General features: G+C 62.4%; 39 protein-coding genes (1 of these 39 running past the window's edge). 12 read left to right on the top strand and 27 right to left on the bottom strand.

The window, feature by feature from the left end:
* The 21 genes from CGL56_RS17300 to era all read right to left on the bottom strand — a co-directional run.
* Positions 1 to 220, bottom strand: the beginning of a protein-coding gene (locus tag CGL56_RS17300; protein ID WP_099107843.1) for an SMI1/KNR4 family protein. Its footprint begins 239 nt before the window's first position; the window shows 220 of its 459 coding nt (coding positions 1-220); it begins with the start codon at positions 218 to 220; its stop codon lies off the left edge, out of view.
* Between the two features lie 27 nt (positions 221 to 247).
* Complete coding sequence (locus CGL56_RS17295) at positions 248 to 3,112, bottom strand: eCIS core domain-containing protein (RefSeq protein WP_262490640.1); 2,865 nt, start codon at positions 3,110 to 3,112, stop codon at positions 248 to 250.
* 570 nt (positions 3,113 to 3,682) lie between these two features.
* Complete coding sequence (locus CGL56_RS17290) at positions 3,683 to 5,521, bottom strand: contractile injection system tape measure protein (protein WP_099107841.1); 1,839 nt, start codon at positions 5,519 to 5,521, stop codon at positions 3,683 to 3,685.
* Positions 5,508 to 8,957: a hypothetical protein gene (locus CGL56_RS17285; RefSeq protein ID WP_099107840.1), complete on the bottom strand. Its 3,450-nt coding sequence runs from the start codon at positions 8,955 to 8,957 to the stop codon at positions 5,508 to 5,510. Before CGL56_RS17285 ends, CGL56_RS17290 begins: the two co-directional genes overlap by 14 nt.
* Before the next feature lie 18 nt (positions 8,958 to 8,975).
* The gene (locus tag CGL56_RS17280; protein ID WP_099107839.1) at positions 8,976 to 15,764 is read right to left on the bottom strand and encodes a hypothetical protein; all 6,789 of its coding nucleotides are present in this window, start codon (positions 15,762 to 15,764) and stop codon (positions 8,976 to 8,978) included.
* A 41-nt stretch (positions 15,765 to 15,805) separates the two neighbouring features.
* On the bottom strand, positions 15,806 to 17,560 hold the full coding sequence (locus tag CGL56_RS17275; RefSeq protein ID WP_099107838.1) for a tail fiber domain-containing protein: 1,755 nt from the start codon (positions 17,558 to 17,560) through the stop codon (positions 15,806 to 15,808).
* A gap of 14 nt (positions 17,561 to 17,574) precedes the next feature.
* Positions 17,575 to 21,276 carry a baseplate J/gp47 family protein gene (locus tag CGL56_RS17270; protein ID WP_099107837.1) on the bottom strand — a complete coding sequence of 1,234 codons (3,702 nt, stop codon included), beginning with the start codon at positions 21,274 to 21,276 and terminating at the stop codon, positions 17,575 to 17,577.
* Position 21,277: 1 nt separating this feature from the next.
* Complete coding sequence (locus CGL56_RS17265; protein ID WP_099107836.1) at positions 21,278 to 21,694, bottom strand: GPW/gp25 family protein; 417 nt, start codon at positions 21,692 to 21,694, stop codon at positions 21,278 to 21,280.
* 19 nt (positions 21,695 to 21,713) lie between these two features.
* Positions 21,714 to 22,004: a PAAR domain-containing protein gene (locus tag CGL56_RS17260; RefSeq protein WP_099107835.1), complete on the bottom strand. Its 291-nt coding sequence runs from the start codon at positions 22,002 to 22,004 to the stop codon at positions 21,714 to 21,716.
* Positions 22,005 to 22,061: 57 nt separating this feature from the next.
* Positions 22,062 to 23,837 (bottom strand): type VI secretion system tip protein VgrG, encoded by a 1,776-nt coding sequence (gene vgrG / locus CGL56_RS17255; protein WP_099107834.1) that lies wholly within the window; start codon positions 23,835 to 23,837, stop codon positions 22,062 to 22,064.
* Positions 23,830 to 24,528 (bottom strand): CIS tube protein, encoded by a 699-nt coding sequence (locus tag CGL56_RS17250; RefSeq protein ID WP_099107833.1) that lies wholly within the window; start codon positions 24,526 to 24,528, stop codon positions 23,830 to 23,832. The genes vgrG and CGL56_RS17250 overlap by 8 nt, the downstream gene beginning before the upstream one ends.
* Positions 24,525 to 24,686 carry a DUF5908 family protein gene (locus CGL56_RS18300; RefSeq protein WP_167641642.1) on the bottom strand — a complete coding sequence of 54 codons (162 nt, stop codon included), beginning with the start codon at positions 24,684 to 24,686 and terminating at the stop codon, positions 24,525 to 24,527. The genes CGL56_RS17250 and CGL56_RS18300 overlap by 4 nt, the downstream gene beginning before the upstream one ends.
* Positions 24,687 to 24,795: 109 nt before the next feature.
* Positions 24,796 to 25,260 (bottom strand): phage tail protein, encoded by a 465-nt coding sequence (locus CGL56_RS17245; protein ID WP_209280355.1) that lies wholly within the window; start codon positions 25,258 to 25,260, stop codon positions 24,796 to 24,798.
* Positions 25,250 to 25,687: a phage tail protein gene (locus CGL56_RS17240; protein ID WP_099107832.1), complete on the bottom strand. Its 438-nt coding sequence runs from the start codon at positions 25,685 to 25,687 to the stop codon at positions 25,250 to 25,252. The genes CGL56_RS17245 and CGL56_RS17240 overlap by 11 nt, the downstream gene beginning before the upstream one ends.
* A gap of 39 nt (positions 25,688 to 25,726) precedes the next feature.
* Positions 25,727 to 26,659 carry a hypothetical protein gene (locus tag CGL56_RS17235; RefSeq protein WP_143470778.1) on the bottom strand — a complete coding sequence of 311 codons (933 nt, stop codon included), beginning with the start codon at positions 26,657 to 26,659 and terminating at the stop codon, positions 25,727 to 25,729.
* Between the two features lie 27 nt (positions 26,660 to 26,686).
* The gene (locus CGL56_RS17230) at positions 26,687 to 27,706 is read right to left on the bottom strand and encodes a hypothetical protein (RefSeq protein ID WP_099107830.1); all 1,020 of its coding nucleotides are present in this window, start codon (positions 27,704 to 27,706) and stop codon (positions 26,687 to 26,689) included.
* A 65-nt stretch (positions 27,707 to 27,771) separates the two neighbouring features.
* On the bottom strand, positions 27,772 to 29,160 hold the full coding sequence (locus tag CGL56_RS17225; protein WP_099107829.1) for a phage tail sheath family protein: 1,389 nt from the start codon (positions 29,158 to 29,160) through the stop codon (positions 27,772 to 27,774).
* A gap of 164 nt (positions 29,161 to 29,324) precedes the next feature.
* On the bottom strand, positions 29,325 to 30,605 hold the full coding sequence (locus CGL56_RS17220) for a hypothetical protein (protein WP_099107828.1): 1,281 nt from the start codon (positions 30,603 to 30,605) through the stop codon (positions 29,325 to 29,327).
* 2 nt (positions 30,606 to 30,607) lie between these two features.
* Complete coding sequence (locus CGL56_RS17215) at positions 30,608 to 31,198, bottom strand: DUF4255 domain-containing protein (protein WP_099107827.1); 591 nt, start codon at positions 31,196 to 31,198, stop codon at positions 30,608 to 30,610.
* 830 nt (positions 31,199 to 32,028) lie between these two features.
* A complete protein-coding gene (locus tag CGL56_RS17210) occupies positions 32,029 to 32,292 on the bottom strand; it encodes a hypothetical protein (protein ID WP_099107826.1) in 264 nt (87 codons plus the stop codon).
* A 168-nt stretch (positions 32,293 to 32,460) separates the two neighbouring features.
* A complete protein-coding gene (gene era, locus CGL56_RS17205; RefSeq protein ID WP_099107825.1) occupies positions 32,461 to 33,357 on the bottom strand; it encodes a GTPase Era in 897 nt (298 codons plus the stop codon).
* A gap of 172 nt (positions 33,358 to 33,529) precedes the next feature.
* On the opposite strand from era, the gene CGL56_RS17200 reads away from it, so the two are divergent.
* The 4 genes from CGL56_RS17200 (at position 33,530) to CGL56_RS17185 (ending at position 37,848) form a co-directional block, all read left to right on the top strand.
* The gene (locus tag CGL56_RS17200) at positions 33,530 to 35,023 is read left to right on the top strand and encodes a competence/damage-inducible protein A (protein ID WP_209280356.1); all 1,494 of its coding nucleotides are present in this window, start codon (positions 33,530 to 33,532) and stop codon (positions 35,021 to 35,023) included.
* Positions 35,024 to 35,178: 155 nt separating this feature from the next.
* On the top strand, positions 35,179 to 36,540 hold the full coding sequence (locus tag CGL56_RS17195; RefSeq protein ID WP_099107824.1) for a dihydrolipoamide acetyltransferase family protein: 1,362 nt from the start codon (positions 35,179 to 35,181) through the stop codon (positions 36,538 to 36,540).
* Between the two features lie 46 nt (positions 36,541 to 36,586).
* Positions 36,587 to 37,138 carry a class I SAM-dependent methyltransferase gene (locus CGL56_RS17190; protein ID WP_143470777.1) on the top strand — a complete coding sequence of 184 codons (552 nt, stop codon included), beginning with the start codon at positions 36,587 to 36,589 and terminating at the stop codon, positions 37,136 to 37,138.
* Entirely contained in the window at positions 37,135 to 37,848 is a 714-nt protein-coding gene (locus CGL56_RS17185; RefSeq protein WP_099107822.1) for a hypothetical protein, read from the top strand. The genes CGL56_RS17190 and CGL56_RS17185 overlap by 4 nt, the downstream gene beginning before the upstream one ends.
* A gap of 15 nt (positions 37,849 to 37,863) precedes the next feature.
* Here the strand turns inward: CGL56_RS17185 and CGL56_RS17180 are convergent, their stop codons facing one another.
* Complete coding sequence (locus CGL56_RS17180; protein WP_099107821.1) at positions 37,864 to 39,543, bottom strand: CotH kinase family protein; 1,680 nt, start codon at positions 39,541 to 39,543, stop codon at positions 37,864 to 37,866.
* Positions 39,544 to 39,734: 191 nt separating this feature from the next.
* On the opposite strand from CGL56_RS17180, the gene CGL56_RS17175 reads away from it, so the two are divergent.
* On the top strand, positions 39,735 to 40,892 hold the full coding sequence (locus tag CGL56_RS17175) for an acyl-CoA dehydrogenase family protein (RefSeq protein WP_099107820.1): 1,158 nt from the start codon (positions 39,735 to 39,737) through the stop codon (positions 40,890 to 40,892).
* Positions 40,893 to 40,898: 6 nt separating this feature from the next.
* Here CGL56_RS17175 and CGL56_RS17170 read toward each other — a convergent pair whose 3' ends face one another.
* Positions 40,899 to 42,242, bottom strand: coding sequence for a T3SS (YopN, CesT) and YbjN peptide-binding chaperone 1 (locus CGL56_RS17170; protein ID WP_099107819.1), 1,344 nt, complete (start codon positions 42,240 to 42,242; stop codon positions 40,899 to 40,901).
* A 1,248-nt stretch (positions 42,243 to 43,490) separates the two neighbouring features.
* Between CGL56_RS17170 and CGL56_RS17165 the strand changes: the two genes are divergently transcribed.
* The 4 genes from CGL56_RS17165 (at position 43,491) to CGL56_RS17150 (ending at position 49,043) form a co-directional block, all read left to right on the top strand.
* On the top strand, positions 43,491 to 44,126 hold the full coding sequence (locus CGL56_RS17165) for a class I SAM-dependent methyltransferase (RefSeq protein ID WP_099107818.1): 636 nt from the start codon (positions 43,491 to 43,493) through the stop codon (positions 44,124 to 44,126).
* Positions 44,127 to 44,138: 12 nt separating this feature from the next.
* Positions 44,139 to 45,038: a bile acid:sodium symporter family protein gene (locus CGL56_RS17160; protein WP_099107817.1), complete on the top strand. Its 900-nt coding sequence runs from the start codon at positions 44,139 to 44,141 to the stop codon at positions 45,036 to 45,038.
* A gap of 965 nt (positions 45,039 to 46,003) precedes the next feature.
* Complete coding sequence (locus CGL56_RS17155; protein WP_099107816.1) at positions 46,004 to 46,720, top strand: class I SAM-dependent DNA methyltransferase; 717 nt, start codon at positions 46,004 to 46,006, stop codon at positions 46,718 to 46,720.
* A gap of 175 nt (positions 46,721 to 46,895) precedes the next feature.
* Entirely contained in the window at positions 46,896 to 49,043 is a 2,148-nt protein-coding gene (locus CGL56_RS17150; protein WP_099107815.1) for a cation:proton antiporter, read from the top strand.
* 12 nt (positions 49,044 to 49,055) lie between these two features.
* On the opposite strand, the gene CGL56_RS18390 is transcribed toward CGL56_RS17150, so the two are convergent.
* Both CGL56_RS18390 and CGL56_RS17145 read right to left on the bottom strand, forming a co-directional pair.
* Positions 49,056 to 49,337 (bottom strand): TolB family protein, encoded by a 282-nt coding sequence (locus CGL56_RS18390; protein ID WP_209280357.1) that lies wholly within the window; start codon positions 49,335 to 49,337, stop codon positions 49,056 to 49,058.
* A 33-nt stretch (positions 49,338 to 49,370) separates the two neighbouring features.
* Positions 49,371 to 49,979 carry a TolB family protein gene (locus tag CGL56_RS17145; protein ID WP_209280358.1) on the bottom strand — a complete coding sequence of 203 codons (609 nt, stop codon included), beginning with the start codon at positions 49,977 to 49,979 and terminating at the stop codon, positions 49,371 to 49,373.
* Positions 49,980 to 50,104: 125 nt separating this feature from the next.
* On the opposite strand from CGL56_RS17145, the gene CGL56_RS17140 reads away from it, so the two are divergent.
* From CGL56_RS17140 to CGL56_RS17130, 3 genes are all read left to right on the top strand, one after another.
* Entirely contained in the window at positions 50,105 to 50,788 is a 684-nt protein-coding gene (locus tag CGL56_RS17140; RefSeq protein WP_167641643.1) for a CPBP family intramembrane glutamic endopeptidase, read from the top strand.
* Positions 50,789 to 50,808: 20 nt separating this feature from the next.
* Positions 50,809 to 51,264 carry a VOC family protein gene (locus tag CGL56_RS17135; protein WP_099107813.1) on the top strand — a complete coding sequence of 152 codons (456 nt, stop codon included), beginning with the start codon at positions 50,809 to 50,811 and terminating at the stop codon, positions 51,262 to 51,264.
* Between the two features lie 83 nt (positions 51,265 to 51,347).
* A complete protein-coding gene (locus tag CGL56_RS17130; RefSeq protein WP_209280359.1) occupies positions 51,348 to 52,826 on the top strand; it encodes an arylsulfatase in 1,479 nt (492 codons plus the stop codon).
* Between the two features lie 707 nt (positions 52,827 to 53,533).
* Here the strand turns inward: CGL56_RS17130 and CGL56_RS17125 are convergent.
* Positions 53,534 to 55,339 (bottom strand): ABC transporter ATP-binding protein, encoded by a 1,806-nt coding sequence (locus CGL56_RS17125; protein WP_099107812.1) that lies wholly within the window; start codon positions 55,337 to 55,339, stop codon positions 53,534 to 53,536.
* 187 nt (positions 55,340 to 55,526) lie between these two features.
* Positions 55,527 to 57,302: an aminopeptidase P family protein gene (locus CGL56_RS17120; protein ID WP_167641644.1), complete on the bottom strand. Its 1,776-nt coding sequence runs from the start codon at positions 57,300 to 57,302 to the stop codon at positions 55,527 to 55,529.
* Positions 57,303 to 57,671: the final 369 nt, after the last annotated feature.

The raw sequence follows: 57,671 nt of genomic DNA, 5'->3' as shown, positions 1-57,671 counted from the left end.
CGTAACCCTCGTCTTGGGGGTAATAAGATAAAAATCGCCCCAGGATTACCTCCTTCCAGTGATCCTGGTCCACGTCTACCACCCAGTCTTCCTGGGGGGTACCCCCATTATGCTCCAGCAGAAAGCTGACATACGCTGGGGGAAGGTCACCGTGAACCGCTGACGCCAATCGGTCCAGGGATGCTTCGTTCAACTGGGGGCCTGTATCCTTGAGTTTCATGGTAGTTTCTGTTGTGTAGTTGATGGATTAGGTGCCACTGGTGGATACCCCACCCGCGTGAAAAAACTTATCGTGAATACCCGCGGGTACGAGTTGCATGGTTCTTCCATTTTCGTGGTGGTGCCAGTAGTACCCTTCCGGCGGCTTGTCTCCCCATTCCAATAATTTACCGGCCTTTTCATTGGCTTTTCGGTAGTCGGGGGTACGGCTCTTTGAAAAGCCGTCGATATCTACTGACTTCACTTCCGGGTGGGTGAGGTGGTTGGAGAAATCCGGATACCCCTGATTATTGTACTTCACCCAGGTACCGTCTCTATTCACGTAGGTTACCGATCCATCCCCGTGCTGAATCACCGAACCGCCCTTTTCCTTGACCCACTTATCCCAGTTGGGTGCCGAGTTCCAATCTCCGTGTTTGGGCTTATCCACCAACCCGTTGCGAATGTCTGCGGATAAATCGGTCCCTTCCGGCACCCCTCCCGGCTTGGCTTTCAGAAAGTCTTCATAAGTTCCCGACTCCAGGCCTTCCCGCTTCAGGTGTTCAAACATCTCACGGTCCGAGGGGAAGGGATCGCTATTGATGAAGCAGTACGGATCGGTAAAGCGGCACCACTTCCCGTTCTTCTTTCGCTTGTACTTGTGTCCGTTGGGTAGTTCTATTTCGAGGTCATACTCGGGGTGCTCCAGTTTCTTGACCTTTCCGTCCTTGAAACTGCCTACCTCCACTTCGATATCCTTGGGGGTGAGGTCTTTCCCCTCTTTGGGCTTAGTCGTGTCCAGGTCGACCTTCCCTTCATCCACGCTCCCCTTTGGCTTACCCCCGTCGACTTCCGGGCCGGATTTCGGCGCGTTGGGGTCCACGTCCACCTTACCCGTACCGGGATCAATCCCCTTAGATGCTTTCACCTTTGGCGCAACGACTTTACTGCGCACGAAACTGAATACTCCCTTTACAATACTGCCCACCACTGAAAGAATGATCATGAGGGCGGCCATGGCAATTTCCATGGCAAAGGCAATCACGCTGTCCGACAAGCGGTTATACGCCTGTTTTTTCTCTTCCTCGTCCGTTTTACCCGTTCGCAGGAGCAGCAACTTATGGCCGATGTTGGCCAGCTCCCCCTGAATCATGGCACCGAGCAGTCCGTACCCCACCGCCGCGGCAATCCCCTTCACTACCGGATGCGGTACGAAGGAGGCAATCAGCAGGGGAAGCATTAGGGTCCGGCCGATGATTGTCCAGACGGTGTTATAAATAAGAATTGGAATATCCAGCAGGCGCATCAGGCTGTTCCAGAATTCATCCAGCGAACCGGCGCTCAGGGGTTTGGTTACGATCGCCTTGATATCCTGAAACAATTTGATAACGTCCTTTACGTTCCCTACAATCGGGATGACCATATCCATGAGCAGGGTCAGCAGGATACTGCCCGGATTTGCCTTTACGGCCTCCCACTTCTCCCCCATCATGTGCAAGATCCCGTCACCGATTTCGGACCAGCTCGAGTTGGTCTTGACCTTACCACCCGGGGCGGTAGACCGCTGAACGGTTGTCGGGGCGGCATCTTTCACGGGGGTCGGACCACCCGTTTGGTCACTACCAACAATTCGGGCCACTTGCGCGGGAAACTGACTTTCGGACTGCAACATATCCGGCAGCAGACGCATCATCAGGTCGTTCAGGTAGGGCGTGGGATTGGCCAAGAATTTCCTGAGAAATAGCAACACCTTACCCAGGCCGACGATACCGTTGATGATGGTATCAATGGCGAAACTCATCACGCGCCCGATGAACTTGCGGACGGTATTGAAAGCATCCCGGACCAGGGTTTTGACCCTGGTCACCAGCGCCGTTCCGACCTCACGGATGGAATTCCATAAGCTGGTAAAAGTGCCCATAAGGCTCCGGATCGCGGATTGGAGGGCGGATGGCAGCTTCGTGAAGGCCCAGTGGTTGGTAATGCCGTTGATCTTATCGAAGATGCCCCCCACGAAGCTGCTGATCGCATCCCACAGGCTGGTGACCTGATTGATGAGTCCCTCCCCCATGATCTGAAACAGGTTCCAGACGAACTGCACCTGCCCGGTTAGGCCGTTCCAGAACATCTGGATTACCTCACCATTCATATTCATGATCGCATTGCCGATCATGCTCAAGGGGCTTTTTACGAAGGAAAGAATGTTGCTCAGTATGGTCTTGAAGTATTCAATTCCCTTGCTGGCGAAGGATTTTAGGGAGTTCCATTTGTCCTTCACCCATTTTTTTCCGGCATTGAGAATGGATACGGCTCTATCGTAGATCCACATTACGGCATCTACCGCCTTGTCCTTTACCCAGACCGCTCCGCCGTAGGCTTTGCCGGCAGCCCATTTGGCGCCATCCCAGGCCGCGCTGGCTCCGGAAGACACCTTGTCCCCTACCCATCCGGCCGCGTCAGTTGCGAAGTCGTACCAGGCACGCTGGACCACTCCTCCGGTCCGGCGCTGGACTTGCCCTCCATCAGGGCGGGCGGGACTTCCCCCCTGCTGCACCGTATGCGTCAACTCATGCGCCAGCAGCCGCTGCCCGCCGGTGCTGTCCGGATCGTACTTCCCCGAGTTAAAATAAATGTCGGAGCCGTGGGTAAAGGCTTGGGCGCCGATCTGGTCGCTGAGCGCCGCCGCGTGGCTGCCAGTGTGCACCCTTACCCCCGAGAAATCCGCCCCGATGGCCGATTCCATGCTACTGCGGGTGGTCGCCGGAAGCTGGGCTCCCCCACCCTTACTGGCCCGCAGCTGGCCCGAAAAATCGTCGGAGGCGGTGAAGCTGCCATCGCCCGAGCGCCGCAGGAGGGGTTGCAGCCGCTCTTCCACGGCACAGTGACTGCACTTGCGCTGCAGCCCCGCCGGCATACCCAAACCCATCGGATATCGCCGAATGTGGGCTTCCGCTTCCCCGGTGCAGGGTGCACACTTACGCTGGACGCTCTCTTCTTCCGCCGCGCAGGCCGCGCATTTGCGCTGTACCTCCCCGTCGTCCGCCGCCCCACTCTCGAAGATGGGTTTGCGTTGCAGCCCCCCCTCCTCGACATCGGTCTCCCTGGGTTCTTCCGGCTCCGGTTCCGGTTTTCGCTGTATGCGGGAGATCGGTATGACTACCGCGAGGGGCTGCTTCCGTACGGCCGGCGGAGACTGACTGCCAGCCTGATCTGTTTGGCATTTATTGTTATTACCTGGCTCCCGCGCGCCGCCGCCCTCGTGGGTCGCCAGTCGCTGTACCACCCGGTCCGCCACCGCATCCGCCTCCCGCTCGTAGCCGTCGTTGGGGGCTCCTACCTTCAACTTCGGCTGGAAGAACGGCTGGTTCCGGGCCACATCACCCCGCTCCTGCTGCCCCCCCCGGGGGGAGAAGAATGGTGCGTGGTCGGATTTCCGTTGAATCCGCGATACGCTGTGGGTGGTATGGTCGGCGGCGATCTTCATCTACCATTCGACCTTGATGATGCGTTCGTGCCAGGGCAGCAGTACCTGACTGATTCCCCAGGGGAGCTGACCCAGCAGGATATCCTGGGCCTTGCGTTCCACCGTGATTTTCCAAACGTTTTCCTGCTTTTCCAGTCGGCCTTCCCGGGCAAAGAAGCCTTCCCGCAGGCCGGCCGGACTGGCCTTACCCAGGGCCGTCCAGTGACCGATCACGGCCCGCAGTACTTCGTCCGCCTCGTGGCATTCGGTAGCGGTGAGGGGCTCCGTCAGCTGCACCCCCGCCCCGGTAACCGGCCAGCCACAGAGCAGTTTCGACAACTGCATTTCCTCCTCCCGCCCCGCCGGATCGCCGGTCGCCAGGTAGTGGGTCAGGAAGACCGCCCGCTGCCGCGCCAACGCATCCGCGAAGGCCTCCTCCTGCCAGTACCCGAGGGCGGTAAACAACGGGGCCAGAAAGGGATGGGCAAGCACCACCCCCGCGTGATCGAGGTAAAAATAGGTGCCCACGGGCTCCGGTGTGGCCTCCGGTTCCCGGGCCGGATCATTATCGGTAGCGGCACGCTGCAGGGTCGGCGGGGGGGACGCCCCGGGGTTCCGGTGTCCTGCCTGACCTAATGGGGCTTCAGCTTTCGGGGGTACAGCGTCGCGGACGGACGCACGGCGTTCATCCGGAGTGTCCGGGCTTTTTCGGTCGGTCGGTTCTTGGTCTGGCGACCGCGGTTCTGCTTTGTGATCGGCTGCTCCGGTGCTCCTGATTATTTCTTTGTACGGGTCACGACCGTCTCTGGCCCACTGGTCAGCCCTCTCTCCGGTCCCTTTTCCGGAAGTGCCCGGCGTAGGTCCAAAGTCCCCTTCCAATTCCGCTGGTCGATCGCGGGTGCCGCTATCTTTCCGCTGCGGTCCCTTGCTTTCACCTGCCTTCTTTTTGGCGGGCCGCCCATCAGCCTTCCGGGGCATGTCCAGGGTGGTAAATAGTTTATTTCGCAAGGCCGGAGGCCACTTTATAAATTCGGGGTATACCGCTGCCAGTGCACTGGCGAGCACGTCCTCCGCGGCCATATCCTCGCGCTGGTTTCCGAGAACTGTCCACCAGAAGTACCCTTTCCCGGACTGGATCCACGCGCGCTTCTCTATCGGGTAACCAAGTGAAGGAAGATTGGCAACATCGAAAAGCGCACCTGCCGCCACCCACTTTGCCCAGGCGGCCGCCGCAGGTGGGAACCTTTGCAATAGCGCGCCAAAGGCAGGCTCGTGGCGGGGATCCAAAACCAGTCGGCGGACCGCCACCCGATCCCGCGCCATCAGTTCCCGGAGCATTCGCCGTGACTCCTGCGCGCTCGGGGTGATGAGCCGTTCCGTCAGTTCCGCCGCCCATTCCTCCGGGGGTGGAAACGATCCGGCCCACCAGGGCAGGTGTCCGGTGCTCAGGAAATGGAGCCAGGCGGCGTAGGGGCGGTCGGTTGCCGCGGGTGCCATTCGGTCGGAGGCTTCCAGAGCCGGCAACGGTAGCTTCCCCGTCCGTTGGGATTCCCTGGCCTTCCCCGCCGCAAGTTGCTCCTTCAGGCTTGACCGCAGGGCGCCCAGCAGCCGATCGAGCAGGGCCGCCCGCGATCCGGGGAGATCCAGGTCGAGGGTCCGGAACCACCCCAGGTCCAGGTTCAGCCGGTCCATCCGCCAGCGTTCTCCCCGGGGGATGAGCTCGTCGCACACGGCCTCCATCGCCGGCAGGGCGCTCCCCCGCAGCCAGTCGGTATAGGCCTGCTGGGTGGCGTAATCGCCCCGGTCGGTTACTACGTCCAAAGTGACGCGCTCAATAATGTGGTCGTCAGCCTTTCTCATTCGCGCGGAGTTGATTGCCGATATATCCCAGGCGCTTGCGGTCGATGCCGGTGTAGAGCTCGCTGACCTTCCAATTTTTAAAGACCTGGTCTCCAGTGATCCCTAACGCGGTCAGGGTTTGCTTCAGAGAGTTCATCAGCTTTTCCTGGTCGTCGGTCAGTTCCTCTCCCTTCCCGGCCAGCGCCAGCTTATCGAGAAAACTGGTGGCCACGAGCATTGCGGCCTTACGTATGAAGACCGCCTGCTCTGCCTCTTCGGTATGGAGTCGGGTAAGGGCGGTCAGGGCGGGATCCAGTCCACGGTCCGGCTGGACATCCGTAATGGAATCGCTGACGTATTCCTGGGTCTTGCCGTAGGCCTCCCCCTTCACCGTCGTTTCGGTCTCTGCCACGCCCAGGCCCTCCAGGGTCTCCTCCCGGGTACTGCGGCGGGTATTCAGGACGATGGCCAAGGCCGGGGGCGTAGTATTACCGGCGGGGGGTGCCACTACGTCATCGCCGGGCTTGGGCGGCAGGATAAAGGTGTGCCGTGCGGTACAGTCCCCCGCCGTGGCGATGAGGGAAAGGCCATCGATCTGACCGGCAATGTCCTCCGGTACCCGCAGCGACTGTTCGGTGGCATCGTAGGTGACGCCCGCCGGTGGATTGTCGAGACTTACCCTGGCGTTGGACGGGGAGATTTCAAAACGGAGGTCGTAGCGACAGTAACGCACGTCGTCCACCGTTTCCCGGCCCGCGAAGTTGACGTTCATCCGAATCCATTCCGGCTGCCGGCTCACGGTGAATGCCTGGTTAACGCTGCGGTCCCCTTTCCGGTAGGTGGCCACCAGTTCCAGGGTGGCGTCCGCCAGTTGGGCCGGCGTGAGCCCCTCGAAAGCAACGCCCTGGGTAAGCGTATGTATCCGCACGGCGTTGCCAATTTCTACGTTGTCCGCCGTGGCGACGGTCAGGTCGCCACCGGTCTCGTTCACCGTGACCGAGAGCCCCAGTTCCGCCAGTAATTGTTTCAGGGTGGTACAGGCTTCCGTACGCACCTCCAGGGTCAGAGGCTCCGGCGGCAAAGGCGTAGTTGCCTGCAGGTTGACCGCACCCGCTCCGCAGCAGAGGTAGGGCAGGCAGAAATCCGCTACGACCTCCTTACGGCGAAAGCTTTCCGGGTTGATCTGCAACCGGCGGGCGTAGGTGATCAGGTCGGCATCGGAACTATTGGCAAAGGCGCCGGACGAAGCATCTGTGTACCGCCGCAGGATCTGGATCAGTCCCTCCCGGTCGAAGCTGGACTTGTGTACCAGCACGAAAGTCCCTCCACGGGGTACGCCCCCCCAGTGGACCAATCCGGGGTGCAGCCGGGAAAAGCCGGCCAGGTAGCACCGTCTCCACAGACTCTCCCGGTACCGCACCTCCTCGATGGCGGCTTCCCGGATGCACTCGGCCAACTCTAGATCCAGGTACGGTAAGGGATCGTCGGAGTCCCTCTTGGCCCGCATTTCCTCGAGGAGGCGTACCAACTCCCGGTAGACCTGCACGAAGGTGTCCAGTCGCTGGGAGGTGAGCGTAGCCGGGAGAGGAGCACAAAAATCGACGGGCCCCTTTAGTTCTTCCCAGTCGTTAATCGTCGTCAGGTGGGGGTGGGCGTGCAGGAACTCGACCACGGACCGGCAGCGCTGCAGGGCGGGATCGTCCGGGTCGCTCCCGTCGGTCTTTGCCCCACCGGCGAGCGGAATGAGGGTGCCGAGAATATCGTTCCGGACATTCTTGTACCAGTTGTCACGATCCGACCCGGTGATGACCTCCAGCCGTTTCTCCTCATCGGGTTCGTCCAGGGAGACGTCTACCACATCGAAGGCCAGGTTCAGGCAGTCCCGCAACTCTTCGATGCGGGCCCGGACGCCACCCTCGCGGAGGTTGTCGGGATTGTCCCCAAGTGTGTTTTGCCTGAGCGGGTGGCCCAGGTGCCCCTCAATGCGGTAAAAATCCCAGTTTTCCGGTCGGTACAGCAGGGGGTGTTCGACAGAATGCGCCACGTAGCGGTAGGCCGCTATCGTAGGCTGTACCCCTACCCGCCAGTCGTCCATAACGTCGGGGTGGTAGTAGAAGGGCAGGGCGTTCCCCTTCAGGAAGGGAAAGCGGCGGTCCCCGGGCGTGATCCGCGGATCGAATAATGCCTCCCGCTTCCAGGTGGAGAAAAAGAGGTGGCCCTCCTCCACCAGGCGTTGCATCCGGACGAGGTACTGCTGCCCCTCATCCAGCAGGGTACGCCGTTCCTCCCCGTTATCCGGCAAGATGCGCCCGGTCCGGCAGGGGTCGGCGGCCTCGGCCTCGTCGGAGATCAGGGCCCGCCCCCCCGACTCGCCGTCGAAGTAAATGGTCCGCAATTCCAGGTGGCGGGAAAAGGCACAGCGAGTGGCCCCGGTGGCGCTCTCCTCGGTATTGCCCAGGGTGATGGTTTGCCCCTGCAGCAGCCGGTAGAAGGCCGCATAAGCCAGGATCAGGTCTTCGTGGTAGGTGTAGAGGTACTGGATGTCGGTGCATTCACCGCCGGGGTCAGCGGGATATACCTCCTCCGTCAGCCGCCCCAGTACCGCCTGGGTAGCCGCGTAGAGGGCCGTGTCCGCAGCATCGGGTTGGGTGCCCCCAGGTGCATTCAGCAGCCGGGCCGCGGCGCCGTAGGCGAGGGCCAGTTCCTCCCGGATGCCCACACAGGCAGCTCGGTAGCTTTGGTAGAGATCCTCCCAGTTCCGGATGCGGCAGAGCTTTATCTCTTGCTCTACCAGCCCGAAGGCGGGCAGTCGGGGCACCTCGGGCAGATCGATCTTTACCACCTCCGCTTCCGGCCCGTCCTCCCGGTCCTCCATCGGTACCAGAACGGCGTGATACTGCCCCACCTGGTCGGCCCCCGCCGCCTCGCAATCGCTGAAGCAGGAGGCCCGCGCTTCCTGGGCCTCCCGATACAGGTATAGCAGACAGTAACGGCCCGCCGGAATTACGGCCCCCTCCGCGGCGTCCGGCACGAGCCGCTGCCAATTCTCCCGCAGGGCCACTACTTCCCCTGGAGCCCCCAACTCGTAGTTCCCGCCGCCGCCGGAGATCTTGTCAAGCAGCGTATAGTAGTCATCACAGCCGCCCACCCGCTGCTCCGGACTTACTCCCAGGCTATTTGCCCCCCGGAAGTGGGTGAAGGCGCACTCGTCGAGGTCAAAGGCGTAACCGTCCGAACTCACTCCAAATCCCCGGCCAACGACCAGGGCTCCGCGATCCTCATCCCACCGCACCGAGAAGCCCTCGACGATCCCCAGCCCGACGTTGAAAATGCGATTTTGCCGCAGCTGGGCGAAAACGGCGCTGACCAGATTGTTCAGATCCCGGGCGCGCAGTACCTGGTGCTCGCTGAATAGCGGCAGGGAGTGGGAGGAGTTATTGTTGATTACCAAGGCCATGGTTCGCGATTTTCGGATTTACGATAATTGGGTGCTGCCGAGCAAAACGGCCCCCGGATCGGTCACTCCTCCCGCCTCGCAGTCATCGGACTGCAGCCGGGCGGGCGGGTACACGGAGGTCATGCCATCCAGGAAGTCGATCAGGTCTTTCTGAGCATCGCTGCGGTCGCAGGCGTCCTCCCAGCCGAGCGTCTGGAGCCACCTTCGGTAGCGGAGGGTGAAATCCCGCATCTGTTTTGGGTCCAGCCAGCAGATCTTGAGGGCCACGTGGGCCGGGGCCTCCCGGCGCAGGGTATCGGCGAAGAAGGCCCGGAAGTTGATATTCTGAAAGCGGTACGGCCAGTACGGCAGCACGATGGTTGCCCAGTAGGAATAGGGGTCGGCCCCCGGTACGTAGGGCAGTTCCGGCAACGGCTCGGGCTGGCCGGATAGACCGGTTTTGGGGGCGTTCAACTCCTCCGCCGCGGGACTGGGTGCCCACTGGTCGCGGTTCGGACACCCTTCCGGCGTTTCTTCCGGTGGCGGCGGCGGGGCGGGACAGATATTCGGAATGGTCGCATCACCCACCACCCGGGGCCGGAGCAGCAGGTGCTCCACGAGTCGCATCCCTTCCCCGTTGACGCGGGCCAGTACGCCCTGCCGGGCCTCTTCCAGCGTGGTAACTCCGGGGTAGCGGCGGGGGTGCTCGGCCAGCACGTGGTCCGGGCGGGTCAGTTCGATGCCAAACAGGTTGCAGTCGGCCAGCTGGATCCGCTGGTAGTTCCGCCGATCCGCCAGTAGTCGCAGGAAACAGCGGTAGGCCGACCAGGCTGCTTCCGGTGAACCGAATTCCTCACTGCTTTCCCAGATGACCTCGCCGGGCATCATCACCTGTAGTTCCAGCAGCCCGTTGAACAGGGTGGTTTCGGCTTCCTCCCACTGGGGCGCGGACGCGGGTTCCAGGTCCGCGGGAAGGCAGGGGGAATCCGAGGGCCGTTGGAAATCCGGCACCTTTCCGGCACTGTAGCACATGAAGCCGTATGCCTCCCGAAATACGTAAATCGGGAATTGTCTCGCCAGCGCGATGCGCTCCCGCGCGGCGGCGGCGAGCGTCTCCCGCACGAAGCTTTGTTGGCTCTCCAGCACCACCGAGCCGTCGTCGTCGAGGACTTCTAGGCGGTACTGCATATTGCCTTCCGCGTCGGGTTCCGTCTTGCGGGGTTGGTAGTAGTCAGGTTCCCTGGCGTAGCCGAGCAGGGCGATCATCTGCTCCTTCCAGTATGCATTAGCCTTTTCAGGATCTTCAAAGCGGGCGGTAGCCAACCAGTGAATGGTACCGTCGGCCGCGCGCAGGGCCGGCCGGTATACTCCGGCGCCGAAGCTCACGCACTGCTGGTACGGTTGCTCCTCCTTGTCCAGCCGGCAGTTCCCGTATTGGTTCAGCCAGTTCATCAGGGCTTCCCGTTCGGCTGAGGTGTGGCTCTCGCGGGGATTGCGGGCAACGCGGTAACCGGGCTTGACAACGCGAAATCCGTGGCAGCAGTCCGCGGCCCCGTCCAGAAAGTCATAGTAGTTACGGGCATCGGTGCCGTAGAGCAGGAAGGTTTCAAGTCCCTCCCCCCACGCCCGGGGGCAAAGCGGGTCGACGTCCGCCACCTCCGGGCAATCGGACAGTACGGGCCAGGAATCTTCGCCGATGGTGTAGCGAGGGTGGTGATAGGTGGCCGGACAGATTACCCAGCAGGGCGTTTCCGTATTAATTACCGGGGCGGCGTCGGCGTAGGTCACCGCGGCTTCCAGCAGCGTTTCGATGATTTCCAGACGGAAGATGCCGGCCTCGGGCCGATCATCGGTGCGGTAGTTAGGTGGAAAACGGAGGAGTTCGAGCAACACCCCAAAAGCCCGTCGGGCCTCCAGGCGGCTGGAATAGAAACGGGTACTCCGCAGCCACTCCGCAGTTCCCCCGGGCTCGATCAGGTGATAGCGCCAGCCCCGTCCGGCCACATACCGAAACGGGTAGTGCAGCGCGTAGTCCTGCCAGCCCCGCCGCGTTGTGCCAGCGTCTTCGGGACCCGGCGAGTAGACCAGGGGCCACCCGGTCTTCCCGTGAAGGACGAGGTAGGGTGCCGTACTGAAGGGTCCCGGACGGTAATCGGTAAAGGGTCCGGCTGCCTCCGGCCAGCAGTTCCGGTAGTGCGCATCCAGGAATGAGCCCAGGGACACCGAGGCGTAGTTTTTGGCCTTGCCGGCGACCGCCAGGAGCTCCGGCAGGTCCGCTTCAAAACCGGCCAGGGCCTCTGCTTCACTGGCGAAGGAGCGGACGCTGCGCAGGGGCGGCAGTCCGTTGACCGACCATGCGTAGTGGTAGCGTGCCAGGCCGGTGGTCCCCGGCGCTTGGTCTGCGAATGGAACCTGCGTCCCCGCCACAGAGAACTCCACGTATTCCAGTTCCCCCCGCTGGCTGGCCCCCTGAATTTCTTCCACCAGCGCGTCCCGCTCCGCGGCCGGACACAGCGCCAGGGGGTGTTCCGCCACCGCCGCGGCCGCCGACAGCCGGTATGCACTCAGGATGCAATCCGCGCCCGCGGCAGTAGGTTCCTCCGCCTCATCGTTGGTGCAGCAAACCGGAATGCTCTTGCAGTGGACGTACAGTTCATCCTCCATGGTAAAGCCGCTTTCCCCCCGTTCACAGCGCCCGAAATACGCTTCCAGATAGGCCCGTGCATCGTTGCGCACCCGGTCCCGCTCGGCCATCGTCGGGTATTCCCGGGGGTGCTCGGCGATGGGTTCACCCCCTTCACTTACCCCGAAGCTGTACCACTCCCCGTTGGTCCAGTCGGCCAGCGCGACCCCCGATCGCAGCAGGGCCAGCAGCTTCTTGACGGCGGCCTTGGCAGCCACCGGCGTATCCCAATCGGCCCCCATACTCGACAGCAGGGTGCCACAGCAGCCGCTGCAGTCCTCCCAGTCGAGGCAGTAGGTCCACCGGTATTCCCGGTAGCCGATGCGGCACGCCAGGGTGTTTTCCTGCACGTGGGCCATGACCCGATCCCGCAAATCCCGGGCCGTTTCTTCCGGGTAGAATTCCGGGTGGCGGGCCACTACCCCCCGTTCGTCCACCACATCGAAGGAGAACAGGCAGCCGTCGGGATCAGGTCGGTCACGGTAGTTATCCGGTTCTCCAGCCAGTTTGGTCAGGGCCAGGAATGCCAGATCGGTCGCCGTTTCGTCGGGGTAATTTTCGGTACCGTGCAGCACTTCCCGCCCCTCCAAATAGAGGTGATACGACCACGTACCGGGCAACTTTTCCACGCCCTCTCCCCCCGGTATGCCCAGTCCGATCCACTCCCGCAGCTTGGTACGGGCCGCGTAGGCCGCCACCTCCGTGGCGAAGGGGCCACTACCCGCCAGCAATAACCCATCGGCGCGTTCTACCTCCAGCCACCAGGTTTGGTCTTCCCGCTCACGGGTCCGCCAGTAGGCGGTGGTTAGGAGATCCTTACGTACCAATCGCCAGTGGGCGGCGGCATTTTCAGCGTCGGCGAAGGGTACTTCCCCGCGCAGGGTGGCCCCACTTTCGCCGGCGGTGAGGCACCAGACGAAGCGATCCGCCGCCTGCCGCAAGCGGTAGTCAAATTGCCGGCCGGAGAAGAAGGTCTGCACCTTGTCCCGGGTGCCGTCTCGCTCGGCTTCCGTAGCGTAGGTCAGGGGATGTACACCCACCTCTTCCCCCCCGCTTCCGACTACCGTGAAGCCATACCGGCCCTCGGCCGTGTTACGGTACGCCTTGGGGTCGCGGGCGGCCCGCATCAGGTGCAGCCCCGCCACCTCCGCCGTACGGGGATCGGAAAAGTGTCCGGGGGTACGGAGCCACACCGTCCCGTCGGGGCCGAGGAGCGAAAAGAAAAAGCCCTGCCGTTCGCCCTTCAGTCGCAGCCGGAGGCCGGGACAGTCGGGCAACAGCGCGGCGTGGTAGCTGATCAGTTGTTCCCGCAGGGCCTTGCGGGCTTCGGTGGAGTCGGTGATGGTGGTGGAAAGCGCCGAGGTCGATCCGGCCTTCACTTTAAGGCCGTATTCCCGCTGTTTACCACGGCTTACGTTGGTGATCTTCGCCGCCCCCCGCCGAATGCCATCCCTTAGCGCCCTTCCCGCCCGCAGGGCCTCACCGCGTGAGGGGTAGTCCGCCGCACTCCGCCAGAAGGGAATGATGTCCGCCACCCCCTTACTGTATTCTTCTCCGTGCAGTTCGAAACCGTATTCATCAGACGCTGTCCGGTGGGCCACCACGTGCAGAGACAACACCTCACCGAAAAAGGCCTGGACACAGGCCAGGTGCTCGTCCCGGGCATCGGCACTGGGGTGGGTGACCGGAAAATCAGCCAAGGGCAAGCCCTCCTCGTCCACGAGCTGGTAGCGGTAGATTCCTTCCTCCGGGCAATCCATCCGGCGGTAGGCGGCGGGTTGGGCCAGCCGTTGTAAGAGGCGGTCAGCGAGCCCCTCCCGGTCCGTGGTCAGGGGATAGGCCCAATGGGTGCGCAGCACTACACGACCCCGGTGGTCGTACCAAACCAGGCGCATTTGCTGATCCCGCAGGTGGACGGAGAAGGGGTTGAGGTCCTTTGGCCCGCCGTCCCGCAGGCCCATCAGGGATCCGACGCGCTGCTCCAGCCCGGAACGGTTGTCGGGGAGGTCGGGATGCCGGTAGTCGAAACCCTTGCCCCGTTCGCGGCTGATCCGCGGGTAATCGGCCAGGAAGGCCTCCTTATCACCAATAATGCGGTTGGGATCGGGGGCCTCCCGGTTCAGGGCGTACATGAGGAGTACGTAGTCCGTGAACTGCTCGTTGAAGCGCGCCAGCAGGTGGTCGAGGACGAGGTTGCGGTTGCGGGCGAATTCGTGGGGCCGCTCGGTGATCCCGTCCAGGATCCTGCCGTAGTCAGTCGTCCCATCGAGGATGGTAAAGGTGTAGCGGTGGTCGGCCGGGTAGTTGTCCGACCGGTAGTTCTCCGCCAGCCCCCCCTGGTAGATCAACTGCAACACAACGCGTTCCCCGGCCTCCAGGGCCGAAGCCTCCAGCTGGTAGTCCTCCTCGCCCCGGAGCAGGGGCCGGCCGAGGGCATCGTCGAGAGCGAAGTGGAAGGTCCCATCCGCGGCTTCCTCCACGCGCAGGCGCGACCGCAGGGTGTCCAGGCTCATGGCCTGGAAAGTATTGACGAGAGAGGCCACGGCCTGGTCGCGGTTCAAGGGGTGGTCGTAGTAGACCAGGCTGCGGACGAGTGCCGGTGTAGCCCCGGTTCGCGGCGTAGTATTCGGCGGAAACCGCAGCAGATCCGCTCCTCCCGGGGCTCCCGCTACCGGCTGGGCGAAGAGGGTCTTATTCGTCCCGGGCAGCCAGGAATAGATGGACCGCGTGTGGAAGAGCTGGGCGCAGTAGTTGGCCAGAAACTGATCGAAGAAGGTAAGGAAACCCCGCAGCTGCAGCACCTGGGCCTTACGGGCGGCGGGGGCTTCGGCGGACAGGTCCCCCTCCCCCACCCCGTAGGTGACGGGCAGCTCATGCTGGATGGAGTAGTAGTCGATCAGGTCACCCCGGTGCTTGCCGTAGGGAATGGCCACGTCCAACTCGGCGTGGGCGTAGGTGGTCTTGCGGTAGTCGCCCAGCCGCTGGCGGAAACGGTTGATGACAGCCGCCGCATCGAAGGGTACCAGCAGTGGCCCCTTGTGGATGGTGTATTTCCCCCTTTCGGGTGCGAACAGGGGCCGGTGGTCCGGCGTGAGGGGCAGTACCCAGTCCGCTCCGGTGGGCGTCTCGCGCGCGTCCAGAAAACTGGCCAGTTTGAGTTCCCGAATGGCCCGCACGCCCGCCACGTTCATGATTACCCGGTACAGGTCCGAAGCCCGCAACACCGTGGGGCGGTGCAGTTGCTCGAGCTGCTCGGTATCCACGAAGCCGTGGCTGAGGGCCGCGAGACCGTATTCGGCGGCGTAGGCGGGCAGGTAAGGGCGACCGCGAAAGATGGCCTCGATGGGCCGGCCCTCCGCCAGCAGGCTTTTCAGGCTGGCGAAGCGGACACGGGGAGAAATGAAGTTTTCAATGGCGGTGAAGACCTCCCCCAGCACCGTAGCGGGGTCGGCCTTCGGATCCAGGTCGAGGTCGAGGCAGAAGCCGATTTCCTCGTCCCGCAGGACGGCGATCTCCACGAAGTCTTCACACAGGTTGCGGTGGGCATGGAGGCGGCGCCCCACCTCCGCCAGGGTGGCCCCGAAGGTATTGGTGGGCCCGCTACAGGCTTCGGTCGCCGCCGTCAGCCGGGGGTCAATATCCAGCAAGACCCGGTACAAGCCCTTGAGGCGCAGCGCAGCCTCTTGTTCCCCCGCCGGGATGCGGGTATGCAAGGGCCGGGGGGCGCAGTTTTCCTGGGTAGGAACCCGATAGGCCAGGGGCACCTCCTGTTCCTCCACCTTTTCGATCCAGGCGTTGCGGACCCCGGGGACATCGACCAGCATCTTCCGGTAGTCGAGCAGGGTGACCGGATTATTGGTGAGGATCTCCGCCGGGGTGAAGAAGTTGCCGTCCGGTTCCCCCTTCATCGCGGGAGCGAACAGCTGGGCCTCGCCCAGGCTGGTCCGGTAGCCCAGGTCGGTCAGGGCGTAGCAGAGCAGTTCCAGCAGCGTGATGCCGGGGTCGTGGAGGTTGTGGTCCGTCCACAGGTCACTCGACAGGGCGGCGATGTGCGCAATGCCCAACTCGCGCAGCGCCCGGAAATCCGGCACCTCCGCGAAGCGGGGGTCGTCCTTGAGAATATGCTGGGCCAGATGGGTGGACATGGGAAAGAGGAGAAAGGGTTAGGAGTGTTGCGTGTATGGGGTCAGAGGTTTTCGGATTTGCCGTGGAGTTGTTCCTCCAGGTCGCTGACCCGCTGGTCGAGTTCCCGGATGAGGCGTTGCTGTTCCTTAATGGCGGCGGTGAGCACGGCGGTGAGGTTGCCGTAGGCGACAGTCTTGTCCTTTTCCAGTTGTCGGGTCAACTCCGGGAAGCACTCAAAGACGTTCTGGGCGTTGAAGCCGATCTGCCGGCCGGCGTCGGCGGCGTTGGCGGAGGACCGCCAGTTGAAGTAGATGGGGTGCAGCTTCTGGAGTTGCTCCAGCACTTCGGCGCCGTCCAGCTTGCCGTCCGACACGATGCGCTTGCCGTTGGTCTCCAGGTAGGCGGTTTGGGAGAGCTGGTGGCCGTTGACGTGGAGGTCAAAGTCTTCCGGCGGGTGCGGCGTACGCAGACCGAGGCGGCCGGTACGGGTAAGGTAACCGACGATCTCCCCCTGGTTGATGTCGACGGCGTAGTCCTGCCCCTCGGCCGTCTGCCGTCCGGCCTTGAAGGCGAACCCGCTGGGCGCATCGGTGATCAGGGTGGCGAACTCGTCGTCCACCCCCAGGGCGTGGTAGGTCGCGGGCCGCTGGGGCCGCGGCCGCTCGTTGAGGGCACTGATCGACACATTGTCGTTACTGAAGTCCACCCGCACGCTCCCCATATTGGCCTCGGTAACCTCCAGCTTCGAGCGGGGCTTTTCGGTGCCGATCCCCACCCGGCCTTCCCGGTCTACGGCAACGGCGGTGAGGCCTTGACCCATCTCCTTCGAGAGCTTGTCATAGCTGCCCCCCATGATGATGCGCAGGCCCTGACTGGCGTCCGTCTGCCAGTAGGCGTAGTTCTGGTTGACGCCACTGAGCAGGTAGTGGCCGTTGCCGCCGTCGGTACAGTTAACCAGCAACACGGTGGCGGCCTCGTTGCCCTTGCGGTGATTGACCACTAGTCGGCCGTAGCCTTCGTCCTCGACGTGGAGGATCCCCTTCGGGCGGTCGGTACCGACGCCGGCGGCGGGACGGTTCCCCTCCTCAGTGAGGAAAAACAGCAAGGTGGGCGCGGGCATACCCTTTGGCTTTGCTCCGGATTCCGACGACGGTTTGGGCTGACGGAAAAAAGCGTAGCCCAGGCTGTCCGTCAGGTATTGGACCGTTTCGTCCAGCGACCAATCGACCCGGCAGGCCCGCTCGCCCCGGGACAGCAAACTCACCGTGGGGTTGCTGCCGTCCGGATCAGCCTGAATATCCCCGGCGGATCCGGATACCTGCAGCCGGGTGCCAGGATCGTCGGTCCCCATCCCAATCCTTGCGCGGATTTGGTGGACTATCAGCGGTTCTCCCCCTTCCTCGTCCAGGACAACCTCCCAGTCCCGGTCGTCTACTTCCAACTGCAGCTCGCACCATCTTTCCTTGTCGTCGGGGGGTGGAATGTCCGAGCAGATACAGAGCGGATCCGCCGGGGCGGTTTCCTGGGTGGAGTATACCTTCTGCTGCTGCATCTCCCCCTGCTGGTCGTCTTCCGGCAGCGTATCCCCAGGGCAGAGAACGAGTTCCTCCACGTCCTGAATATTCAGCAGATAGAGGCTCTTGCCGTAGATGACGACATCCCCCTGGCAGTAGCGCTTGCCCTGCTGCCAGACTCCGAAGAAGTGATCGTCCTTGCGGTTGAGCATGGAGTCGATCAGGTCGGCGTAGTTCTCCTTCGTCGGGATAACCCCACCGGTAAAGAGGGTTTTGAGCGCGTTGCGATTCTTGAGGGCCATGGTGGTATAGTTTGTTAGTCTTCGAGGACGGTGATGTGATGTTGGTCGGCCGCTTCGGAGCCGTTGACGGTCGTGAGGACGGAGCGGGCGTGGCGGGCGGGCTGGGAGGTGAGGGGGCTGCTTCCCGGCACCAGGATGCGGAGGTCGCGGACGAAATCCACGTAGTCCAGCTCCTCCACGAAGTGGACCGCCGTGGAGTGGTAGAAGCGCCCCCCGAAGCTGATGTCCGCCCCGGCTTCAGCGCGGGTCCAGGGGGCCAGCAGGCTCCGCAGGTCCTCCTGTAGTTTTTTGCGGTAGAAGGCCGTGCTCTTTCCGGGGTGGAAGCGGACGCACAGGGTGAGGCGTACGGTTTCGTATTCCGGATTGAGGACGTTCACCGCCGCGCAGGGGGCACTTCTTTCGCTGACGTACTGACGGATTTCCTCCAGCTCGGCCGCGGGCAGCCGGGGCTCAAAGGGGTTGACGGCGGACACCAGCCGGACGTCCGGCACCACCACCAGGGTGACGAAGCCCGGCGCCAGTTCCAGGTCATCTTCCGCGTTGCCCCGCACGCCCCGGGTATGGGTGAGGCATTTGACGCGGTAGACCCGGGGAAAGGCTTCCATGACCAGGCTCTCGTAGTCGTTGAGGGTGATGGCCCGGTCCTTGTGCTTGAGCAGTTCACTGACGCGGCGGTCGAAGCGGGCCGTATCCTCGGGGGCACGGCCACCGTACGTGGGATAGGGTTGTTCGATTCCCTTCAGTCCGCCGACGGGCGCCAGTACTTTCGCGATCGACCCTTCCGGCAGGGGGTCGGACAGCCGCTGGGCGTCATTCGCGGGGTCGGTGACGGCAATGACCTCCGCGACCTGGGTCGATACCCGCAGGGTAGCCGCGATGGCCGCCGCTCCGGTGGGTACGGTGGCCCGCAGCCAGTGCAGGGCGGCTGGCAGGACGGTCGTGTCCTTCCGGCTGATGTCGCTGGGTACGGCGATTTGGACGATGCCGGGGCGGATGAGTCCTTCCGTGGTATCACTCAGGACCTGGGTTTCGTCCTGCAGCCCGGTCCAGTCGTTTCCGCGCAGGTAGGCCCACTGAACTTCGGCTTTGGGCAACCTTGGGTCGGCAGTGGGGGCATCCAGTTCGAAGTACAGGTGGATCAGTTCTCCGGGCTGGTAGTCGGCCAGTCCGACGTAGAGGTAGCCCTCGTGGAGAAAGGTGGCCAGCAGGGGGAAGCCGGCATTCCCGCCTGACATGGCACCCGCGTTCCCGCCCGCCATCCATTCGTAGCTGTTTTCCCAGGGATGCAGGTGCCCGAACAGGAGGTCGCCATCCAGGGTATCCCCCGCCCGGTAATCGATACTGACGCCGGCGAGCTGAGGGGTATAGGGCGGATTGAGGACCACCAGTTCGGTCTCCGCCGCCAGGGGGTTGTTGGTCCCGTTGAGGGCGTTGTTAAAGACGATAAGGGCGTTGGCGGTCTTGATGGCCTCGTTGTTCACCGTGATGGTCTCGTTCTTGGCCGCCGCGTTCAGGATGGCCTGGGCGAAGCCGTCGTGGCGAAAATCATCCCCCGTCAGCCGCAGCCGCAGTACGCCGCAGGGCGCCAGGGAGGAGATGTTGCCCTCCAGGGAGAGCGGCCAGGGGCAGGGCGGCAGCGGGGGGACACCGTCGTTGGTCAGGCTCACCACGATTTCCTGGCTGCCGGCCGGCGGGCAATCGGGCAGTGTGGCATCCCCCCCGGTGATCAGGGGCTTGGGGGCCGGTGCAGCGGGTGCCCAGCGGTAGTTGTTCCGGATCGCCGGGTCGATCTTAACGTTCGCGGCCACGAAGGGGGGGCCGGGATAGCAATCGTAGTACCCCGTGAAGTCGGGCAGGTCCTGCCAGTTCAGCCGGAGATCCAACCTGGACCACGCCTTGGCAAATACCTCCTCACTGCCTACGTACAGGTGGGAGCTGTCCTGCTTCGGCACCGGACCGAAGGGCGGGAACGGCTTGGCGGGATCCAGGGCCGCCAGATCATTCTCGACCACCAGCTGCCGCAGCCCGCAGACGGTCACTTCGATGTCGGCCGCCTTCACCGCCAGCTGCCCGAGGCGACAGTACCACGACCGCCGCTGGGGTAGGTCGGTCCGGAAGTCCATTTTCAGGGCCGGATACCGCTGAGGGATGACCAGGGGCAGTACCTCATCGTCCTCCGGATGCAGAACGGCCGGATAATCAGGCGCCAGGGTAAGCGTGAGCCGCACCTCCAGTTCATCAGCCGCCACTGTAAATTGCCACACTGGGTCCGACACTTCCAGCCAGCCATCTTCGGTAGACAAATACGGTACGAACGGCCGAAGACTGTTCAAGACGGAGGCGGCCGGGAGCGTTCCGAGCACGGGGCCCAGGGTAAGGGTGACCGTAATCTTGCGCAGCCCCTCCCGCAGCAACAGCACCGGAGAAGCCAACACGAAGGCCAGGGTGGCGACGGGCAGCGGCGTGGCGCGTTCGGTTTCCGGATCGGGGTAGACGGCCGCTGAGCCCCCTACCGTCGGCCAGGCCAAGGGCACACCCTTGGGGAACTTCTCACCCAGCCCGTCACCGGAGTTGGCCACCGGTGCGGCGTAGATATTCGCAACGTCCACTCCCAGCTTGTCCTTGATGTCCTCGGGATCGATGTAGAAGGTTTTGACATCCGCTACCTGGGCTTTGGTGAGGATGAGGTCGGCGGGCAGTTCGAAGACGATCTCCTGGCCACTGGCGTCCTTGCCCGCCTTGAAGCGAAGGCCCTGTTTCAGTTCGAGGCTTTCCTTTACCTGCTTACCAAGCTCGAAAACCAGATGGGCCCGATCTTCCACCAATGGCAGCTCCTTTAGAAGAAGCGTTTTACGATAAAAGAAATTGAGATGCTTACCACTCAGTTGATTCAGTCCCCCCTGGGCTTCCCGGAAAAGGAGGAGAAAAGCATACACCAGCCCGAGGGAGGGGGGCGTGTCGGCCGTTTCAGGCTCCCGTAGGCTCGCCTCCAGGCGGCCGTCGTCGCTGGCCGCCTCCACGGTGGCCTCCAGTCCCTTCCACAGGATCCGGTAGAGCTCCTCCAGGATGTCCCGTCCGTAGAACACCTTGTTTTTGGGGCTGCCCCGCCGGCCACTGATGGACCGGTCTACCGCGAAAACGGCCAGCGGGTCCATTCCGAAAGCCGTACCCACCTCCCCCAACCGGATACCCGGGCGGTAACCCCAGCGGGCCGCGCCGTTGGCCAGACCGAGCAGCTGGGTCACCGGATCCCGCAGGCTGGTATCGATCAACCCCTGGATGGTCGCTTGCAGGCCAGTGGTATCCGCCGTCAGGTCGCCCTTCCAGGTGGCCAGCAGTCCGGCCATCTCCAGCAGGAGATCGAACAGCGGGTTGAGGGCGGCCAATGTCCTCCGGCGCTCGATACTGTCGCGAATGGCGACGAAACGCGCTTCCAGTCCGTCCAGATCGTAGGCGCCGATGTTGGCATACTGAAACGGGATACTGCGCCGGAAGAAGTCGAGCCAATCCCCGGTTACGGTCGGCATGGCCTCCCCGGCCCGTGCTTCGTAGAAGTTAATTTGCCGCGCGTAATCGTACCAGAACCGCAGCAGGTCGCCCATCCCACGCCCGTCCACCGGTGCCGTCTCCGCCGGCAGGGCCGGGTTGTCCCGTTCCGGGCGGCTGAGGCCGCCCCGGCGCAGGGGATGGTCGATCTGGCGGAAGTGCTGGCTCATATCAGGGGGTTGCGCCTTCGGTGCGGTAGAAGTCGTAGACGAAGTTGAAGCGGGAGTTGGTCGCCCGGATGCGGTAGGTGACGGTGATGATGACCTTGCCCTCGATCGCGAACTGGGAGGAATCGTCGGTCACCCGTACGTCCTCTACGTCGATCCGGGCCTCGTGGTAAAGGATAGCGGTAGACACGAGGTCGCGCAGCAGGCCCACGAAGGCCGCGTCCATGGCTTCGAACTGGTACTCGCTCAGGTTGCAACCGTAGCGGGGCTGGAGTACGCGCTCGCCCAGGGTGGTGGACAGCAGGATACCCAGGCTTTGCTCGATGTCTTCCCGGCCACTGACCAGGGCCACCCCACCCCGTCGGGCGAAGGAGGGGGGAAAGGACCAACCGGTACCGAGGAAATCTTTTTCTTGGGACATGGGTGTGTAGGGTTTTGGATTATCCGCCAATCATGACGGTGGGTGCCCCGACAACGATGGTGCCCCCGTGGGCCGTAGAGTCTCCCATCCTGGCAGCGGGCATGCCGCCGATCATCACGGTGGAGGAGCCTTTGACGATGGTGTCCGGGGGACCGACGCAGACGCAGGAATCCCCCACTACCGCGGCGGGCATGCCGGCGATAAGGACGGTGGGGACGCCGGGCCCGACGATCGGTCCACCAACGTGGGGTACCAGGGCGGTGACCATGGGGCAAACGTGCATGTCGGTAAGGCGGGCGGCGGGTGGCATGAGTGGGTTTTTGCTATTGATGGTGGGTGGATTACGGTGGGGTACTTGGCATAGGCGTCAGTTCACCATGACCATGCTCCCCTTGACGGTCGTACTGCCGCCGCTGGATAGTTCGGCGGCCGCCGAACCCTCGGCCTTGAATTGCGCCTGGGCGGCAATATTCACGTTGAGGCCCTCGGCCCCGAGGTCCTGGGTGGCGGTGATGTCGATCTTGCCCATCGGGGCTTCGATGACGATATCCTTAGCGCTGCTGATCTTGATGCCGTCGGCGTTCAGCACGATGCTGTTGCCATTCTGGTCCTCCACCGTGATGGAGGTATCGGACTCGTCGAGCACGATCCGGTTGCCGGCGGGGGTGTCCAGCGTGACGATCTTCTGGTCGTCGTCAAAGGTGAAGTGCATCTCGCTGCGGCTGGTGTAGCCCTTTTCGTGGTTGTCATCCGAGCCGGGGATCGGGGCGGGCTTGTTGCTGCTGTGCAGCTGCCCGAGCACCACGGCATCGCGGGGGTCATCGTTGATGAAGCCGACGATGACCTCATCGCCGATCTCGGGCCGCACCACCCAGCCGCGGTTCTGTCCCGCGTCCAGAGTGGCCAGTCGTGCCCAGGTGCCGTCGCCGTTGCCGTCCACCAGGGGCAGGGTGACCAGGATGCGATCTTCCCCGTCGGGGTCCCCTTCCAGTTGCTTGACCGTGGCGACCTGCAGCCCGGCCACGCCCGCCGTCACGCCGCCGGCCGCCGGGGTGGCGATCTCGAAATCCTCCGTAAACCACTTCGGGGAAAGCCCGAACTGGGCATCGACGAAGCAGGCACCGTCGACGACTTCGTAGTTGACGCCCGTGACGAAGACCAGTCCGTTGAAGCGGTCACCCACCCCCTGCAGTTCGAGCACGTCACCGGGCAGTAGGACGGTGGGACTGATGAAGCGGGCACGCCCCCGGATCTTGGCCAAACGGCTCTTGAGGAGGGCGGCGTCCGCCCAGCTTTGCAATTCGTCCTCGGCCATAAATCCGGCGTGCCGCAGCGCGTAGGTTTCCAGTCCGCCTACCTCCGAGAGTTCCTGGCCGCTCAGGTTGCCGGGCTCGGTGAAGTCCACACTGGTGGCGGTAGATTCGAAGAGAGACTGGTCGGCCGGGTTCCAGGCCTGGGCGGTCACCTCATTCCACTGGTGCACGGCGTCCAGCTCGGCGTCGAAGGCCAGCAGATTGCCCCCGAAACTGAGCTGGAGCTTCGGGCTGCCCGCAATCTCCGGGGCCACTACATTGACCAGTCCCGCCTTGGCGATGACCAGCAGTCCGTTGGCCTCGGCGCGGGTCAGCAGGTAATCCCAGTCGGTGACGTGGTACTGCACCAGTTCGCGGTGCGTGACGGTAGTGGTGGCCACCGCGTTGGCCAATCCGTAGTCGCCGAGGATGGTCCCGAAGGCGTCGGAGTCCGTTACGTCGGTGAAGTAGCGGTTCTTCCGCCCCAGTGTCATGGCGAAGGCCGGGTGGCGGCATTCCAGCTGAAGAAAGGAGGCGCCGCTCTCGTTCACCTTCACGCGCTGCCGGACGATCTTGCCCTTGAAGATGCTCTCGTTGTCGCCGTCGTGGCCGACCTTGATTTCGATCTCCTTGCCGGGCCGGAAAGTATCCCCGTCGCTGAGGGGGAAGGTGGCCGTCTCCGTCTCTCCGTCCCGCAGGTTGATCCGGGCGAAGGGGATGCGGTTGGCGGCGTTGCTGACCTGGATCGCCAGCACCTCCACGGTGGGGGGCACGGCCTGTCCGTCGGTCAGCAGGTCGAAGGTCACGACGCCGGCGACGGAGTCATCGGGCAGGGTCTGGGCATTATTCACGGTCGGTAGTTTTCAGGATGGGGGGATACACCAGGGCCGTTCCCACGGGGACGTTCCGGAAGCTGGTCAGGTCGTTGGCGGCGGCCACCTGCCGGTAGTACTCGCCGCCGCCGTACACCTCGTGGGCGCGCCGGGGCAGGGTTTCCGCGGCGGAGAGGAGGAATACGTGCGTCAGGTCGGGGCTGTTCTTGTTCTCTTCGCGCACCCGCTTTTGTTCTTCCTTGTGCCCCAGGAAGGTGGCGCTGAGCTTGGCCCGCAGGGGGGTGCCGTCGCGGTCGAAGAGGGTATAGTTCACGTCCAGATTCGTGAGTACGCAGTCGAAGACGAGCTCTTCGCCCCAATTGACCTTCAGGCGGTTGGGTACGTGGGTCTTGGCATTCATGTCGTAGACCGTGGCCAGCAGTTCGCGTATTTGCTGGGGGACGGTCTTATCGACCAGGTCCTTGTGGTACCCCTCCACGGTCCGGGTACCGTCCAGCACGAAGTCCAGTTTCAGTTCCTTGGGTTTCGTACCGGTGTACTTCGGGGCGGTACCCTGGTTGCCCTGCCCCTGCTTCTTCTCGTATTCGATCTTCAGGTTGAGACTGTACGACTCAGGGTTGATGGGCAGGATGAAGATGTTGATCTTCTTCTCCTTGCTCTTGTCCTCGTAGGCCAGCAGGCACACCTTTACCAGTCTTCCCAGGCTCATCTGTCTTTTCTTTTATCGAGTACTTCGAGCACCTTTTCCACGATCTGGCGGACCTGATCCGGAGAGCCGTTTCCCCCCGCTGCGGGCTCGGAGGCGGTATCGGCAGGGTCGTCGCCGACGGTAATCTTGATGTTCAATTCGCGGACTTCTAGTGGCATGGTAGAATTATGTTGGGTCAAGGTTTGCGGTGCGGTTTCGGGCGGGTACGCGGGTGCCGGGTTCGTACACCCGGTAACCGGGCCCGTAGAGGCGTATTCGAAAAATTCTTCAAGCGTCCTGCACCTCGAAGCGGTTGTACTGCAGCTCGAGGGTTTCCAGAAAGACCTCCCCCCGCTCGGCGTTGAGTTCGTTGAACTTCCAGCTCTTCGGCCAGGCGTGGATGACCTTCCAGACCACGCGGGCCGTATGGTCTTCCCCGAGCAGAGCGACTTCCAGGTCGATGGGGGTTACCCGATTGTTCTTGAAGGCTTCCACGCACCACTTCGTGACATCTGACTGCTCGTTGCGCAGCATGCCCCGCTTCAGGGTGAGGCTGGCGTACTTGGCACGACCGGGCAGCCCGTGTTCGTAGCGGTTCTCGCCGCCTTCGCGGACGGTCTCTACGTCGAGGCTCGCGTCCAGGCCGGCTACGGACTGGAAGTTGACGTCCAGTTCCGATGCGCCCAGGCCGAAGGTGACCCGGAAGTGAAAGCCCACCATCGGGTGGTAGTTGGTGATCGAACTAGCTTCCATGCTGGATCTCGAGCCCTTCGTGCACTACCTCCATGGTTTCGATGGCGATCTCGTTGCCGTCGGCCTTCAGGTCGGTACTCTGCACTTTGGTGATGAAGGCGTTCTTCACCTTCCAGACCACCCGGGGGGTATGGTCTTCACCGAGCAGACTGATGGTGATGTCCCGTCGTTCCGGGTTCTCGAACATGAGGTTCTTCTTGTACCACTCAAAGAACTCATTGTCGTCCTTGAAGGTCCCGCGCTTGAAGGTCAGGTTGCTGTACTTGACCATGCCGGGTTGCTTGGTCTTGAAGTATTCGTTGCTGGCACCGTGCCGGTATTCGATAACTTCGGTCTCGACGTCCAGGCCGGAGACTTCCGTGAATCCAATACTGGTGCCGCCCCAGTCCACCTGGAAGTGAAACTTGGGTAATGGATAATTCGCCATGATGGGTGTGATTTAGGGAGGGGTGGGTGAAAGGGGCGGTTACTTGCAGAGTGCCTTGGCCGCTTTGGCCGCGTCGTACGACTTCTTGATGGCGTCGTACTTGGCCAGGGCGCCGGCCCGCTTCTTGTCGTAGAATTGCCAGACACATTTCTTGTACTCGACGAGCAGCTTCGTCTCGTCCATGGTGCCCTTGATGGTGGCCTGGAAAAACTGGCTTTGGAAGCCCCCGTCGCATACGGCGGGTCGGTCCAGGTCGCATTCGCAGGCCCTTACTTCCCGGGGGTTTTTGCAGCATTCGGCCAGTTCATCCGCGGCACCCTTGTCCATGGTATCGGCGATGCAGGGCGGGATCTGAGCGTTGATGCCCGCGCAGTAGTCGCAGCAGAGCACCTTGCGCATCTGCTCGAGGTCGTAGACCAGGCCGGTCAGTTGGCCGTTCTCATTCTTGCCTACGAGCCAGTTTAGCTCCAGCACGCAGCGGTAGAGTTCGATGACCGCCACGATAGCCGCGCCGATGGCAGTTACCGTGTTTTTGATCTCCTCCTCCAGGTCGCGGATGCACTTGACCAGGGTGGCACCGTTGCTGGCGAGTACCTCGCTGCCGATGCCCTCGATCGCGTCGATGAGGGAGCGGACGTCGGCACGTAGCCCCTCCGTGTCCTCGCAGAGACACTTCAGGAATCTGGCGATGAGGGTCAGCGATTCGAGACTGAGGCTGAGATTGGTGCTGATGTTGGTTCCCTGGGTCACCAGGGTGCCGAGGTAATCGTACAGGTCGCTGATGCGGACGTAGGTAGCCGATACCTGGACGCAGTAGCCCTTCAGGTCGTTGTAGTAGAGCTTGGCCAGATCGTGCTCGTTCTTGGCCTTGGTCGCCGCCTTGGCGAAGTTGTCAAAGGCGGCCTTGGCCGTGACCAGCGCTTTTTCCAGACCATCGATGTAGTCTTGGGAAAGTCCGGATTTCATATTCATGCCCATGATGATGGTGGGATTTAGAGGTTAGCAGGACGGGGCGTCCTGGGTGTTGAATTTGTTGCCCCCGCTCTCTTCCCCTTCCCCACAGGTCGCCGTGGTATTGAAGGTGGTCACGGCGGTTTCGCAGATGACGGTCAGTCGGTCTTTGGCGGCCGCGTAGTCGAGCGCACCACAGTCCTGGTCGCGGATGTCGGTCAGGTCCGCCTTGAGGTCCGACAGGAAATCGTGCGTCAGCTGGGTCTTCTGTCGGAGATACAGGGCGGTACTCAGCCCGGTGATCTCTCCGGCCAGGGCCTCGGCCTGTTCGGCGATCTTCTTGTCGAGGGCGGCGCACTGCTCGGTGACGTCGGTGGCCAGGCCGTCGGCGTCCTGCTTCAGCAGGTCCGTCATGGGCTTGATGCTGGTGACGTTGGTGGAGGCCTGGATGCCAGCGTACTTAATGCCCATTTCGAAGAGGGCATCCGCGTTTCCGTTCAGGGTGGAAATGGTAGCCTGAAAGGCGCTGATTTTGTTGTTGAAGCGCTGCAATCCGCCCACGCCGTCGACTTTGGGCAATCCCTTGTCGATCGCCTTGCATTGTTCGGAGTTACAGGAATCCTTGCGGGCCGTTTCCAGCTTGCAGGCCAGGGCGTGTACCTTGGCCATGCCCGATTTGGCGGCCTTGATTCCTTCCAGGGCCTTGTTGAGCTTGGTTTCGAGCACCTTCTGCTTGTCCACGTAGCCCGTCACGTTGGCGGTTACCCCGGCGGCGTGGGCGGCCAGTGCCGTAGAGATGCAGTTCTTGATGCCGCGGTATTCGCCGCGGATCTTGCGGGCGTCTTCCACGCGGCAGACCCGCAGCTGGGTGCCGATCTTGCCCTCGTCGTAGCCCAGGCAACCGACCGTAGCGGCCCCTTCGGCTACTTCCAGGTCGATCTCCAGGGGCTTTTCCAGGTAGTCATTGAACCACTTCTGGCAGAGGGTCTGGGTGGGTTCTTCTCCGCCGGGGGGGGCTTCCCCGGGATCTACCGGGGTTTGGGGAGTATCGTTCTTGTCGTTGGCCATGAGTAAGGATTATTTACGAGGTGCAGGGTGATGGTTGCGGTTAGATGAATAGCGGGGAATGGGCCCTAACTCTCCTGCATCTTGTGGCTGAAGCGCAGGATGATGAATTCAGCCGGACGGACGACCGCCATACCGATCTCGACGATCATGCGGCCTTCCAGGATGTCAAGGGCGGTCATCGTGGTACCGAGGCCCACGCGGACGAAAAAGGCATCTTCCGGTACCGCGCCGGCCAGGGCGCCGGCCCGCCACTGGAGGGTGAGGAAGTTTTCGATCATGCCGCGTACACGCACCCAGGTATTGGCGTCGTTGGGCTCGAAAACAAATTGCTCGCTGGCCTTCTTGATTGACTCTTCGGCCATATTAAAGAAGCGACGCACGGGCACGTAGCGCCATTCGTTGTCGTTGCCAGCCAAAGTCCGTGAACCCCAGATGAGGGCCGGACTGCGGCCCGCAAAGGCCCGAATGGCGTTGACCGACTTGCCACCGGTAACGTCCACGTTCAGGTCCTCCTGGTCCTGCTTACTGATTTTGATGGTCGGGCGGATCGCTAGGTCGATGCTCTCGTTGGCCGGCGCTTTCCAAACGCCGCGGTTGTTGTCCACCCGGGCGTACACCCCGACGACGGGCGAGGCGACGGGCAGCGTCAGGTCGATCTGGTTGATGGCCGCCTTGGCCTGGTTGTACTGGGCGTTGGAGACGCTCGGCAGGGTATCCATCTGCGCATCGGTGCCGTCGATGGTCACGGTGACGGCACTCTCATCGTACTGGTAATCCAGGATGGTGTCGACCATGGGATAATACACCGCGCCGTACTTGAGGCGGTCGACGGTGCCCGACAGATTGTCGCGCATCGTCTGGACGTTATTAGCCGTGGGATCGGCCGGATCGAGCCAGACGTCCAGTACCGTAAAGCGATCCTGCAGATCCACGCATTGGTCCAGGGCTTCCCCATGTAGTCCGTAATAGTCGGCCGCGCTGGGCAGGTTAGTGCTGTCGGGGAAGACCAGCAGGGTGACTTCGTCGATCTTGGCCACTTCGCCGAGACCGGCCTGGAGGGTAGCCAGATCCACCACCTCGCCGCCGTTGGTGTAGGAATCCACGGCCACGATCCAGCAGGGTCCGCCCCCGTTGGCGAAGAAGGCCTGTAGGGAGTAATACATCAGGTAGTTGGACCGGGTGGCGATGCTGGCCAGCACGTCCGTCGGCGTGACCGTCGTATCTATGGTGACCGTAATGCCGGCTTCCTTCACGGCGAAGCCGAAGTGCAGCTCGTACTCCTTCAGGGAGCTAATGCGGTGCGGGACATTGAACAGATCGCCGTCTACCCGCCGTTTGGCTTTTTCCGTATAGCCGATAAAGGCCGGTATGGCCGTTTCTACCGCTGCGACGGAGGGTGGGAAGATGGAAACCTCCTCCACGTATACGCCGGGGGTCTTATAAGTACTTGCCATAGTAGAATGCTTGCGCGTTTAATTGGGTGATCTAAGGTGGTTTGGCCGCGGGCACGAGCCCCCGTTCCGGTCGGACCGCCGAAAGCAGTAGCTAGCGCTAACCTTGCGGTAGTCGTTTCTTTTAGGCTTTGGTTTTCTCGCCGGGGCGGGGCGATTGGGGTGACCTACAGGTCCAGGACGCCGAGGTAGAGGTCGGAGTAGACCCGGCCATCGGCTTCAGGCAGGAGGGCGCGGGCCTGGGGGCTGGGCAACGCCACGGGTCCATTGCCCCCCACGATCTGCACGGGGGATCCCCACCGCGTGAGCGACCGGGGGGCGGTAGCCACGAGTCGGTTCTGGAGATCCAGGCTGAAGCCAGCGCTGGCCGGCAGCGTCTGAGTGGGGTGAGCCACGTAGCGCCAGTAGGTGCGTCGGTTGGGGATTCTAAGCTGGAATTCGGGAGGGGTAGTCGTTCCGGCCCCGTCCTGCCGCAGGCGGCCGTCGGGTTCGAAAAGACGCAATCCCGGGTCGGTAGCGGGGGTGCCGATGCTGACTACCCCCCAGGAGGTGGGATCGTACAGCTCGTCGTTCAGGTAAGTGCGGTGAGTAGTTGTGTAGGCGGTGTCGGTAGTGATGATCAGGTCGTACCAGTCGGGCGGCACGGCGGAGAAGTCCAGGTGCACGCTCTGCCGGCCGGGAGCGAGGGTAAGGTTCAGCGGTGGCATGGCGGGCGTACCGTCGGTTCGTTGCAGGTTGGCGGTCAGCGAGGTCGGCGATACGCCACTCTCGGGGGTCAGCGTATAGTCGAAACGGGTGGGTAGCAGGGCGCGGTCGGCATCCGTGGCTTCTCCCCGAACCTGCGCTTCGACGCCCCAGAAAGCGGTATCTGTCACGGGCGTGGCATCCGTGGCAACGTCCCGCAGGGCTTGATACCGCGTCCCCCCTTCCCGGACCACCTCTCCAGCGGCGTAGTAGCGTCGTTGCCGGGCGGGCGCGGGTACGGCCAGACTCAGGGGAGCCGTGGGCGCCCCCGTGGACCAGCCCGGGCGGCGGTTGCTAAAGTAGTACAGGGCCGGGACGTTGGGCCGCATGCGCTGATTGGTCACGTTGTTCCATTCGGATCCGTCGCGGGGGAGGAGGGCAAAGTGCCAGGTGGTGTCCGGCGACGGTGTCGTGGCGGGGATTCGCCCACCCGTCGTCGCGGGATCCGTAGCTATACCAACGTAGAAGCCCTCCCGGTCGATGACCAGCCTCATCCGGTGGCCGGCGAGGCTACGGGCGGTGGGCCCCAGCGGGCGAATGTGCAGCAGGTTCCTGACGTCGAAGGTATCGAGAAGGTGGGCCCGATCGGCCGCGTTTGCCACCGGATCCAGATCATTGAAGAATACCCCGTCGCCCAGATTCAGGTAGTAATCGTGCCGCAGCAGACAGCGAAACAGGCGGGTATAGGTGATGCGGAAGCCCATGATCAGGAGACGGTTTCTTGGGCGGTGATCTCTTCGATGAGTCGGCCTCCCTCGCGGATGGCGCCGTCTTCCAGCTGTACCAGGTACACCCGGTACAGGGCGCTGGGGAGTTGCTTGCCTCCGAGCGCGCCCCAGAGGTGGTTGAGCTGCTCGAAGGTCATCGTGTACAGATTGAAGGTGAGCTCGGCGCGCCCCTCCGCCAGGGCACCGGGGGCGCCGGGGGCCGGAGTGCGGAAGGTGGTCTGTCCCTGGAAGAACTCGATGACCAGCGACAGTACCCGCAGGGCCTTGTCGTAATTGTTGGTGAAGTGGGCCGAGAACAGCAGGTAGAGGTTCAGGCTTACGGGTGGGTTGCGGTACTCCAGGGCGCCGGTGAGCCCGTTGGCCCGAACCGACCGGGCATTCTTAAGGGAACGCTCCTCTTCGATGTTGACCAGGCTGATGATGAGCTTGTCGTCCAGGTTGGCGCCGGGTTGCTCGATGGCCGCTACGTTGCCCAGCGCTACCTCCACTACCCCGGCCACGGCGCCCAGGCGCTGGAAGAGGTAGGTATTGAGCGACTGCTCAACTAATCGGAGGGACTCAAGTAACATAGCTTATGGGTAGGTGTGCTCGTGAATAGGGTGAACGCAACAGCAAATACCGCCTTCCCTAATATATGGGTTATGACATTCAGGTGCCAGTATTTTTCACAATAAATCTTGCCTCCTAAGGGCCGGTCATTGACCGGCGCCGGTAGTTTGGCTTTCACCCCTTCCCCGAAGAGATTCTACGATTTCATGAGCGTCCTGAAGCGACCCGACCACGGCCTTTTGGAAAGGACGGATACGGCCTACTGCTGACAGACAGCCGCCTGAGTCATTGATGGGAAGAGGAGGATTCAGGGACCATATGATAGTAGTGTGTTGCTTCTGTATAGCGACAGATGCGTGGCCGTTACGGATTGGCCCAACTTTTTTGCGTTGGCTTTTGGGGAGATAGTCGGTGCAGGTGTGCTCCGGTTCCCCTACCGGGGGCTGGTGGCGCGCGGTGTAGCTAATGTTGGTTGGGGGATGGGTTTTGTGGAGCCATGTTCAGGCTTTTCTTGCCCTACCCATATCTATTGGAAAATTGCCTACCGTCAAAGGCAGTCGAGCAGCCACCGTCTGTTCCGCCGGCGGCAGGCTGTGTTGGCTTTCCTCCTGGGGGGAAAGGGATCTTCGATTTTCGTGCCCTACAATGAATCAGAAAATATGGCAGGCGACGGCGCCGATGCGGGAGATTAGAGCCTGGCAGAACTGGTCCGTATCCTTCGTTTTCGTAACGCTAGAAAACAGGAGTCAATGCTCCCTCCTTTGAGATAAACTTTAAGTATTTAAACTTTACAGCAGTATATCAGAACCATTGGTCTGACGTCACGTCTCCTTCACCTTGACGTATTCTCCTACCCCCTGCTGACAAATTTGTGGTCCTTGTTCATCCCGGCGCTATCGTAGGAAAGGGCCAACTGCCGCAGTTCAAAATGGTCGAAGAAGGTGTCCCAACTGATCTCGCGCAGCTTCGCGTCGCTGCGGTTCTCGGGCCAGATGATGGCCAGCGGGCGACTGTCGTTGGCGGTGGTGGCTTCCTCGACGACGCCGGGCACGCCATTGTGCTTTGCGGCCCAGGCCTTGATGGTGTCGTGGTCGGTGGTGGTGGCGTTGGTCATGGTTGGGTGGTAATGATGTCAACCTTGCAACGTAGAAATGGCAGCTTTGGGTTCGGTGGTACGGTACGGTAGTACGGCAGTTCTTCAGTACGGCCCTACTGTTGTACTGCCGTACTGCTCTACCGTACTGCCCTGCTGCCCTACTACTGTACTGCCATACGATACCTCCTACCGATCATACCCAAACCGCTTCAGCCAGCTTTCATCATCGCGCCAGTCCTCACGGATCTTCACGTGCATCTCCAGGAAAACCTTCCGCCCCAGGAATTCCTCCATCCGTTTGCGGGCGTTGGTGCCGAGTTTCTTGATGCTGCTGCCGCCCTTGCCGATGAGGATGGGCTTCTGGGTTTTGCGGCTCACGTAAATCACGGCGCTGATGCGGGCCAGCTCCTCTCCGTCCTTGGTGTGGGTTTCCTCGAAGGTCTCGATCTCGATTTCGACGCTGTAGGGCACTTCCTGGTGGTACTGCTCCAGGATCTGTTCGCGGAGGATTTCGGAGACGAAGAAGCGCTCCGAGCGGTCCGTCAGCTGGTCGGCCGGGTAGTACACGGGGCCTTCCGGCAGGGCTTCCTTGATGGCGTCGAGCAGTTCATCTACGCCGAGGCCGGACTGGGCCGAGATGCCGAATATCCTTTGGGGCTTGATCCAGCGCTTGAACTCCCGCTCCAGCTCCCCTACGCGGCGTTCGTCCACCAGGTCCAGCTTGTTGAAGACCAGGAAGAGGGGGACGTCCATCCGCCGCAGCTTGCCCACCAGCAGGTCGTCCTCGGCGTAGGTCTCCTGGGGGTCCACCAGATAAATCATCACGTCGGCGTCCTCGAAGCTGGAGTTTACGTAGCTGTTCATCTTCTCCTGCATCTTGTAGCTGGCCTCCTCGATGTAGCCCGGGGTATCGCTGAAGACAATCTGGTAGTCGTCTTCCGTCAGGATGCCGATGATGCGGTGGCGCGTCGTTTGCGGCTTGGCGGTGATGATGCTCATGCGCTCCCCCACGAGGGCGTTCATGAGGGTTGATTTTCCGGCGTTGGGCCGGCCGATGATGTTGACGAATCCACTCTTGTGCATGCGGCAAAGGTAAGGGCTGCTGCACGGCTCCCGGGGGGAGTCTCCGACCCGCGGATTGAACTTTTATCGCCCCTTAAATGCTCAATGGTATTACAATTGTGTTTTCCGTTACGGATGCCACCGGTCCGTTGCGGTCTGTTTTGGCCTACCCGTGTTCACCCATTGTCTGTTTATGCAAGCAACCATTCTCACCGTCGGCGACGAAATCCTCATCGGCCAGGTCATCGATACCAACGCCACCTTCATGGCCGCCGCCCTCAGCGCGGAAGGTATCACCGTGGTAGAGCACCTGAGCGTGGGCGACAACCGGATGGCCATTATGGGCGGACTGGAGCGGGCCCTGCAGCAGTCCGACCTGGTCCTGATGACCGGCGGCCTCGGTCCTACCAAGGACGACATCACCAAGCAGGTGCTGGCCGACTACTTCGGCGCCGAGCTCCGCCTCCACAACCCCACCTGGAAGCGGCTGCAGAAGATATACGCCCGCCTCGGTCGGGAATGCACCGAGCACCACCGCCAACAGTGCCGCCTGCCCACCGGCGCCAAGGTGCTGCCCAACGAGCACGGAACCGCCCCCGGCCTCTGGCTGGAAAAGGAAGACCAGATCGTGGTCTCCATGCCCGGCGTCCCCCACGAGATGGTCTACCTGATGGAACACGAGGTCATCCGCCGGATCCAGAAGCGTAACCTCGACGCCGAGCTGCTGCGCTCCGTCACCCTGCTCACCGCCGGCGCCGGCGAGAGCACCATCGCCGAGCGGCTCGAGCGGATCGAGGATAACCTGCCCGAGAATATGTCGCTGGCCTACCTCCCCGACACCGGCACCGTGCGCCTGCGCCTGAGCGCCCGCGGCCAGGTCGAGGCCCTGCTGCAGGCCCAACTCGACGAATACCGCAACCACATCGAAGGCGCCCTCGGCAACCTCGTCTACGGCTACGGCAACGACAACCTCGCCTCCATGGTCGGTCGGCGCCTCGAGGAGCGTGAGCAAACCGTGGCCACCGCCGAAAGCTGTACGGGCGGGGCGCTGGGCCACATGATCACCATCCACCCCGGCTCCAGCAAGCACTTCCTGGGGGGCATCATCGCCTACTCGAACGACGTGAAAATGGGCGCCCTGGGCGTACCCGAAGAAACCCTGGACAAGTACGGTGCAGTGAGTGAGGAAACCGTCACCGCCATGGCCGAAGGGGCCCGCGAACGCTTGGGAGCCACCTACGCCCTGGCCACCTCCGGCATCGCCGGTCCGGGCGGCGGCACCCAGGAAAAGCCCGTTGGCACCATCTGGATCGCCCTGGCCACCCCCAACGGCACCCGCACCAAGCTGCTCCGCAATGGCAAGGACCGCGCCCGGAACATCACCTACACCTGCCACCACGCCCTCAACCTGCTGCGGCTGGAGCTGACCGACGTGCCGGATCCCGCCCCCCAGCCCAAAGCCAAGCCGAAACCCAAGCGCAAGCCCAGGGCGAAAGCAACCCCCAAAGTCGACCCCCAACCCGAAGCCGAAGCAACACCCAAGGCTCCCGCGAAGGCCAAACGGAGCCCCAAGGCCGCCACTAAGCCGAAGCCAAAAGCAAAGGCCAAGCCAAAAGCGGAGACGGAAACGAAGCCCCAGGAGGAGGTGAAGGCCAAGCCCAAGCGTCGACCGATCCGTAAAAAGTAGCGACGGCTTCCGCCGTCAGGCCATCTTCGGTTCCCGGCTCGGGGGCAGCTTGCCGGCTGAAGCGGGCGCAACGGATAATGTCGGCGCTACCCACTAAATTTGCTGTCCCCTAGTCGATCGCGGCCTGACCAGCCGGCAAAAACCAAAGTACAACCATGGCCCAAGTAGAGCTCATAATGCCCAAGATGGGCGAAAGCATCATCGAAGCAACCATCCTGAACTGGGTGAAGCAGGTGGGCGACACCGTCGAAGTAGACGAAACCGTGCTGGAGATTGCCACCGACAAGGTCGACAGTGAGGTGCCCGCCCCCGTCGCCGGCACCATCAAGGAGATCCGCTTCGAGCCCGACACCACGGTGGCCGTGGGAGAAGTAATTGCCCTGATCGAGACGGAGGCCGGCGCCGAAGTAGAGGCCTCCCCCAGCGTTGCCCCGCCCGAGGATGCGGCTCCGGAACCGGAACCCACCGCGGCGGCCCCGGCGGCCACCCCCAGCCCGGCACCCGCGGCCGCGCCCGCCCAGGAGCCGGCAGAAGCCACAGAAAAGCAGGAAAATGGTCGTTTTTATTCCCCGCTAGTTCGTACTATTGCGGAGAAGGAGGGCATCGGCCAGGCCGAGCTCGACCAGATCCCCGGCACGGGTAATGGCGGCCGGGTAAACAAACAAGACATTCAGGCCTACCTGAAGCGGCGCGATAACCGCTTCATAACCGGTCCTGGCAAGGCTGCACCAACGGCTGGAACCTCCGCGACAACCCTTCCCCCCCGCCCCCCTGTCGCACCAGCTGGCAGCCTTGCCTCCGGTTCTTCCGATGAGATCATCGAGATGGACCGCATGCGCAAGCTCATCGCCGACCACATGGTCGACAGCAAGCGCACCAGCCCCCACGTAACCAGCTTCATCGAGGTCGACGTCACCGACATCGTTAACTGGCGGGAACGCGTCAAGAAGAACTTCCAGCAGCAGCACGGCGAGAAGATCACCTACACCCCGATCTTCATCGAGGCCGTGGCCAAGGCCATCAAGGACTTCCCCCTGGTCAATGTCAGCGTCGACGGCACCAAAATCATCAAGAAGGCCAACATCAACATCGGCATGGCCGCCGCCCTGCCCAGCGGCAACCTGATCGTACCCGTGATCCGCAACGCCGATCAGCTGAACCTGATGGGCCTCACCAAGCGGGTGAACGACCTGGCCAGCCGCGCCCGCCAGAACAAGCTGAAGCCCGAGGAGATCAAGGACGGCACCTTCACGGTGACCAACGTGGGCACCTTCGGCAACGTCATGGGCACCCCCATCATCAACCAGCCCCAGGTGGCCATCCTGGCCGTGGGCGCCATCCGCAAGAAACCCGCCGTGGTGGAGACCGAATACGGTGACCTGATCGCCGTGCGCCAGATGATGTACATGAGCCTCAGCTACGACCACCGGGTGGTCGACGGCTTCCTCGGTGGCTCTTTCCTGCGACGCATCGGCGACTACCTGGAGGCCTTCGACCCCCAGCGCAGCGACGTATAGCGAACCTTTTCCCGCCCGCCACGCTTCGTGGTTGGAACGTAACAGCATGAGCACACTATCATTCCTGCTCGAGGGACTGCGCAACATCGGTACCACGGGCACCATCACCCGCAGCAGCCCGGCCCTCTGCAAAGCCGCCATCGACCGCATCGACTTCCGCACCGCCCGCACCATCGTTGAGCTCGGGGCCGGCGACGGCGTCATCACCCGCCACCTGCTGGAACGCCTCCACCCCGAAGGGAAGGTGATCGCCTTCGAGGTGAGCGAAGACCTCTGCGACGACATGCGCGCCATCGGCGACCCCCGCCTGGTGGTGGCCCAGGACAGTGCCGAAAATATCCGCCACTGGCTGGACCGCATCGGCGCTGACCGGGCCGACCACATTGTCTCGGCCATCCCCTTCGCCGCCCTGCCCGAAGACCTCGGCCGCCGCATCGTCACCGCCGCCCGCGACAACCTGCGGGAAGGAGGCTGCTACAACCAGGTGCACTACAGCCTGAAAACGAAATCCTACTACGAGCGCGCCTTCGGAAAGGTCGACGCGCGCCGCGTCTACCTGAACCTCCCGCCGGCCTGGGTACTCTACTGCACGAAATGAGGCAGCGGCGGTGGCTTTACCTCCTCCTGCTGCCCCTGTTTTTCGGCTGCGCCGACGAGGAGGACATCCGCGACTACTACTATCCCGTGCGGGAGCTCACCGACGGACTGGTGTACGCCTACCAGAATACCGGCGACGTGAACCAGGAACCCTTCGAATACTGGTATTACCTGGGTCTGGACCGCGACACGGCCCTTTACCTCAGCGCCACCCGCTACGCCAACGGGATTACCCCGGTGCAGGTCTCCACGGAGCGCGTCAGAAACGAGGGCATACACCTGGAGCAACTGACGCTCTACCCCCCCGGCCCGAGCGGCCAACGGCAACAAGTGGAAACCGAGGTGCTCTACGACCGGGTATTCCCCTTCTATCCGAACGACGGGCTGGCCAGCGGCTACCGGGTGCGCTTCCGGGTGCCGGAGAACAGCGACGGCCAGAACTTCGTCTCCCTCAACCGCTACTACCGCCGCGATACGACCCTGACGGTGCTCGGTGAGGAGCGGCGGGCCGTGGTCTTCGACCTGCGCGGGGAGGTAAGTCAGCGCGATCCGGAGCTGGGCGACATCAGTCCCACCTTCACCGGCTACGAGATTTACGCCGAGGGGCTGGGGCTGGTCGAGTACCGCCGCGACCTCGGGGCGGGCGGGGTCGCGGGTGCCCGGTTGGTTCGGAGAATGCCCATGTCAGAATTTGCGGGAGAACCGGAGTAAGCGCCACACCGGCGTTCAGCCACCAATGACGACCCTCGCCAGCTGCCGGCCCACCCGGAGAAAGTACAGCCCCGCGGGCAGTTCGGGCAGCGCGATGCGCCCCGGACCGAACAGTTCACCGCTCAGTACCCGCCGACCCGCGACCGAATACAGGCCGTAGGGCGCCGGGCCGGCTATACCTTCAACCATGAGATAGGCCCGGGATGGGTTGGGATACACCCTCAGGGCCTGGGCATCAGCCAGCAGCGGATCCGTGGTGGGTGTGGAGAGGTTGCAGACGTAGCCGTCCAGGAAGTCGATGCGTTCCTGGATGAAGGAATGGGTGAACGATACCTGGTCCTCACTGAAATCCAGAAGCTCCGGCCAACGCCGGGCTTCACGGCGATAGGCGCCGCTGCTTTGCAGGACGTCCATGGCGTTGGTCACCCGGGCCTCCAAGGAATCGGGCCGCAGTAGCCCCGTACGCAGCTCGGTGTACCGGTTGCAGAGCTGCTGGTTGAAGTCGGCCGCATCGAGTTCGCTCAGGCGAGTGAACAGTTGGTTCGTGCGCCAGGTGGTGGCCGATTCCTGGCGGGTACCGTCGTGGCGGTTGCCGAGGCCGGCGTCGAGGTCCCAGGGGGCGAAGAAGTATGGATAGTCGGTATCGTAGCGGGCCAGGTAGGTATTCTTGGACATATTGTCGGTCAGCGACAGCCCATTCACGAAGAGTAGGTAGTCGATGAGGTTTTCCAGGTCAAAGTGCTGGTCCGCGGCGGCCCGGAACTCGGCGTCGGGGGTATTGGCGACGAAGCGGATCAGTTGGCGCAGCCGGTCCCAGTCGACCTCGTCTTCGTCCGGGTGCTTCACTTCCCAGCCGGCCCAGTCGTCGTCTACCGGCGTTTCGTTCGGTACGCCCTGGAAACTGGTAGCGATGGTGTACTCCTCCGATTTGTAGAGTTCGCCGCGCACCCCTGCATCGTCGTCGTACTTTTTCAGCTTGAGCTGGCTGCGGTCCACCTGCTCGCTGAGCATATATAGCCCGTGGTAGCGGCCGTTGAGGAAGAGCTCGGCGAAGGCAACGTCGGCCCCCGCCCTGGCTTTCGGTTCCTCGGTGGCGTAGCTGGGGGAATGAAGGTCTAGCCACAGCTTGTGGCCGACGTAGGCGTTGACGCGGGAGGGCTCGTTGTAGAGGGCATCGAGTACCCAGTCGTCGTCCTCACGCAGGTCGAGGAACTGTACGTCGCGGCTCTCGTCGCGGTCCTGCCACTCACGGAACTCCAGGTCCAGCGACTTCTTGGGGTAGCGCAGGGTAAAACTGCCCCGGTACCTCACCCCGATTGGGGAAGTGAGGCTGTCCGCCCCGAAGGCATAGGAAATGCTGCCGGGCACCTTTCCCTCCCGGATAATCTCCTCCGCGCTGTGGATCTGGAAAAGGGGCAGGGGGGTGAAGGCCACTGTAAGGGTTTCCGCCGCCGAGGTGACTACCTGGTAGCTGCTGTCGAACCTCAACAAGGCGGGTGCCTCCGGGAAGGTGGCGGTGAATGTCGGGGTGGCGATCACTTCGGGCGGGGGGAAGGAGTCCGGTCCGGCCATCTGGATCAGCAACAGTTTGTCGACCGCGTCGTAGGCGGCGTGGGTGGCCGGCAGGTGGAGGGTATCCTGGGCGGGTAGCAGAAAGGTAGCCGAGAGCAGAAGGGTGGTAAAAATGCCTTTCATGGGAAAGTCAATTAATGGGCAGGGTGATCGGGTGTCGTCCCCTAAGTTGCCGGTTTATGCCGATTTCCGGAACTGGAGGTTACGGAATTTCCCGGCGGGCGCGGGAGCCCGACCGTTCCCCGGCACCCGCGCGCCGCCGCAATCACCTTGCGAATTTTCGCTATTTTCACCACCCCTAAACCAAGCCGATCATGAATTTCCAACTCACCGAAGAACACCTTGCCGTACGCGAGGCCGCCCGTGATTTTGCCCAGCAGATATGCAAGCCCGGGGTCATCGAGCGCGATACCCACATGACCTACCCCACCGAGCAGATCCGGCAGATGGCCGAGATGGGTTTCCTGGGCATGACGGTGAGCCCCGAGTACGGCGGCAGCGGGCTGGACTACATCAGTTACGTGCTGGCCCTGGAGGAGATCTCGAAGGTGGACAACAGCTGCTCGGTCATCATGTCGGTGAACAACAGCCTGGTGTGCTCCGGCCTGGAGGCCTACGGCACCGAGGAACAGAAACAACAATACCTGACGAAGCTGGCCACCGGCGAATGGATCGGCAGCTTCTGCCTGAGCGAACCCGAGGCCGGTTCCGACGCCACCCACCAGCGTACCACGGCCGTGGACCAGGGCGACCACTACCTGCTCAACGGCACAAAGAACTGGATCACCAGCGGTGGCACCAGCCGCATTCACCTGGTCATTGCCCAGTCCAACCCCGAGGCCGGCCACCACGGCATCAACGCCTTCATCGTGGATACCGAATGGGAAGGGGTGGAGATCGGCGCCAAGGAGGACAAGCTCGGCATCCGCTCCAGCGACACCCACACCATCATGTACAACAACGTGAAGGTGCCGAAGGAGAACCGCATCGGGGCGGACGGCTTTGGCTTCAAGTTCGCCATGAAGATCCTTTCCGGCGGGCGCATCGGCATCGCGGCCCAGGCCCTCGGCATCACCGGCGGGGCCTACGAACTGGCCGTGGCCTACTCCCAGGAGCGGGAGGCCTTCGGCAAGCCCATTGCCCACCACCAGGCCATCGCCTTCAAGCTGGCCGACATGGCCACCGACATCGAGGCGGCCCGCATGCTCGTCTACCGCGCCGCCTGGCTGAAGCAATCCGGCGGTAATTACGACCAGGCCGGTGCCATGGCGAAGTTGTTCGCCAGTGCCGCGGCCATGAAGCACACGGTGGAAGCCGTACAGGTGCACGGCGGCTACGGCTACGTGAAGGAATACCACGTGGAGCGGCTGATGCGCGACGCCAAGATCACCCAGATCTACGAGGGCACCAGCGAGGTGCAGAAGATCGTGATCAGCCGGGGCGTACTGAAGGGTGGCCTGTACGTAGAGTAAACGATCCTACGGCCGCTGCCCCAGCTCGAGGTTGCGGATCATCTCCAGGTAGCTGCGGCTGAACTCGGTGAGGTCGCTAAAATTCAGTTGGGAGACGGCAGGGCGGAGCTGGGGGTAGTCGGCGCGGTGGCGTTCGGCGATCTCGGTGACGGCGGTCCGAATGGCCCGGCGGGCGGGGCGGCCGTCGCGATCGACGAAGGACTGGGTATACCCCAGCCGCTGGAAGTAATCGTTCTCCGTCACCCGGTAGTACAGGTGCAGCAGTTCGCGGTCGGGCGGCGGCACGGCGTAATTGAACAGGGCGTAGCCGGCGATGTATCCGGGGATGGCGCGAGCCACGGGGGCGTAGCCGTTGTCCTGGTACCAGTCCATATTCGGCAGCTCATTGTTGATGAGGCTGGCCAGGCGATCGTGGCTTGCCGGCAGGGTGATGCCGAAGGTGTACTTGCCGGCGTAGAGTTCCTCGGCAAAGCTTTCCGGGGCCCGTTGCAGCAGTTCCTGGAGCTCCCCGAGCAGGCGGACGTTCTTGTAGGTCACGGGTTGGGGCTCCTCCTCCCGGGCAAAGTACATGCGGTGCATCCGCTCCAGGGCCTCCATGGTGTGGCCCTCGGGGCGCAGCAGGTAGTCGAGGCGGTACACGAGATCGAGCAGCAGGTAGGCTACGGCGCCGGGGTGCTCCTCCGGGTTGATGGCGTTGGAGGCGAGGTAGTCGATGAGGGCCTGGATCTGTTCCCTCAGGAACCCCAGTTTGATGCCCTTCAGCTCATGGGAGAGGGGCTCGAGGTGGGTCACCTCCACCGGGCTCAGGTATCCGCTGAACTCTTCGAGCAGGAGGTCATCCTGCTTGTCGGCCCGCTGGGCCATTTCCTTCAGGGCGTGGTAGAGCTTGTGGGGGCTGGCGTCGTGTACCGGCGTATCGAAGATGATGGTGAGGCAGTTGTCCTCGTCCAGTCCGAAGCGGCTGTACTTCAACTCGTAGTTCATGGCCGTGAGGCGGCGTAGCAGCTCGGCGTCGGTGCGGTTCAGCCGCGCGATGCGGGCCGAGGCCCGCAGTTGCTCGCGGTCGGCGAAGCCCGTGACCCGCTTGCTGCCCTGGTAGAATTCGAAGTAGAGGGTGCCGTCCTCCCGCTTCCATTTCACGTTGTGTTCCTGGCGGTCGTAGAGATAGGCCATAAAGGCGGTGCAGCTCTGCAGGAATTCCCCCTCCTCGAAGGCATCGATGGCGGCATCCCAGGCGGCGTAGTTCTCCCGCGACTTGTACGCATCGGTGTAGCGGCCGAAGTGGTGGTCCGGCTCGTCACCGTCGGCCCGCCCGACGCTGCGGCTGAAGAGGGTATCCCAGATGCTCATCGGGGGAAAGATACGGCGGGGTTGGGGAGGGGGGGGTGGGATTTCCGATTTGTGATTTACGGCTCTGCTCACTGCGTTCGTGCGCACCCGGGTGGAGGGTCTCCAGACCCAATTTCGACGCATCACGCCCATTGACCGCGAGGCCCATTCCTCGGTTCCCTCGGAATTGACCCCGCTATTTCGGGGCCGTCCCTTCCAGGGCCGGGTGGGGGGAATTACCATTTACCATTTCCGAAGTACCATTTCCGATTTATGGCTCTGCTCACTGCGTTCGTGCGCACCCGGGTGGAGGGTGTCCAGACCCGATTTCGACGCATCATGCCCTTCGACCGCGAGGCCCATTCCTGGGAATTGACCCCGCTAATTCGGTGCCGTCCCTTTCAGGGCCGGGTGGATTTACTATTTACAAGGTACCATGTACCATTGTGGGGCAGCTCGCTGCGCACTAGGCCAGGGCCCGGAATGAGGGGGCGGGGTGAGGGCCTCCAGGCCCGACGACGAGCGTAGCGAGCAGAGCCGTGCGGTAGCAAAATCGAGAATCAAGTATCGAGAATCGAGAATCGCATATCCCCTCAGGTTCCGACAACATCCAATGTCCACAAGCACAGCGAGCGGAGCCGTGCGGTAGCAAAATCGAGAATCAGAAATCGTAAATCCCCCTTATCCCCGCGAGGCCCATTCCTCGGTTCCCTCGGAATTGACCCCGCTAATTCGGGAGCCGTCCCTTCCAGGGCCGGTTGAGAATTACCATTTCCGATTGGCGGCTCACTGCGGTCGTGTCTACCCGGGTGGAGGGTGTTCAGGCCCGATTTCGACGCATCACGCCCGTTAACCGCGAGGCCCATTCCTCGGTTCCCTCGAAATTGACCTCGCTAATTCGGGAGCCGTCCCTTCCAGGGCCGGGCGGATTTACTATTTACGAGGTACCATGTACCATTACGGGGTAGATCGCTGCGCACTATGTCAGGGCCCGGGATGAGGGGGCGGGGTGAGGGCCTCCAGGCCTGATTTCGACGCATCACGCCCATTGACCGCGAGGCCCATTCCTCGGTTCCCTCGAAATTGACCCCGCTAATTCGGGGCCGTCCCTTCCAGGGCCGGTTGAGAATTACCATTCACGAGGTACGATTTGGCTGCCGCAGGTTGCTTCTCGCCGGCGCTCGTCTCGGGCGGACCTCTCCTACCCGGCCGGGAGGTCATTGACAACAGGCCTGAATTCCCGTATCTTATATACAAAACCGCCGAACGATGAACTTATTCGAAGCGATCGGCAAGCAAATGCAATACCCGCAGGGCCTATTCGGTAAGATACTGTTCGCCTGGATGACGAGAAACACCATCGCGCATGCCCGGTGGACACTGAGCTTGATGGACATCAAACCCGATGACCACATCATCGAAATAGGCTTCGGGAACGGAGCAAACATAGAATTACTTCTGCAAAGGGCACCCGGAGGCACCGTGACCGGAGTCGAGATTTCACAAACTGCGATCGAAATGGCCTCCAAAAAGAATGCCGCCGCCATTTCGCGGGGCAAAGTGCAATTGCACCTGGCGGCCGGCGATGCCCTCCCCTTCGCCGCGGACGTATTCGACAAGGCCTGTACCGTGGCTACGGCCTACGTTATCGCAGATCCGGGGGCTGTGTTCAGGGAGATGTACAGGGTACTCAAACCCGGCGGGCGGGCCGCCGTGACCTTCCCCGTGCGAGAAAACTTCATGAAATTCAAGCCGGTACGGGCCACAGGTTTTTATCTCCACCCATTGGCGGACCTGCAACAGGCCTTTCGTGACGCGGGTTTTGTGCACTCCAGGACTGAACGCAACGATGCGGTACGCTTTGGGGCCAACTGCATGCTGGGAGAAAAGGCGGTTGTTAAGTAACTGGCGTGGCGTATGGATGCTATCAACCAGATCCCCTTCAATTTTAATCCCCGCATCGGCCTGCTGGTCAGTCTGATGGTGGGATTCCTGGTTTTTGCCGTATCCCTGGACCTGACCTGGGAGAATCTGCGCAATGTGCTCCAGCGGCCCAAATCCCCCATCATCGGGCTTATCGCCCAATTTGTTATTCTACCCGCGGTCGCCTTTTTGGCCGGTATGTACCTGACCAATGTCCCGAGTATTGCGCTTGGGCTGTTGCTGGTGACCTGTTGTCCCGGAGGTGCCCTGTCAAATTACCTCACCGGTGTGGCCCGGGGGGACGTGGCTACCTCTATTAGTATGACGACAGCCTCTACCCTTTTCAGTATCCTACTCACCCCCTTGCTGTTTACTTTCTGGGCCTCCCGGAACCCTTCAACCCTGGAAATCCTTCAGCACATCAGTATGGACCCGCGCCGAACGGCCCTTACCCTGGTGATCATGCTGTTGCTCCCAGTTACGGCGGGCATGCTACTCCGTGACACCCGTCCCAACACGGCCGGCCGCATACGGGGAAAGGTGCGGCTTGGCGCGGGCGTCATTTTCGGCGTGATTGTTACCCTGTTGATTGGCAGCAACTTCAACTCCCTGGCGCTATTGGCCAAGCTGGCCCTGGTCCCGGTTCTGGTCACCTTCTTCGTTGCCATTGGGCTGGGCTGGGGACTTGGGCGTTTGGCGGGCCTACGGGCAGCGGAACGCCGCGCCGTCGTCATTGAGGTGGCCTTCCAGAACGTGGCGCTGGCCATCGGGCTCGGCATCGCCTTCTTCCCCGCCCTGGGCGGGGTTACGGCCGTATCCATCCTTTGGGGCATCGTCCACCTGACGCTGGGCTCCCTGCTTGCGTTTGGGTGGGGACTCATTGATCTGGATTGATGGCGCCTCGCTGGTGGGGAAGATTGATTTACCATTTACGGGGCCGCTCGCTCCGGGGCCGGGTGTAGGGCCTCCAGGCCCGATTCGGTTGCCTCACGCCCATTGACCGCGAGGCCCATTCCTGGGAATTGACCCCGCCAATTCGGGTGCCGTCCCTTCCAGGGCCGGGTGGATTTACCATTTACGAGGTACCATGTACCATTATGGGGTAGATCGCTGCGCACTATGTCAGGGCCTGGGATGAGGGGGCGGGGTGAGGGCCTCCAGGCCCGACGACGAGCGTAGCGAGCAGAGCCGTGCGGTAGCCAAATCGAGAATCGAGTATCGAGAATCGAGAATCGCATATCTCCTCAGGTTCCGACAACATCCCATGTCCACAAGCGCAGCGAGCGGAGCCGTGCGGTAGCCAAATCGTAAATCAGAAATCGTAAATCCCCCTTATCCCCGCGAGGCCCATTACTCGGTTCCCTCGGAATTGACCCCGCTAATTCGGGTGCCGTCCCTTCCAGGGCCGGTTGAGAATTACCATTTCCGATTGGCGGCTCACTGCGCTCGTGCCCACTAGGGTGGAGGGTCTCCAGACCCGATTTATTCTCACCCCTGGGGCGCGGAGGTCCACAGAGCGCCATGAAGGGAGCTCCCCCACCAACCTCCGTGTCCCTCAGTGCCTTCTGGTAAGTAATTCCAACGAGCGGTAGCGAGCAGAGCCGTGCGGTAGCAAAATCGAGAATCAAGTATCGAGAATCGAGAATCGAGTATCGAGAATCGAGAATCGCATATCTCCCAACGTCCAATTTGAACGCGACTTGATGGTATCGCCGCCCCGGGGGGAATCATACTTAATGCCCGCGAGGCCCATTACCCGGAATTGACCCCGCTAATTCGGGGCCGTCCCTTCCAGGGCCGGGCGGGTGGGATGTCTTAGCCGGCTACGTACAGGGTAATGGCCCGTATCTTTCCTGACCATGGATCCCTTGACCCTCAAGATCAGGCAAACGTACGATCAGCTCGCGGCCGATTTTGACGCCCACATTGACGACAAGCCGCACAATGCCTACTACGACCGGCCCAATACGCTGTCGCTACTGCCCGAGGTGGAGGGCAAGCACGTACTCGACGCGGGCTGCGGCCCGGGCAAGTACGCCGAAATCCTGCTGGAGCGGGGGGCGCGGGTGACGGGCTGCGACCTGAGTCCGCGGATGGTGGAACTTGCGCGCCGTCGCAATCCCAACGGCGGGACCTTCTTCGTTCACGACCTGGCTAATCCGCTGGAGATGCTGGGAGAAGCTAGCTGCGACGTGGTGCTCTGCGCCCTCGCCCTGCACTACCTGCGCGACTGGGGACCTACGATCCGGGAGTTCCACCGCGTACTCCGGCCGGGAGGGTGCCTTGTGCTTTCCCTGGAGCACCCCTTCTTCGACTACGGGTACTATAATTCTGGGGCGTACTTCGACACCGAGGAGGTCACGGCCACCTGGACCGGCTTCGGCACCCCGGTGGAGATGCCCGGCTATCGCCGCCCGCTGCAGGCCTGTATCACCCCGTTGACCGAGAACGGATTTTACCTGGACAGGCTCCTAGAGCCCCGCCCCGTTCCCGAATTCGAGCAGCACGATCCGAAGCACTTCCGGGAGCTGAACGCCTTCCCGGCCTTTATGATGTTGAGGGGTGTCCGGGGGTAAGCCGACGCCTTTTCCTGCTGGGCATAATTTGGAGAAAAGGGCGGTACCGTAGCCCTATCTTCGATCGGCGTTCCGTGCTACCCACTCCGGCTCCACCCGGTTGCGCGGCACCCGCGTACCCGCCCAACGGAATATTGGACAGGACGGGCGCATCACCAGATCACCGGGAGAGAGTATGCCGCTACCGTATTTATTCGACGTCGCCCTCCCGCTGACCAACCCGGTCGTGAAGTTCCTGCTGATCCTGGTGATCATCCTGATTGCGCCACTGCTGTTGAACAAGTTGAAGATCCCCCACCTGCTCGGCCTCATCATTGCCGGGGCGGTCGTGGGGCCCAACGGCTTTAACCTGATCGAGCGCGACAGCAGCATCATCCTTTCCGGTACGGCGGGACTGCTCTACATCATGTTCCTGGCCGGACTGGAGATCGACCTGGTGGACTTCAAGAAGAACAGTGGCAAGAGCCTCGTCTTCGGACTCTATACGTTCATCATCCCTATGACACTGGGCACCCTGACGGGCCTCTACGTGCTGAAGTTCTCCGGGCTCACGTCGGTGCTGCTGGCCAGCATGTTCGCCTCCCATACGCTGATTGCCTACCCCCTCGTGAGCAAGCTCGGGGTGGCGAAGAACAAGGCCGTGAACGTTACCGTGGGGGGCACCATGATCACTGATACCCTGGCGCTGTTGGTGCTGGCGGTAGTGGTGGGCATGACTTCCGGGGAGGTGAATGCTCAGTTCTGGGTCAGGCTTACGCTTTCCATCCTGGCTTTCGGGCTTACCGTGATGTTGCTGTTCCCCATTATTGGCCGGTGGTTCCTGCGGCGGTTTGACGACAACGTGTCCCAGTACATCTTCGTCCTGGTAATGGTCTTCCTCGGTGCCGCCCTGGCGGAGCTGGCGGGTATCGAGGCTATCATCGGGGCCTTTTTGTCTGGCCTGGCGCTGAACCGGCTCATCCCCCATACCTCTCCGCTGATGAACCGGATCGAGTTCGTGGGGAACGCCATTTTCATTCCCTTCTTCCTCATCGGGGTGGGCATGCTGATCGATTACCGTGCCTTCTTCTCCGACCTCGATACCCTATGGGTGGGTACGGTCATGATCGTGGTGGCCACTTCCGCCAAGTTCCTGGCCGCCTGGCTGACGCAGCAGACCTACGGCTTCTCCCTGGACGAGCGGCGGCTGATCTTCGGCCTCAGCAACGCCCAGGCCGCCGCCACCCTGGCCGCCGTGCTGGTGGGCTACAACATCATCCTGGGTGAAACGGCGGCCGGCGCCCCGATCCGCCTGCTCGACGAGACCGTCCTGAACGGTACGATCCTGATGATCCTCTTCACCTGCACCATGGCCTCTTTCGTGGCCCAGAAGGGCGCCAAGAACATTGCCCTGGCCGAGGCGGGAGACGCCGTCGGGGAGGAGGAGGAACACCAGGAGCGCATCCTCATCCCCATCAGCAACGTGGAAACGACGGATGAGTTGATCAACCTGGGCATCACGGTAAAATCCAGGAACAACAAGGACGGGCTGTACGCCCTGAGCATCGTCGACAATACCGCAGCCGGCAACAGCGGCAATACCAAGGCCAAGAAGATCCTGCACAAGGCGGCCGTGACGGCCTCCGCCACCGACACCCCCCTGCACGAGCTGCTGCGCTACGACCTGAACATCGCCAACGGCATCATCAGCGTGGTGAAGGAGCAGCGCATCAGCGACCTGATTCTGGGCCTCCACGTCAAGAAGGACATCAGTGACACCTTCCTAGGAAACCTTACTGAGGGCATTCTGACCAAGTGCAACACCACCACCCTCATCTACAAACCCTACCAGCCCTTCGCCACCGTCCAGCGGCACGTGGTCATCATTCCGGCCGACGCCGAGAAGGAGATCGGCTTTCCCTTCTGGCTGGTGAAGGTGTGGAATATCGCTCGCAATTCCGGGGCCAAACTGGTCTTCTACGGCCCCGCCGATACCCTCGAATACCTCCGGGGCGTGCAGGCCAAACATCCGGTGCACGCCGAATTTAATGCGTTTGACGACTGGGACGACTTCCTGGTCCTCACCCGGGAAATCCAGAAAAACGACAACCTCATCATCGTGATGAGCCGCAGGGAGCACCCCTCCTTTCAGTCCAGCATGGTCAAGGTCCCCTACTACCTCAACAAGTATTTTGCCGACAAGAGTTTCATCCTCGTCTACCCCATACAGATCGGGGTGACGGACGACGCCGGCATCGATTTCAGGAACCCCACGATGTTGGAACCCTTCGAAAAGCTTGACGAGATCGGAAAGACCATCGCCAGCCTTTTTCGGAGGAAGTGACCACCCCCACCTTCACTCCCGGAGCCAGGCGGGGGCTTCGCTGCGGGCCGGTCCGTCGGTCAGCCGGAGGCGTTGCTTGCTTGCCACGTGGATCAGCCACAGGTCGTACGCTCCCGCTGAGCCGGCGGTGTAGGCGATCCACTGCCCGTCGGGCGACCAGCTCAGAGAGTAGCATTCGGTGGTGTCCTGGGTAAGGTTACTGAGGTTGCTGCCGTCGGCGTCCATGAGGTAGAGGTCCCAACGGTCGTCGGCCAGTCCGTAAAAGGCGACGCGTGTCCCGTCGGGGGAATACACCGCTCCCGAATCGTACCCCTCTTTGTCGGTCAGTCACTGCACCTTGCTCCCGTCAGCCTCCATGCGGAAGATCTCCCCGTTGGCCGCGTGGGTGGTGTCGGTAGCCTCCCGCAGCTGGAGGGTGAACAGGATGTAGCGCCCGTCGGGGGACCACGACGGGCTTTCTTCGTAGTCCGCGTTGTCGGTCAGGGCGGCGACACCCGATCCGTCGTGGTTCATCCGGTAGAGGTCACGGCCCTTTCCGCCCCGTTCGCTTACGAAGGCGATGAGTTGACCGTCCGGAGAGAAACTCGGCAGTACGTCCGCAGCCGGGTGGTCGGTGAGTCGCTGTGGCGGGCCACCCGCGGCGGGCATCAGGTAGATTTCCCGGTTGCCGTCGCGGTCGGAATAGAAGGCCAACTCACGCCCGTCCGGGGAGCCGGATACGCTGAAGTCCAGCGCCGGGTGGTTCGTCAGGTTGGTCAGTCCGCTGCCGTCGGCATGCACGGTGTAGACCTCGTAGTCGCCCGATCGATTGCTGACGAAGGCGATGCGGCCGTTGGGCGTACCCGGCGCCGCCCCCGCTTTTCCGGCCGGGGGTAAGCCGCCACTGCGGCAGGCGGTCAGAAACAGAAGGGAGAAGACGATCGGGAGAAATCTCATCGCGGTAGTAAGTGTGTGTTGTCCAGCCCCTTTCCGTAAGGTAAGGTCCATGGTTGATGGAGTGGGGTTACCCTTGCCCCGCCCCGTCGGTTATTTTCGCCGTCATTCCGTATTTACGCTTCGGCATGACCATCTTCTACAATCTCGGCTTACTGATATTCACGGCGGGGCTCTCCCGCGCTACCGGACCCGGGCACCTTCTCCGCAGCTGGATCCTACCCCTCTCCCGTCGCGGCCGGGAATTCAGCTGGGGCTTCGCGGTACTGGCCCTGGCGTGCGTGGCCTACCATGGCATTTCTACCCTCATCCAGGATATCCAGTGGACGTGGGTGGAGCAAATCGTGCCCGGCCAGCTGGCCCAATCCCTCTGGTACGACCTCAACTCCGTGCTGTTCGAGGAACTGATCTTCCGGGGCATTCTCCTGTATATGCTCCTGCGGCGCCTGCCCGAGATTGGGGCCTGTTTGATTTCCGCAGCCGCCTTTGGCGTATACCACTGGTTCACCCAGGGTGCCTGGGGCAATCCGGTGGCCATGGCCGTGGTCTTCCTGGCTACCGGTCTTATGGGCTACGTCTTCGCTTTCGCCTACGCCCGCACCTCATCCATTGCCCTGCCCTTCGGCCTCCACCTGGGGTGGAACCTGGTGAACCATACCCTGTTTGCCGCCGGTCCCTTCGGAGCCCTGTTGCTGAGGCCCGTCTCTGAGGAGGCGGCCTCACTGGTCTCCCTGCTGCTGTACCTGGCCATCCCCCTACTTACCCTTTTTCTGGTGAACCGCCGCTATCCCCTATCTTCCAAGCCACACTAACGCATCCCCGACCAACGATCATGGCAGAAGACCTGAAATCAACCTCCGAAAAGTCTACCACAAAGCCCCGCGTAACCGGCATCGGCGGCATATTCTTCAAGTGTGAGGACACTGAGCGGACCAAGGAGTGGTACAGCCGCCACCTCGGACTGGCTACCACCCCCTACGGCTCCTCCTTCGAGTTCCGCAACGCCCACCGCCCCGAGGAGATCAACTACCTGCAGTGGAGCCCCTTCGCGGCCGACACCGACTACTTCGCGCCCTCCGAGAAGCCCTTTATGATCAATTACCGGGTGGAAGGGATCGAGGCCCTGGTGGAGCAGTTCCGGGCCAACGGTGTCACCGTGCTCGACGAGATCGCGACCTACGACTACGGCAAGTTCGTCCACATCCTGGACCCCGAAGGCAACAAGATCGAGCTCTGGGAGCCGGTCGACCATGTGTTTACGGCGATGGGAGGCCCCACCACCAAGTGACCTCCGTGCGCGCCGCTACTGCCCTCCTGTGCCTTCTGCTACTGGGCGCTTGCCAATCTCCGGCGACCGCCCCGGCATCCGCGGTGTCCCTTCCGGAACCCGCGCCCCCGAACCTTGTAGTCATCCTGGCCGACGACCTGGGCTACTCCGACCTCGGCTGCTACGGAGGGGAGATCGCCACGCCCACCCTGGACCGCCTGGCCGCCAGCGGGCTGAAGTTCCGTCATTTCTACAACGCCGCCCGCTGCTGCCCCACCCGCGCTTCCCTGCTCACGGGGCAATACCCCCACACCGCCGGTATGGGCAAGATGGTCAGTGACCGCGACAGCGAACCTTCCCCCGGCCCTTACCAGGGTTACCTCACCGACAGCATCCCTACCCTGGCCGAGGTGCTGAGGGTGCAGGGGTACCGCACGTATATGTCCGGCAAATGGCACGTCGGCGAACGGCCGGAACACTGGCCCCTGCGGCGGGGATTCGACCGCTACTTCGGACTCATCAGCGGTGCCAGTAGCTACTACACCATCCGTCGCGACCAGGATCGCCTCCGGCAGATGGTCCTCGACTCCCTGCCCTGGGTGCCCCCGGCCCGCGGCTGGTACGCAACGGATGCGTATACCGATTTCGCGCTTGAGGTGCTCGCCGACCACGACCCCGACCGACCCTTCTTCCTCTACCTCTCCTACACCGCCCCCCACTGGCCGCTGCACGCCCCGGAAGAAATCGTGGAGCAGTACGCCGGTCGCTACGCCGCGGGGTGGGACAGCCTCCGCCACGAACGCCACGCCCGGCAACAGCAGTTGGGCCTCACCGACGATCGCTACGTGCTGCCCCCCCTCGACGACGACGTTTCCGACTGGTCCGCCGCCGATCCCGCCCTGCAATGGGAACGCCGTATGGAGGTCTACGCCGCCATGGTACAGCGCATGGACGAGGGCATCGGCCGCCTGGTCCGCCAGCTCGAAGCCACCGGACAACTCGACAATACCCTCATCCTTTTCCTTTCCGACAATGGCGGCTCCGCCGAGGACATCTCCGGCCGCAACCTCCATCGAGATACCGCCGCCATCGGTCAACCGGGCAGCTACGTGGCCTACCGCAAACCATGGAGCCAACTCAGCAACGTCCCCTTCCGCAAGTTCAAGCAGTGGACCGATGAAGGCGGCATCGCCACCCCCCTGATCGCCCACTGGCCCGCCGGCCTGCCGCGCCACTCCGACTGGATCGACGCCTACGCCCACGTCATCGACCTGCTGCCCACCTGCGTAACGGCTGCGGGCGGGGACGCGGGTGCCATGAACCTCCCGGGCGGCGACATCTTCGCGGTGATCGACCAGCAATCCCACCAACAGGAACGCCCCCTCTTCTGGGAACACTACGGCCGCGCCGCCGTCCGCCTGGGCCGCTACAAACTCAGCCGCGAAGCCGCCGACGCCCCCTGGCGCCTCTTCGACCTCCATACCGACCCCACCGAACTCCGCGACATTGCCCCCGACCAACCGCAACGGGTGGAGGAGATGGCCACCCTCTACGCCGCCTGGGCGGTGGAGGTAGGGGTGTAGGGACGGCTGAGACGAGCGTGGCGCGCAGAAACCTCCTGCAGCGAATTCGTACTGTGTAATTGGTAGATCGTATATCCCTCACCCGGCCCTGGAAGGGACGGGTCCCGAATTAGCGAGGTCAATTCCCAGGTATGGGCCTCGCGGTCGAAGGGCGTGAGGCGTCGAAATCGGTCCTGGAGGCCCTCACCCCGCTATCCCTTACCTGGGCCCTGACCTACGAGTAGCGAGCTGCCCCGCAATGGTACATGGTACCTCGTAAACGGTAAATTCAACCGGCCCTGGAAGGGACGGCCCCGAATTAGCGGGGTCAATTCCCAGGAATGGGCCTCGCGGTCAAAGGGCGTGAGGCGTCGAAATCGGGCCTGGAGGTCCTCACCCCGCTATCCCTTACCTGGGCCCTGACCTACGAGTAGCGAGCTGCCCCGCAATGGTACATGGTACCTCGTAAATGGTAAATTCAACCGGCCCTGGAAGGGACGGGTCCGAATCAGCGAGGTCAATTCTGAGGGAACCGAGGAATGGGCCTCGCGGTCAAAGGGCGTGAGGCAACCGAATCAGGCCGGGAAACCCCTCACCCTTCCGCCGGCTAAGACATCAGATGATGCCCTCCCGCGTCGGTCAACATCTGATGACATGCCGGCTATGACGCGCGCAGAAACCTCCGGCAGCGAAATCGCACCTCGTAAATCAGAAATCGTAAATCCTACCTACTCCGCGTCTTCATCCACCTCTACCTCTTCGGCCATCTGCCGCTCCACGATCTCGCTGTAGTAGCCGCCATTGGCCAGCAGTTCTTCGTGGGTGCCCATTTCGGCTACGCGGCCCTGGTCCAGCACGATGATCTTGTCGAAGGTGAGGTGGCCGTAGATGCGGTGGGTGATGATAATGGAGGTCTTCTCCTGCAGGGCCTGGTTGAAGTAGCCCAGAATCTGCTGTTCGGTGTTGGTGTCCACGGCGCTGAGGCTGTCGTCCAGGATGACGATGTCGGGTCGTTTGATGAGGGCCCGGGCAATGCTTACGCGCTGCTTTTGTCCACCGGAAAGGGTTACACCGCGTTCGCCCACCAGGGTGTCGAAGCCGAGGGTGAGGCCTTCGATGTCCTTGTACACGGCGGCGTGTTTGGCGAACTGCTCGATTTCGGCGTCGTCGGGATCGTGGTCGGCCCCGAAGGCGATGTTGGCCTTGATGGTGTCGGAGAAGAGGAATACGTCCTGGGGTACGTAGCCGATCTTGCGGCGCAGGTTGGCCAGTCCGATCTCGCGGATGTCCTGCCCGTCGATGAGGATACGGCCGCTGGTCACGTCGTACATCCGCAGCAGCAGGTCGGCTACCGAGGTCTTGCCCGAGCCGGTGCGGCCGATGATGGCCAGCTTTTCGCCGGCCTTGAGGGTGAAATTGAGGTTATCCAGCGCCTTGATGCCGGTATCGGGGTAGACGAAGGTGACGTTCTCGAAGGTGATGTCGCCCTTCAATCCGCCCCGGTATTCGGGATGGGGGTCGGTGATCGTGGCCTTCGTATCCAGGAATTCGTTGATCCGTTTCTGGCTGGCGGCGGCCTGCTGCACGATGCTGGCGATCCAGCCGATGGCGGTCACCGGCCAGGTGAGCATATTGACGTAGATGACAAACTCGGCGATGTTGCCGGCGGAGATCTCTCCGGCGACTACCTGCAGTCCGCCCACGTAGACCGTCAGTACCGTTGCCGCGCCTACCATGAAGACCATCAGGGGGAAGAACCAGGCATCGACCTTTGCCAGGTCTACGCTCATGTCCTTGTACACATCACTTTGCTTGGCGAAAAACTGCACCTGCTGCCGCTCCCGCACGTAGCTTTTCACCACCCGGATGCCGGAGAACACCTCCTGGGCGATGCTGGTCAGCTTGGAGAGCTGCTGCTGGATCAGCGTAGAGCGGGTGTGGATGATGTTACTCACGTAGTAAATGCTCACCGCCAGCACCGGAAGCGGGATCAGGGTATAGAGCGTCAGGGTCGGGCTTACCGCCAGCATGCTCGCAATCACGAAGATGATGGTGGAGATGAGGTTGGCCAGGTACATCACCGCCGGACCGAGGTACATCCGCACCTTGTTCACGTCCTCGGTGATCCGGTTCATCAGGTCACCGGTGTTGTTCCGCTTGTAGAACTCCAGGCTCAGGTCCTCGTAGTGCTCAAAGATCACCTCCCGCAGGTCGTACTCGATGAGCCGCGACATAACGATGATCGTCTGCCGCGTCAGGTAGAGGAAGAAGCCCATGATCAGGGCCAGCAGCAGTACCAGACCGGCAAAGAGCATCAGGGTGTGGCTCAGGATGCCGAAGAACTCCCCCTGCACCTCAAAGCCGTCGTAGATCCGGTAGGTATTGACGTAATCAATGACCAGGTCCAACGCTTCCCGGATTACCTGCGGCTGCAGTACCTGGAAGTAGTTGGAAATACAGATGAAGACAATGCCCAACGCCAGGCGCCAGCGGTACTTCCAGAAGAAACGGTTTAGGAATTTGAGTTCGCGCAAGGGAGTCGGGGTTCTGCGATCGGGGATGGAACGTTTGCCGGGGCGGATAGTTGGAGGAGCAGGTCGCGGCGCCGGCCCGTCATCGGATGTTGACCGACGCAGGAGCACGGGATTTACAATTTACCAGGTACCATGTACCAATTCGCGGGATAGCTCCCTGCGTGCGCCCAGGCGGGCCGCATCCATTCTACAGTTCGGCGCATTCCCGGCGGAGCCACTCACTCTCCTCCCCTTCCAGCAGGGGGGAAACGCGTTCCCATACCATTCGGTGGTAGTCGTTCAGCCAGCGGAGCTGCTCCTTCGTCAGTAATTCGACGTCGATCAGGCGGCGGTCGATCGGGAAGAGGGTGACGGTCTCGAAGTACAGCCAACCTTCGCGCTCGGATTCGGTGACCACGACCAGGTCTTCCGTGCGGATGCCGTACTGCCCGTCGCGGTAGTAACCCGGCTCGTTGCTCAGGACCATGCCGGGCTCCAGTTCGTGCTGGGCGGAGGGGGAGCGGGGGTTCGGACTGATCCCCGCCGGGCCTTCGTGGACGTTCAGGAAGAAGCCTACCCCGTGACCGGTGCCGTGGCCGTAGTTCAGCTCGTGCTGCCACAGCGGGCGCCGCGCCAGAATGTCGAGCTGCACGCCTCCGGTTCCGACGGGAAAGCGGGCCATCGCCAGGTCGATGTGACCCTGGAGGACGAGGGTGAAGTGAAGGCGCTGCTCCGCGCTGGGCGTGCCCAGGGCAAAGGTGCGGGTGATATCGGTGGTGCCGTTGTGGTACTGTCCGCCGCTGTCGACCAGCAGGATGCCTTCCGGCTGCAGGGTGGCGGCGGATTCCTCGGTGGCGTGGTAGTGCACGATGGCACCGTTGCCCTGGTAGCCTACGATGGGGTGGAAACTTTCACTGACGTAGTTCTTGTACTGTCCGCGGAATTCCGCCAGCTTTTCGCCTACATCGTATTCCGTCACTCCCTTCGATACGGCCTCGTCCAGCCAGCGGCGCAACCGCAGCAGGGCCACGGCGTCGTGGGCCATTACCTCCCGCAGGTGCTGCAGGGCGGTAGGGTTCTTCTTTGCCTTCCAGCCGGGAATGGGGCTGGTGATGTTTCCGGCATCCTTGCCGCCCGCCGCCCGCGCCAGGAATACGGAAGTGGTGGTCGGGTCGAAGCCGATGTCGGCGTCCTCGGCGTTGAGGCGGCGCAGGTAGTGACTGGTTTCGCGGTAGGGCAGTCGCTGCAGTTCGGGCAGTTTATCGGCCCAGGCGGCCAGGGCTTCGGACTGTTCGGCGAAGACCGCGTGGTCGCCCCGGCGGCCGGCGATGAAGTAGCCCACCATCAGGGGGTTGAAGTCGATGTCGGTACCGCGCAGGTTCAGCAGCCAAGCCAGTTCGTCCAGGGCGGAAACGAGGAAGTAGTCCAGCTCCTGCTCCGCCATCCAGTCCACCAGCTGTTGCAGCCGGTCTTCCCACCGTTCTCCGCTGAAGTCGGCCAGATGCTCGCTCACGGGCCGGTTGGGCAGGGCCGGCCGGTCTTCCCAGATGAAGTCGATCAGGTCGTGGTCGGTGCGCAGGTGCAGTCCGGCCTTTTCCAGTTTCTTGTGCAGCCGTTTGGCGGCGTGGGCGCTGAAGACGCGGCCGTCCACTCCCACGGTTTGCCCGCTCAGCAGGTGGTCGGTGAGCCATTCGGCGTACTCCGGGGTATGCGGCGTTTTGAGTTTCATGAGTTGGATACCGGTTCCGTCCAGTTCCTGCTCCGCCTGCAGGAAATAGCGGCTGTCGGTCCAGAGCCGGGCTTCGTGGAGGGTCACCACCAGGGTGCCGGCCGAACCGGTGAAGCCGGTCAGCCATTCCCGGGAGGCCCACCGCGGGGCGGGGTACTCACTCTGGTGGGGGTCGGTGCTGGGCACCACGTAGGCGTCCAGCTGGTGCTCGAGCAATTGCTGGCGCAGGGCAGTCAGTTTTTCCGGGATCGTCATGGTGCCAAATATACTCCACGCGGGCGGCGGCGCGCGGGTGCCGTGGAAGGGGTTGACAGCCGGTCCATCATCACCAGCCGGCATGTCATCAGATGTTGACCGACGCAGGAGGGCACCATCGGATGTCTTAGCCGGCGGGTAATAATTTACCATTTACAAAGGACGACGTACCATGTACCATTTGCGGGGCAGCTCGCTTCGCTCGTCCAGGCCGGCATGTCACCAGATGTTGACCGACGTAGGAGGCCATCATCTGATGTCTCAGCCGGCGGGTAATAATTTACCATTTACAAAGGACGACGTACCATGTACCATTTGCGGGGCAGCTCGCTTCGCTCGTCCAGGCCGGCATGTCATCAGATGTTGACC

The sequence above is a fragment of the Neolewinella marina genome, assembly GCF_002631205.1.
GTDB lineage: Bacteria > Bacteroidota > Bacteroidia > Chitinophagales > Saprospiraceae > Neolewinella > Neolewinella marina.
This window is presented reverse-complemented; position numbering and strand designations above follow the sequence as displayed.

What these genes read in the sequence shown, in the direction of transcription:
- CGL56_RS18300 (WP_167641642.1), bottom strand. Translation starts at nt 24,686, where the DNA reads ATGCCACTAGAAGTCCGCGAATTGAACATCAAGATTACCGTCGGCGAC.
- CGL56_RS17150 (WP_099107815.1), top strand. Translation starts at nt 46,896, where the DNA reads ATGCCGCTACCGTATTTATTCGACGTCGCCCTCCCGCTGACCAACCCG.
- CGL56_RS17275 (WP_099107838.1), bottom strand. Translation starts at nt 17,560, where the DNA reads ATGGCCCTCAAGAATCGCAACGCGCTCAAAACCCTCTTTACCGGTGGG.
- CGL56_RS17135 (WP_099107813.1), top strand. Translation starts at nt 50,809, where the DNA reads ATGGCAGAAGACCTGAAATCAACCTCCGAAAAGTCTACCACAAAGCCC.
- CGL56_RS17225 (WP_099107829.1), bottom strand. Translation starts at nt 29,160, where the DNA reads ATGGCAAGTACTTATAAGACCCCCGGCGTATACGTGGAGGAGGTTTCC.
- CGL56_RS17250 (WP_099107833.1), bottom strand. Translation starts at nt 24,528, where the DNA reads ATGAGCCTGGGAAGACTGGTAAAGGTGTGCCTGCTGGCCTACGAGGAC.
- CGL56_RS17200 (WP_209280356.1), top strand. Translation starts at nt 33,530, where the DNA reads ATGCAAGCAACCATTCTCACCGTCGGCGACGAAATCCTCATCGGCCAG.
- CGL56_RS17230 (WP_099107830.1), bottom strand. Translation starts at nt 27,706, where the DNA reads ATGGCCAACGACAAGAACGATACTCCCCAAACCCCGGTAGATCCCGGG.
- CGL56_RS17155 (WP_099107816.1), top strand. Translation starts at nt 46,004, where the DNA reads ATGGATCCCTTGACCCTCAAGATCAGGCAAACGTACGATCAGCTCGCG.
- CGL56_RS17120 (WP_167641644.1), bottom strand. Translation starts at nt 57,302, where the DNA reads ATGACGATCCCGGAAAAACTGACTGCCCTGCGCCAGCAATTGCTCGAG.
- CGL56_RS17265 (WP_099107836.1), bottom strand. Translation starts at nt 21,694, where the DNA reads ATGTCCCAAGAAAAAGATTTCCTCGGTACCGGTTGGTCCTTTCCCCCC.
- CGL56_RS17220 (WP_099107828.1), bottom strand. Translation starts at nt 30,605, where the DNA reads ATGGGCTTCCGCATCACCTATACCCGCCTGTTTCGCTGTCTGCTGCGG.
- CGL56_RS17290 (WP_099107841.1), bottom strand. Translation starts at nt 5,521, where the DNA reads ATGAGAAAGGCTGACGACCACATTATTGAGCGCGTCACTTTGGACGTA.
- CGL56_RS17160 (WP_099107817.1), top strand. Translation starts at nt 44,139, where the DNA reads ATGGATGCTATCAACCAGATCCCCTTCAATTTTAATCCCCGCATCGGC.
- era (WP_099107825.1), bottom strand. Translation starts at nt 33,357, where the DNA reads ATGCACAAGAGTGGATTCGTCAACATCATCGGCCGGCCCAACGCCGGA.
- CGL56_RS17140 (WP_167641643.1), top strand. Translation starts at nt 50,105, where the DNA reads ATGACCATCTTCTACAATCTCGGCTTACTGATATTCACGGCGGGGCTC.
- CGL56_RS17260 (WP_099107835.1), bottom strand. Translation starts at nt 22,004, where the DNA reads ATGCCACCCGCCGCCCGCCTTACCGACATGCACGTTTGCCCCATGGTC.
- CGL56_RS17190 (WP_143470777.1), top strand. Translation starts at nt 36,587, where the DNA reads ATGAGCACACTATCATTCCTGCTCGAGGGACTGCGCAACATCGGTACC.
- CGL56_RS17165 (WP_099107818.1), top strand. Translation starts at nt 43,491, where the DNA reads ATGAACTTATTCGAAGCGATCGGCAAGCAAATGCAATACCCGCAGGGC.
- CGL56_RS17295 (WP_262490640.1), bottom strand. Translation starts at nt 3,112, where the DNA reads ATGCCGGCGGGGCTGCAGCGCAAGTGCAGTCACTGTGCCGTGGAAGAG.
- CGL56_RS17210 (WP_099107826.1), bottom strand. Translation starts at nt 32,292, where the DNA reads ATGACCAACGCCACCACCACCGACCACGACACCATCAAGGCCTGGGCC.
- CGL56_RS17215 (WP_099107827.1), bottom strand. Translation starts at nt 31,198, where the DNA reads ATGTTACTTGAGTCCCTCCGATTAGTTGAGCAGTCGCTCAATACCTAC.
- CGL56_RS17240 (WP_099107832.1), bottom strand. Translation starts at nt 25,687, where the DNA reads ATGGCGAATTATCCATTACCCAAGTTTCACTTCCAGGTGGACTGGGGC.
- CGL56_RS17235 (WP_143470778.1), bottom strand. Translation starts at nt 26,659, where the DNA reads ATGAATATGAAATCCGGACTTTCCCAAGACTACATCGATGGTCTGGAA.
- CGL56_RS17245 (WP_209280355.1), bottom strand. Translation starts at nt 25,260, where the DNA reads ATGGAAGCTAGTTCGATCACCAACTACCACCCGATGGTGGGCTTTCAC.
- CGL56_RS17185 (WP_099107822.1), top strand. Translation starts at nt 37,135, where the DNA reads ATGAGGCAGCGGCGGTGGCTTTACCTCCTCCTGCTGCCCCTGTTTTTC.
- CGL56_RS17285 (WP_099107840.1), bottom strand. Translation starts at nt 8,957, where the DNA reads ATGGCCTTGGTAATCAACAATAACTCCTCCCACTCCCTGCCGCTATTC.
- CGL56_RS17145 (WP_209280358.1), bottom strand. Translation starts at nt 49,979, where the DNA reads ATGAGATTTCTCCCGATCGTCTTCTCCCTTCTGTTTCTGACCGCCTGC.
- CGL56_RS17170 (WP_099107819.1), bottom strand. Translation starts at nt 42,242, where the DNA reads ATGAGCATCTGGGATACCCTCTTCAGCCGCAGCGTCGGGCGGGCCGAC.
- CGL56_RS17180 (WP_099107821.1), bottom strand. Translation starts at nt 39,543, where the DNA reads ATGAAAGGCATTTTTACCACCCTTCTGCTCTCGGCTACCTTTCTGCTA.
- CGL56_RS17280 (WP_099107839.1), bottom strand. Translation starts at nt 15,764, where the DNA reads ATGTCCACCCATCTGGCCCAGCATATTCTCAAGGACGACCCCCGCTTC.
- CGL56_RS17195 (WP_099107824.1), top strand. Translation starts at nt 35,179, where the DNA reads ATGGCCCAAGTAGAGCTCATAATGCCCAAGATGGGCGAAAGCATCATC.
- CGL56_RS17175 (WP_099107820.1), top strand. Translation starts at nt 39,735, where the DNA reads ATGAATTTCCAACTCACCGAAGAACACCTTGCCGTACGCGAGGCCGCC.
- CGL56_RS17270 (WP_099107837.1), bottom strand. Translation starts at nt 21,276, where the DNA reads ATGAGCCAGCACTTCCGCCAGATCGACCATCCCCTGCGCCGGGGCGGC.